At 34.6% G+C, this 57,671-nt stretch carries 56 protein-coding genes and 1 pseudogene; 14 read left to right on the forward strand and 43 right to left on the reverse strand.

What is annotated here, in order from left to right:
* Positions 1 to 187: 187 nt before the first annotated feature.
* Together ACH0B5_RS09660 and ACH0B5_RS09665 are read right to left on the reverse strand one after the other, a co-directional pair.
* Positions 188 to 457 carry a UPF0223 family protein gene (locus tag ACH0B5_RS09660; protein ID WP_122972368.1) on the reverse strand — a complete coding sequence of 90 codons (270 nt, stop codon included), beginning with the start codon at positions 455 to 457 and terminating at the stop codon, positions 188 to 190.
* A 22-nt stretch (positions 458 to 479) separates the two neighbouring features.
* Entirely contained in the window at positions 480 to 1,439 is a 960-nt protein-coding gene (locus ACH0B5_RS09665) for an NAD(P)H-dependent flavin oxidoreductase (RefSeq protein WP_406927770.1), read from the reverse strand.
* A 142-nt stretch (positions 1,440 to 1,581) separates the two neighbouring features.
* Here ACH0B5_RS09665 and ACH0B5_RS09670 point away from each other — a divergent pair, with 142 nt between their 5' ends.
* Positions 1,582 to 3,051 carry an aminotransferase class I/II-fold pyridoxal phosphate-dependent enzyme gene (locus tag ACH0B5_RS09670; RefSeq protein ID WP_122972370.1) on the forward strand — a complete coding sequence of 490 codons (1,470 nt, stop codon included), beginning with the start codon at positions 1,582 to 1,584 and terminating at the stop codon, positions 3,049 to 3,051.
* 59 nt (positions 3,052 to 3,110) lie between these two features.
* Here ACH0B5_RS09670 and ACH0B5_RS09675 read toward each other — a convergent pair whose 3' ends face one another.
* From ACH0B5_RS09675 to pdhA, 11 genes are all read right to left on the reverse strand, one after another.
* Positions 3,111 to 3,791 carry an LrgB family protein gene (locus tag ACH0B5_RS09675; RefSeq protein WP_341361844.1) on the reverse strand — a complete coding sequence of 227 codons (681 nt, stop codon included), beginning with the start codon at positions 3,789 to 3,791 and terminating at the stop codon, positions 3,111 to 3,113.
* The gene (locus ACH0B5_RS09680) at positions 3,763 to 4,179 is read right to left on the reverse strand and encodes a CidA/LrgA family protein (protein WP_341361843.1); all 417 of its coding nucleotides are present in this window, start codon (positions 4,177 to 4,179) and stop codon (positions 3,763 to 3,765) included. The genes ACH0B5_RS09675 and ACH0B5_RS09680 overlap by 29 nt, the downstream gene beginning before the upstream one ends.
* 147 nt (positions 4,180 to 4,326) lie before the next feature.
* Positions 4,327 to 5,853 (reverse strand): tripartite tricarboxylate transporter permease, encoded by a 1,527-nt coding sequence (locus ACH0B5_RS09685; protein WP_122972373.1) that lies wholly within the window; start codon positions 5,851 to 5,853, stop codon positions 4,327 to 4,329.
* 15 nt (positions 5,854 to 5,868) lie between these two features.
* Entirely contained in the window at positions 5,869 to 6,318 is a 450-nt protein-coding gene (locus tag ACH0B5_RS09690; protein ID WP_122972374.1) for a tripartite tricarboxylate transporter TctB family protein, read from the reverse strand.
* Positions 6,319 to 6,384: 66 nt separating this feature from the next.
* Complete coding sequence (locus ACH0B5_RS09695) at positions 6,385 to 7,404, reverse strand: tripartite tricarboxylate transporter substrate binding protein (protein ID WP_122972375.1); 1,020 nt, start codon at positions 7,402 to 7,404, stop codon at positions 6,385 to 6,387.
* Positions 7,405 to 7,640: 236 nt separating this feature from the next.
* Positions 7,641 to 8,330, reverse strand: coding sequence for a response regulator (locus ACH0B5_RS09700; RefSeq protein ID WP_122972376.1), 690 nt, complete (start codon positions 8,328 to 8,330; stop codon positions 7,641 to 7,643).
* Positions 8,323 to 9,927: an ATP-binding protein gene (locus tag ACH0B5_RS09705; protein ID WP_341361842.1), complete on the reverse strand. Its 1,605-nt coding sequence runs from the start codon at positions 9,925 to 9,927 to the stop codon at positions 8,323 to 8,325. The genes ACH0B5_RS09700 and ACH0B5_RS09705 overlap by 8 nt, the downstream gene beginning before the upstream one ends.
* A gap of 188 nt (positions 9,928 to 10,115) precedes the next feature.
* Positions 10,116 to 11,528, reverse strand: a complete 1,413-nt coding sequence (gene lpdA, locus ACH0B5_RS09710; protein ID WP_122972378.1) for a dihydrolipoyl dehydrogenase — start codon at positions 11,526 to 11,528, stop codon at positions 10,116 to 10,118.
* 3 nt (positions 11,529 to 11,531) lie between these two features.
* Positions 11,532 to 12,893, reverse strand: a complete 1,362-nt coding sequence (locus tag ACH0B5_RS09715; protein ID WP_341361840.1) for a dihydrolipoamide acetyltransferase family protein — start codon at positions 12,891 to 12,893, stop codon at positions 11,532 to 11,534.
* A 28-nt stretch (positions 12,894 to 12,921) separates the two neighbouring features.
* Positions 12,922 to 13,899: an alpha-ketoacid dehydrogenase subunit beta gene (locus ACH0B5_RS09720; protein ID WP_122972380.1), complete on the reverse strand. Its 978-nt coding sequence runs from the start codon at positions 13,897 to 13,899 to the stop codon at positions 12,922 to 12,924.
* A gap of 3 nt (positions 13,900 to 13,902) precedes the next feature.
* Positions 13,903 to 15,015 carry a pyruvate dehydrogenase (acetyl-transferring) E1 component subunit alpha gene (gene pdhA / locus ACH0B5_RS09725; protein WP_122972381.1) on the reverse strand — a complete coding sequence of 371 codons (1,113 nt, stop codon included), beginning with the start codon at positions 15,013 to 15,015 and terminating at the stop codon, positions 13,903 to 13,905.
* Between the two features lie 394 nt (positions 15,016 to 15,409).
* On the opposite strand from pdhA, the gene def reads away from it, so the two are divergent.
* Positions 15,410 to 15,967 carry a peptide deformylase gene (gene def, locus ACH0B5_RS09730; RefSeq protein ID WP_122972382.1) on the forward strand — a complete coding sequence of 186 codons (558 nt, stop codon included), beginning with the start codon at positions 15,410 to 15,412 and terminating at the stop codon, positions 15,965 to 15,967.
* Positions 15,968 to 16,089: 122 nt separating this feature from the next.
* Here def and ACH0B5_RS09735 read toward each other — a convergent pair whose 3' ends face one another.
* Entirely contained in the window at positions 16,090 to 16,860 is a 771-nt protein-coding gene (locus ACH0B5_RS09735) for a Cof-type HAD-IIB family hydrolase (protein ID WP_122972383.1), read from the reverse strand.
* A 480-nt stretch (positions 16,861 to 17,340) separates the two neighbouring features.
* Here ACH0B5_RS09735 and ACH0B5_RS09740 point away from each other — a divergent pair, with 480 nt between their 5' ends.
* Positions 17,341 to 17,550 carry a DNA-dependent RNA polymerase subunit epsilon gene (locus ACH0B5_RS09740; protein ID WP_122972384.1) on the forward strand — a complete coding sequence of 70 codons (210 nt, stop codon included), beginning with the start codon at positions 17,341 to 17,343 and terminating at the stop codon, positions 17,548 to 17,550.
* A gap of 5 nt (positions 17,551 to 17,555) precedes the next feature.
* Positions 17,556 to 19,223 carry a ribonuclease J1 gene (gene rnjA, locus ACH0B5_RS09745; protein ID WP_122972385.1) on the forward strand — a complete coding sequence of 556 codons (1,668 nt, stop codon included), beginning with the start codon at positions 17,556 to 17,558 and terminating at the stop codon, positions 19,221 to 19,223.
* Between the two features lie 58 nt (positions 19,224 to 19,281).
* On the opposite strand, the gene ACH0B5_RS09750 is transcribed toward rnjA, so the two are convergent.
* The 3 genes from ACH0B5_RS09750 to ACH0B5_RS09760 all read right to left on the reverse strand — a co-directional run bounded on the left by ACH0B5_RS09750 (position 19,282) and on the right by ACH0B5_RS09760 (position 21,677).
* Positions 19,282 to 19,941 (reverse strand): potassium channel family protein, encoded by a 660-nt coding sequence (locus ACH0B5_RS09750; RefSeq protein ID WP_122972386.1) that lies wholly within the window; start codon positions 19,939 to 19,941, stop codon positions 19,282 to 19,284.
* Positions 19,942 to 20,225: 284 nt separating this feature from the next.
* On the reverse strand, positions 20,226 to 21,017 hold the full coding sequence (locus ACH0B5_RS09755) for a formate/nitrite transporter family protein (RefSeq protein WP_341361839.1): 792 nt from the start codon (positions 21,015 to 21,017) through the stop codon (positions 20,226 to 20,228).
* A gap of 300 nt (positions 21,018 to 21,317) precedes the next feature.
* On the reverse strand, positions 21,318 to 21,677 hold the full coding sequence (locus tag ACH0B5_RS09760) for a Na-translocating system protein MpsC family protein (RefSeq protein WP_122972388.1): 360 nt from the start codon (positions 21,675 to 21,677) through the stop codon (positions 21,318 to 21,320).
* 425 nt (positions 21,678 to 22,102) lie between these two features.
* On the opposite strand from ACH0B5_RS09760, the gene ACH0B5_RS09765 reads away from it, so the two are divergent.
* The gene (locus ACH0B5_RS09765) at positions 22,103 to 22,864 is read left to right on the forward strand and encodes a DUF2935 domain-containing protein (RefSeq protein ID WP_341361838.1); all 762 of its coding nucleotides are present in this window, start codon (positions 22,103 to 22,105) and stop codon (positions 22,862 to 22,864) included.
* A 47-nt stretch (positions 22,865 to 22,911) separates the two neighbouring features.
* Here the strand turns inward: ACH0B5_RS09765 and ACH0B5_RS09770 are convergent, their stop codons facing one another.
* Positions 22,912 to 23,355, reverse strand: a complete 444-nt coding sequence (locus tag ACH0B5_RS09770; RefSeq protein WP_406927771.1) for a TlpA family protein disulfide reductase — start codon at positions 23,353 to 23,355, stop codon at positions 22,912 to 22,914.
* 50 nt (positions 23,356 to 23,405) lie between these two features.
* Entirely contained in the window at positions 23,406 to 23,948 is a 543-nt protein-coding gene (locus ACH0B5_RS09775; protein WP_341361837.1) for a peroxiredoxin, read from the reverse strand.
* Between the two features lie 221 nt (positions 23,949 to 24,169).
* Between ACH0B5_RS09775 and ACH0B5_RS09780 the strand changes: the two genes are divergently transcribed.
* The 6 genes from ACH0B5_RS09780 (at position 24,170) to ACH0B5_RS09805 (ending at position 29,864) form a co-directional block, all read left to right on the forward strand.
* The gene (locus ACH0B5_RS09780) at positions 24,170 to 24,712 is read left to right on the forward strand and encodes a helix-turn-helix domain-containing protein (RefSeq protein WP_406927772.1); all 543 of its coding nucleotides are present in this window, start codon (positions 24,170 to 24,172) and stop codon (positions 24,710 to 24,712) included.
* Positions 24,713 to 24,723: 11 nt separating this feature from the next.
* Positions 24,724 to 25,824, forward strand: a complete 1,101-nt coding sequence (locus ACH0B5_RS09785; RefSeq protein ID WP_122972393.1) for an ABC transporter ATP-binding protein — start codon at positions 24,724 to 24,726, stop codon at positions 25,822 to 25,824.
* Entirely contained in the window at positions 25,817 to 26,620 is an 804-nt protein-coding gene (locus ACH0B5_RS09790; RefSeq protein ID WP_406927773.1) for an ABC transporter permease, read from the forward strand. Before ACH0B5_RS09785 ends, ACH0B5_RS09790 begins: the two co-directional genes overlap by 8 nt.
* Positions 26,620 to 27,423 (forward strand): ABC transporter permease, encoded by an 804-nt coding sequence (locus tag ACH0B5_RS09795; RefSeq protein ID WP_406927774.1) that lies wholly within the window; start codon positions 26,620 to 26,622, stop codon positions 27,421 to 27,423. The genes ACH0B5_RS09790 and ACH0B5_RS09795 overlap by 1 nt, the downstream gene beginning before the upstream one ends.
* Positions 27,420 to 28,496: an ABC transporter substrate-binding protein gene (locus ACH0B5_RS09800; RefSeq protein WP_122972396.1), complete on the forward strand. Its 1,077-nt coding sequence runs from the start codon at positions 27,420 to 27,422 to the stop codon at positions 28,494 to 28,496. Before ACH0B5_RS09795 ends, ACH0B5_RS09800 begins: the two co-directional genes overlap by 4 nt.
* Before the next feature lie 171 nt (positions 28,497 to 28,667).
* On the forward strand, positions 28,668 to 29,864 hold the full coding sequence (locus tag ACH0B5_RS09805) for an MFS transporter (protein ID WP_122972397.1): 1,197 nt from the start codon (positions 28,668 to 28,670) through the stop codon (positions 29,862 to 29,864).
* Between the two features lie 82 nt (positions 29,865 to 29,946).
* On the opposite strand, the gene ACH0B5_RS09810 is transcribed toward ACH0B5_RS09805, so the two are convergent.
* From ACH0B5_RS09810 to ACH0B5_RS09870, 13 genes are all read right to left on the reverse strand, one after another.
* The gene (locus ACH0B5_RS09810) at positions 29,947 to 31,065 is read right to left on the reverse strand and encodes an N-acetyldiaminopimelate deacetylase (RefSeq protein WP_122972398.1); all 1,119 of its coding nucleotides are present in this window, start codon (positions 31,063 to 31,065) and stop codon (positions 29,947 to 29,949) included.
* Positions 31,066 to 31,077: 12 nt separating this feature from the next.
* The gene (gene dapD / locus ACH0B5_RS09815) at positions 31,078 to 31,794 is read right to left on the reverse strand and encodes a 2,3,4,5-tetrahydropyridine-2,6-dicarboxylate N-acetyltransferase (RefSeq protein ID WP_122972399.1); all 717 of its coding nucleotides are present in this window, start codon (positions 31,792 to 31,794) and stop codon (positions 31,078 to 31,080) included.
* A 115-nt stretch (positions 31,795 to 31,909) separates the two neighbouring features.
* Positions 31,910 to 32,800, reverse strand: coding sequence for a transcriptional regulator CcpC (locus ACH0B5_RS09820; protein WP_122972400.1), 891 nt, complete (start codon positions 32,798 to 32,800; stop codon positions 31,910 to 31,912).
* 90 nt (positions 32,801 to 32,890) lie between these two features.
* Complete coding sequence (gene cbpB, locus ACH0B5_RS09825) at positions 32,891 to 33,331, reverse strand: cyclic-di-AMP-binding protein CbpB (RefSeq protein WP_122972401.1); 441 nt, start codon at positions 33,329 to 33,331, stop codon at positions 32,891 to 32,893.
* Between the two features lie 143 nt (positions 33,332 to 33,474).
* On the reverse strand, positions 33,475 to 33,714 hold the full coding sequence (locus ACH0B5_RS09830; protein WP_122972402.1) for a short-chain dehydrogenase: 240 nt from the start codon (positions 33,712 to 33,714) through the stop codon (positions 33,475 to 33,477).
* 125 nt (positions 33,715 to 33,839) lie between these two features.
* Positions 33,840 to 34,607 carry a 2,4-dienoyl-CoA reductase gene (gene fadH / locus ACH0B5_RS09835; protein WP_122972403.1) on the reverse strand — a complete coding sequence of 256 codons (768 nt, stop codon included), beginning with the start codon at positions 34,605 to 34,607 and terminating at the stop codon, positions 33,840 to 33,842.
* 148 nt (positions 34,608 to 34,755) lie between these two features.
* The gene (locus tag ACH0B5_RS09840; RefSeq protein WP_406927778.1) at positions 34,756 to 36,873 is read right to left on the reverse strand and encodes an RNA degradosome polyphosphate kinase; all 2,118 of its coding nucleotides are present in this window, start codon (positions 36,871 to 36,873) and stop codon (positions 34,756 to 34,758) included.
* 41 nt (positions 36,874 to 36,914) lie between these two features.
* The gene (locus ACH0B5_RS09845) at positions 36,915 to 38,456 is read right to left on the reverse strand and encodes a Ppx/GppA phosphatase family protein (RefSeq protein ID WP_406927779.1); all 1,542 of its coding nucleotides are present in this window, start codon (positions 38,454 to 38,456) and stop codon (positions 36,915 to 36,917) included.
* 285 nt (positions 38,457 to 38,741) lie between these two features.
* Positions 38,742 to 39,644 (reverse strand): chemotaxis protein, encoded by a 903-nt coding sequence (locus ACH0B5_RS09850; protein WP_174232685.1) that lies wholly within the window; start codon positions 39,642 to 39,644, stop codon positions 38,742 to 38,744.
* A gap of 99 nt (positions 39,645 to 39,743) precedes the next feature.
* On the reverse strand, positions 39,744 to 41,069 hold the full coding sequence (locus ACH0B5_RS09855) for an MFS transporter (protein ID WP_122972406.1): 1,326 nt from the start codon (positions 41,067 to 41,069) through the stop codon (positions 39,744 to 39,746).
* A 50-nt stretch (positions 41,070 to 41,119) separates the two neighbouring features.
* Entirely contained in the window at positions 41,120 to 42,004 is an 885-nt protein-coding gene (locus ACH0B5_RS09860; protein ID WP_277749720.1) for an NAD(P)-dependent oxidoreductase, read from the reverse strand.
* 255 nt (positions 42,005 to 42,259) lie between these two features.
* Positions 42,260 to 42,436, reverse strand: coding sequence for an aspartyl-phosphate phosphatase Spo0E family protein (locus tag ACH0B5_RS09865; RefSeq protein ID WP_122972409.1), 177 nt, complete (start codon positions 42,434 to 42,436; stop codon positions 42,260 to 42,262).
* 91 nt (positions 42,437 to 42,527) lie between these two features.
* Positions 42,528 to 42,716, reverse strand: coding sequence for a hypothetical protein (locus tag ACH0B5_RS09870; RefSeq protein WP_122972410.1), 189 nt, complete (start codon positions 42,714 to 42,716; stop codon positions 42,528 to 42,530).
* Positions 42,717 to 42,836: 120 nt separating this feature from the next.
* Between ACH0B5_RS09870 and ACH0B5_RS09875 the strand changes: the two genes are divergently transcribed.
* Together ACH0B5_RS09875 and ACH0B5_RS09880 are read left to right on the forward strand one after the other, a co-directional pair.
* Positions 42,837 to 43,028, forward strand: coding sequence for a YkvS family protein (locus tag ACH0B5_RS09875; RefSeq protein ID WP_122972411.1), 192 nt, complete (start codon positions 42,837 to 42,839; stop codon positions 43,026 to 43,028).
* Between the two features lie 103 nt (positions 43,029 to 43,131).
* A complete protein-coding gene (locus tag ACH0B5_RS09880; RefSeq protein ID WP_122972412.1) occupies positions 43,132 to 43,743 on the forward strand; it encodes a CPBP family intramembrane glutamic endopeptidase in 612 nt (203 codons plus the stop codon).
* A gap of 98 nt (positions 43,744 to 43,841) precedes the next feature.
* Here ACH0B5_RS09880 and ACH0B5_RS09885 read toward each other — a convergent pair whose 3' ends face one another.
* From ACH0B5_RS09885 to ACH0B5_RS09925, 9 genes are all read right to left on the reverse strand, one after another.
* On the reverse strand, positions 43,842 to 44,288 hold the full coding sequence (locus ACH0B5_RS09885) for a MarR family winged helix-turn-helix transcriptional regulator (protein WP_122972413.1): 447 nt from the start codon (positions 44,286 to 44,288) through the stop codon (positions 43,842 to 43,844).
* A gap of 84 nt (positions 44,289 to 44,372) precedes the next feature.
* A complete protein-coding gene (locus ACH0B5_RS09890; protein ID WP_406927775.1) occupies positions 44,373 to 45,839 on the reverse strand; it encodes an ATP-binding protein in 1,467 nt (488 codons plus the stop codon).
* Positions 45,840 to 46,378: 539 nt separating this feature from the next.
* A complete protein-coding gene (locus ACH0B5_RS09895) occupies positions 46,379 to 47,179 on the reverse strand; it encodes a glycerophosphodiester phosphodiesterase family protein (protein ID WP_406927776.1) in 801 nt (266 codons plus the stop codon).
* Positions 47,180 to 47,318: 139 nt separating this feature from the next.
* The gene (locus ACH0B5_RS09900) at positions 47,319 to 48,668 is read right to left on the reverse strand and encodes a TrkH family potassium uptake protein (RefSeq protein WP_406927777.1); all 1,350 of its coding nucleotides are present in this window, start codon (positions 48,666 to 48,668) and stop codon (positions 47,319 to 47,321) included.
* Positions 48,669 to 48,768: 100 nt separating this feature from the next.
* The gene (locus tag ACH0B5_RS09905; protein WP_122973359.1) at positions 48,769 to 49,539 is read right to left on the reverse strand and encodes a TerC family protein; all 771 of its coding nucleotides are present in this window, start codon (positions 49,537 to 49,539) and stop codon (positions 48,769 to 48,771) included.
* Positions 49,540 to 49,966: 427 nt separating this feature from the next.
* A complete protein-coding gene (locus ACH0B5_RS09910; protein WP_122973360.1) occupies positions 49,967 to 51,544 on the reverse strand; it encodes a peptide chain release factor 3 in 1,578 nt (525 codons plus the stop codon).
* 192 nt (positions 51,545 to 51,736) lie between these two features.
* Entirely contained in the window at positions 51,737 to 53,206 is a 1,470-nt protein-coding gene (locus ACH0B5_RS09915) for a UDP-N-acetylmuramoyl-L-alanyl-D-glutamate--2,6-diaminopimelate ligase (protein WP_122973361.1), read from the reverse strand.
* A gap of 2 nt (positions 53,207 to 53,208) precedes the next feature.
* Positions 53,209 to 54,267, reverse strand: a complete 1,059-nt coding sequence (locus ACH0B5_RS09920; RefSeq protein ID WP_341361828.1) for a M42 family metallopeptidase — start codon at positions 54,265 to 54,267, stop codon at positions 53,209 to 53,211.
* 224 nt (positions 54,268 to 54,491) lie between these two features.
* Positions 54,492 to 55,883, reverse strand: a complete 1,392-nt coding sequence (locus tag ACH0B5_RS09925) for an aldehyde dehydrogenase (protein WP_122973363.1) — start codon at positions 55,881 to 55,883, stop codon at positions 54,492 to 54,494.
* Positions 55,884 to 56,022: 139 nt separating this feature from the next.
* On the opposite strand from ACH0B5_RS09925, the gene ACH0B5_RS09930 reads away from it, so the two are divergent.
* Positions 56,023 to 56,178 (forward strand): hypothetical protein, encoded by a 156-nt coding sequence (locus ACH0B5_RS09930; protein WP_174232709.1) that lies wholly within the window; start codon positions 56,023 to 56,025, stop codon positions 56,176 to 56,178.
* A 117-nt stretch (positions 56,179 to 56,295) separates the two neighbouring features.
* Here ACH0B5_RS09930 and ACH0B5_RS09935 read toward each other — a convergent pair whose 3' ends face one another.
* Positions 56,296 to 56,913 (reverse strand): thermonuclease family protein, encoded by a 618-nt coding sequence (locus ACH0B5_RS09935; protein ID WP_122973364.1) that lies wholly within the window; start codon positions 56,911 to 56,913, stop codon positions 56,296 to 56,298.
* Positions 56,914 to 57,161: 248 nt separating this feature from the next.
* Positions 57,162 to 57,257: pseudogene (locus ACH0B5_RS09940) on the reverse strand (LPXTG cell wall anchor domain-containing protein); the annotation flags it as partial.
* Positions 57,258 to 57,671 lie beyond the last annotated feature (414 nt).

The raw sequence follows: 57,671 nt of genomic DNA on the forward strand, positions 1-57,671 counted from the left end.
TTTTGCCTCCAGCTTCCTTCAGATTCCGCGTCGCCACGGACACCCTTGCTCTTAGCTAACCTCTACTTCAGTCTTCGAGGTTCGGGACTTGCACCCTATAGTTCATAAGCATGCCGGGCGCACATTAAAAAGGATTTGAAATGATAGCATTCCAAATCCTTTAAAATTCATACATACAATTTTTTAGTTACATTTTAATGATTGTACCGTCTTCTTTTTCTTTCGTTTGTTTTACTACTTTATAGCTTACATAACCACTAACTTCTTCAAACTCACGAAAGACTGTTTTTTCTTCCGCTTGAGAAGGGACGATCTCTTTAAAGCGACGATATCTAGCAAGCATATCTTCCCGTTTAATTCCTTTTTCATATGCTTGTTCTACCCCTTCAAAAAACTTTATCACATCAATAATTTCAGTTGTTGACCAATCTGGTGATAGTGGATAAGAATATTCCATACAAAACCCTACCTTTAAATTTTTAGTGACCCCATTTTACTCTTATTTGTTCAGCTTGCGCAACCATCCGCTCAATTAACTCCTGTACGGATGGCACATCTTTTATCATTCCCGTTACTTGTCCAGCCCATCCAAAACCATTTTGATTGTCCCCATCATAAATAAATTTTTTATTTGCCTCTCCACTAATATAATCTTTTAATGCCTCGTATGTAGGTGTTTTATTTTCTATTTCTAAAATTTTTTCTGTAAACTCATTTTTTAATGCACGAGCAGGAGCACCAATTGACCGTTTAATAATCGTCGTATCCGTTTCTGAACTTTGTAGGAGTGCTTTAATATACTCCCGTGAAGCATGGACGCATTCCTTCGTTGCAATAAACCTTGTCCCCATTTCAATACCTTCAGCCCCTAACGCATGGGCAGCCATCCATCCACGGCCATCTCCAATACCTCCAGAAGCGATTACAGGAATGGAAACACTATCTACTACTTGAGGAACAAGTACCATCGTTCCAACATCGTCCCGCCCTAAATGACCTCCCCCTTCTTGACCCACGACCATGATCGCGTCAGCTCCAAGTTGTTCAGCCTTTATGGCTTGTCTTTTTGCAGCAACTAATACTAACTTTTTTATTGTTGTCCCTTCTAATAATTGGAAGATTGGTGCCGGATTACCTCCCGTCATTGAAATGACAGGTACATTTTCTTCCACTGCAACCTCCACCATTTCTTCATATCCTTTACCATACATTCCGATAGCAAAATTTACTCCAAAGGGGCGATCAGTTTTTTCCCGAGTTTTATAAATTTCTTCCCTTAGTAATTCCGGCGATTTTAAACTCATTGCTGTAATTTGACCTAATCCCCCAGCATTCGATACTGCAGCAGCTAAATCAGAGTATGCTAAATAAGCTAACCCTCCTTGAATAATTGGATATTTTATCCCTAAAAGTCGTGTTATTCTTGTTTCCCAGTTCATAACGTCATCCCCTTTTTCACATTCTATTAATAATTTCTCTCACATTAGAAAAATTCCTTTAAATTTATGTAGTCATGAAGTTGAATAGGTGCTATAATTCTTCTTGTTTTCAAAATTTATATAAAGTGAGGTGGTACCTGCGTTGTCACAATTAGAGACTCCATTGTTCGACGTATTACTCAAACATCGAAATAGACATCCAATACAATTTCATATTCCTGGACATAAAAAAGGTCAAGGAATGGACCCAGCCTTTCGTGAGTTCGTCGGAGACAACGTTTTATCAATTGATTTAATCAATATTGCTCCACTAGATGATTTACATTCACCAAAAGGCGCTATTAAAGAAGCTCAAAAGTTAGCTGCTGAAGCCTTTGGTGCTGACCATACATTTTTTTCCGTTCAAGGTACTAGTGGCGCTATCATGGCGATGATTTTAACTGTCGTCGGTCCAGGTGATAAAATTTTGGTACCACGGAATGTTCATAAATCAACAATGTCTGCAATTGTTTTAGCTGGAGCCATCCCTATTTTTATCCATCCTGAAGTCGATGAAGAATATGGTATTGCTCATGGTATATCAGCTGAATCGGTTGAAAAAGCGTTAAAAACATATCCAGATGCAAAAGCTATGTTAGTGATTAATCCTACTTACTTTGGTTTTGCAGCTGATTTAAAACGAATTGTTGATATTGTCCATGCCCATAACATCCCTGTTATTGTGGATGAAGCGCATGGTGTGCATATTAAATTCCATGACGAATTACCGATATCTGCTATGCAGGCAGGGGCAGATATGGCTGCAACGAGCGTGCATAAATTAGGTGGTTCGATGACACAAAGTTCTGTATTGAACGTAAAAGAAGGATTAGTATCGGTAAACCGAGTACAATCCGTTCTTTCGATGTTAACAACTACTTCAACTTCATATCCAATACTCGCTTCGTTAGACTGTGCTAGACGTCAATTAGCAGTACATGGATATGATTTAATTGATGAAACAATTCGCCTTGCTAAAGATGCAAGAAAACGAATTAATAAAATTCCCCACTTAAAAGTGGCTGGTAGAGAAAAACTACATTCCTCTGCAACATTTGATATGGATATTACAAAGATTCTAATCAGTGTAAAAGATTTAGGAATTACAGGTCATCAAGCTGAAGAATGGTTACGTCTTAACGCCAATATAGAAGTTGAATTATCTGACCTTTATAATATCCTCTGCTTAGTAACATTAGGGGATACGAAAAAAGAAATTAATTTACTAGTGAATGCTCTACAAAGAATGTCATTAGCTTTTGAGTCAGATGCATCCGTAAAAGAAACGAACGTAAATATCCCTGATATTCCAGCTCTTGCGATGACACCTCGAGATGCCTTCTACTCTAGCACAGAAGTAATGCCGTTAGAAGAATCTGTTGGGTATATTTGTGCAGAATTCATCATGGTATATCCCCCTGGTATTCCTATTTTTATTCCTGGGGAAATAATTACTGAAGATAATATCCGATATATCCAAATGAATATCGAAGCTGGATTACCTGTTCAAGGGCCAGAGGATCTTTCGTTAAAAACGATTCGCGTTATTAAAGAACGAAAACCAATTTTTTAATTACAATTTCAACTAGTAAAAGAGGATGTCTTCTATTTAAGACATCCTCTTTTTTTACATCAAAAGAAGATAAATACAAAAATCGGACATAATATGGCACCAATTACTGCACTTAATCCCATCGATAATGAACCAATTGACAAATCTTCTTCCCCATATTCTTTTAACTTTGTAATTCCAACACCGTGACTGGCACTTCCCATGGAGATTCCTCTACTAATAGGAGAATGAACTTTCCCCACCTTATAAATTACCGAGCCAAATAAAGCTCCAGTAAATCCTGCAATCATGACGAAGACTGCAGTTAATGGTGGAATTCCACCAATCGTTTCACTCACTTGCATCGCAATAGGAGTCGTCAACGATTTTGGCAAGGCTGTTAAAATATATGAATCATCCAATTTAAATAATTTTAAAATGACATATACACTAATTAAACCACTAAACATAGCGATGAAAATACCCGATAGAATCGTATATTTGAATTTCATGATTAACTGTTTTTGATTATATAAAGGATACGCTAACCCAACGACTGCAGGTCCTAATAAATGTTGAATATACTTACCACCTTCCATATAGTCGGAAAAAGGGATATTCAATAATAACAGCGCTGCGATGATAACGATTGTTGTTGTTAAGATTGGCAATAAAAAAGGGTAAGGATATTTTTTATGTAATTGATTGAATAACAAAAATAAAACAACTGTACTAATGATGAAGATGATTGCTTTTAACAACCTCGTTGCCTCCTTCCCTTTTCTCCTTTAATTTTAATTCCTTTTGTTCGATTTTTTCACTTAATTTACTCGTAAATAATATAGTAAATACAGTACTAATAAATATCGTCGCCATTAATATAATTCCTTCTATTGACAACAACTCAGGATAATCAATAATTCCTACAATTGGCGGAATGAAAAATAGCGTCATAAAGGCAATGAGAAAGCCCGCTCCTTCTCGAATGTATTCAACCTTTACCCATTTCATTTGTAAACAAATAGCGAGCAATATTAAACCAACAATACTAGCTGGTAAAGGTAACTTAGTTATTTCTACAAAGAACACTCCTAAATAATAAAAAATATATAAGATAGCGATTTGAGCTATAATACGGATAATTCTCATCTTTTAGCAAAAGGGCTAACCTTTTGCCTCCCCCCTTTCTTAATACAGTTATTGTACGCCTATGAAAAATAGCTGTCTATAATGTTAGAAAATAAAAGAAAGACAAAGCAGAATTTCTACTTTGTCTCGAAAAATGATACCTTAATTCTATTCTTCTTCATTTACAATAACTTTTCTACCTGTAACTTTTAAAATTAAAGGCACAATGATCCACGCTGCAGCAATGATTAAAAATACAAGGGATAAAGGACTTGTGACAAAAATACTCCAATCCCCATTTGAAATTGTTAATGCTCGACGCATATTATTCTCAATCATCGGTCCAAGTACTAATGCTAAAACAATTGGTGCTACAGGATAATCATTTTTTGACAATAAATACCCTAATACACCACAAGCAAGCAATAAATATAAATCAAAGGTTGTATATTGGACTGCATAAACACCAAAGAAGGAGATGGCAATAATAATTGGTAGTAAATACTTTTTAGGCGTTTGAATAATCTTTGCAAACACTTTTACTAAAGGCATGTTTAATATTAATAAAACGAAGTTTCCAATAAACATACTTGCAATTAATCCCCAAGCAATTTCAGGGTGATCATCAAATAGTAAAGGACCTGGTTGCACATTATACATAATAAGTGCTCCCATTAAAATTGCTGTTGTTCCTGATCCTGGAATACCTAATGTTAATAGTGGAATCATTGCACCGCCTGAAGCTGCATTATTCGCTGATTCTGGTGCTGCAACGCCTGCAATATTTCCTTTCCCAAAGGAGTCGGGATTTTTACTTATCTTTTTTTCTGTCATATAAGAAAAGAAGGATGCTAACGTTGCACCAGCTCCTGGTAATACTCCAATGAAAAATCCAAGTAAAGAACCACGGGTAATTGGCTTCGCACTATCTTTCAAATCTTGTTTTGTTGGCAAAATGCGATTGATTTTTGCTATAGGCGCATCACCATTATCCCTTTCCAAAATCGTTTTAAATACTTCTCCTAATGCAAATAGCCCTACAGCAATCGTTAAAAATTCCAATCCTCCATAAAGTACTGGAAGATCATATGTAAAACGGGCAATCCCTGATACTGCATCAATTCCAATCGTACCAAGCATTAAACCAAATACGGTCATCATTAATGCTTTTGTCATCGATTTTCCAGCTAAACCACTCACAGCACATAACCCTAATAACATAAGGGAAAAATATTCTGCCGGTCCAAATTCTAATGCAAGATTCGATAATGGTTTCGCTAATAGCACTAGACCAAGAAGAGCTATAATACCCGCAACAAAGGAACCTATTGCTGCAATAGATAACGCAGCACCTGCTCGACCTTTTTGTGCCATTTGATAACCATCTAAAGCTGTCACAACCGATGAAGACTCACCAGGTGTATTTAATAAAATTGAAGTTGTAGAACCTCCATACATCGCACCATAATAAACTCCAGCTAATAAAATAATAGAGCTTGCGGCTGCAGCATCTGTAGGCATTCCTGATGTTAAAGTAGCAGTAACCGGAATGAGCAATGCGACTCCACTCATTGGACCTATCCCTGGTAGAACCCCAACAGCAGTTCCAATAACTACCCCAATAAAAGCAAATAATAAATTATGCCATTGAAGTGCTACAGCGAATCCATCAAATAAATATTGAATTGTACTCATTTCAACACCTCTTATTTAAAATAACGAAAATTTCGGTAATGCCCCACCGAGCAACTGAACATACATTGTATACACACCTATTGCGAAAATTGCTGAAATGATTATCGTTGATAGGATTTTTCCTTTCTCCATCACTTGGAATGCAACGACTAAAAAGATGAAAGTTGAGAACACATACCCGATGATTTCCAATAAAAAAATATAAAGAATAGCAGAAATAAAGATTATGCCAAATTTTTTAAACTCAAAGGTTGTTTTCCCTTTATTTTCTGATTTACTTTTAAATGTTTCATATAACAAACGTAAACTTAAAAGTCCTAATATAATTCCTAATATTAATGGATATGTCTTTGGTCCAATTGTGGAGCCATAAGCACTTCCGGAAATTTTCAAGCTTTCCGAAATAAATAAAATGCTTATTAATAAAAAAACTATTCCAGCGATTTTATCAAACGTCTTTGTCATCACTGCACCTCATTCATTAAAAAAATGGGCTGTCCTCTAAGAAATTCTTATCGGACAGCTATTACATTATTTATGCATATCTAATGCTTTTAATAAGTCACCAATTACTTTTTCCTGTTCCTCTAAAAATGCTGTAAACTCTTCGGCATTACGATATTCGCTTGCCCAACCGTTACGTTCTAATTCCGTTTTCCATTCTTCTGTTTCTACCATTTCTTCGAATTTTTTCGTCCAATAGTCAAATGCTTCATCCGACATATTTTTTGGTCCGAAAATTCCTCTCCAAATCGTGAACTCTGCATCGATACCTAGTTCTTGGAATGTTGGGACATCTTCTAAGACGCCTGTTAAACGTTCAGTTGAACTAACCGCTAACACTTTTACATCCCCCGATTTCACATATTCACCTATTGCAGATGCATCTGTAGCAATCATATCAGCATTTCCACCTAATAACGCTGCAACCGCTTCTCCACCACCGTCATAAGAAACATACTTTACGTTTTTCGGATCGATACCATACTTAAAGGCTGGTAATATACCAATTAGATGATCCATTGAGCCCGGTGCTGAACCACCAGCTAATGTAATAGAAGAAGGATCTTCTTTAATCGCATCTAATATTTCCGTTAAACTGTTATATGGTGAATCCGCTTTCACAACAATTGCTCCATAATCTCTCGTTAACTGAGCAAGTGGTTTTGTATCTTTATAACCGTAAGGACTATTTCCTTCTGCTTTTAAATTATTGACAATAATTGGTGGTGATTTTGCCATTAACATATAATCGTTATTAGCTTCTTTTGTAGCAAACTCTGCCATAAATACCGCTCCGCCACCACCGGCTCTATTTTCAACTGTAATTGCCTTTTCTACTAAACCTGTTTCAGACATAACCTTTGAAACAGCACGTGCTGTTAAATCCCAGCCACCACCAGCTCCAGATGGTGCAACCATTACGATATTACTTTCTGGATAACTAGAATTTGAATCTCCCTCACTTGAAGATTTTGAACTATTGCTACCACACGCTGCTAAAATAAAAGAAAGTGTAAGTACAATACTAAGCATTAATTGTTTTTTCATAATATCCCCCTTATGCATCCCCATTTTTTATGAATGTCTAACTGTACTTTAATGAAAGCGCATACTTATTACAATAAAAGTAAAATAAAATGATATTAATTCCATAAAGCCTATTTTGTTCATAATGTTCACGAGAATATGTAGAGATGAATAGAAAAATAAAAAAAGCACCAAAACTGGTGCAATTTAAATGGAATCGTTATTAAATTTAACTTCCCTTTTTATGGAATTTCTTATTATTCTTTTTTTAATATGTACCTTCTTTCCGGTCTACCAACTGTTCCATAAATTAAATCTGTATAGGCTTTATTGTCAGCTACTAAATGTTCTAAATAACGCCTTGCCGTCGAGCGACTAATTCCTAAATCTTTTCCTAATGTTTCAGCAGTTACCCCTTTTTCACATGTACCTAAATATTGATATACTTTCGATTTCGTAATCGCATCGATCCCTTTTGGTGTTAAATCATCCCATCTTTGTGCTTCTTTCGTAGAAGCCCAAATCTCTTTAATTTCATGTTCTTCCAGATGGGCATTTTTTTCAAGTAGCAATCTCTTAGAACGATATGATTCTAAACTTTCCTTAAATTTATCAAATGTAAGCGGTTTTAATAAATAGTCTACTACACCACCATGAAAGGCTTTTTTTAAGATTTCTGTTTCAGATGCTGCAGTTATAAAAATTGTGTCCGTCTCAGGACTATTTATTTTAATATATTCTAAAATGTCTGTCCCTAATTTATCAGGAAAATAGACATCTAATAAAACTAAATGTGGATGAAAGGAATCAATCCATTCAAAGGCCTCTTCCGCATTATAAGCAATTCCTACATTTTGAAACCCGTCAATTTTTTCAAGAAATTTTTGATGAATGCGTGCAATTCTTTTATCATCCTCAATGATTAAAACTTCTATTATGTCATGCATGATTAATCCCCCCTTTTTGAATCACGATGATAAATAGTGCTCCCCCTAAATCACCATTTTCAATATATATTTCACCTCCTAGTTCCGCAACATTTTCTTTTACTTTTATTAGACCAAACCCATGCTGATTTTCCTCATTTTTTGTTGTTATTCTTTTTTCAAATAAATGATCTTTTATGTCATCGTCAATTCCGTTGCCGCTATCTTCAATCTCAATTAAAATTTCCTTTCCATTATCTAGTATTAATATCCTTACTGAACGCTCCTTTTCTTCTAGATGTTCAACAGCTTCAAAGGCATTTGTTACTAGATTTCCTAAAATCGATACAAAAAGATGTTTTTGTATTGATTTAGGCAACTTTTCTAAAAGGCTATCTTCATCGATAATTAATTTTATTTTCAATTCTTTCGCTCGATTATAAAAACCGATTAAAATCCCACTAATTAATGGATCATTAAATCTTTGGGATATAAATTGAATTAAACTCCCTTGTTCCGCCCGTTCACTATGTATTAAATCCAGTGCCTCATGATAATTTTCTAGCTGGATTAAACCAGAAATCGTATATAAGAAATTATTATATTCATGGGTTTGGGCACGTAATGCTTCGGCATATTTTTTTACTTGGGAAAGTTCCAGTGCTAAACGATCAATTTCCGATTGTAAACGGAAGCTTGAAACAGCACCGACTACTTTACCACCATTTAAAATAGGGATTCGATTTACAACGGTTTTCTTTCCAGCTATAATCATCGGTCGATCCAACTGTCTTTCACCGGTAGATAGAACCTCAAATAAATGGGAGTTCGGAATTACTTCACGTATGTCTTTGCCGACTAATGGAACATCTTCGCTAATAGACAATGTTTTGTGAGCTGCCGAATTGACAACCGTAATCGTCCCTTTATGATCCACCATAATAATTCCTTCTCGTACGGATTCAATAAGGGCATTTTGTTGTTTTAACAGCTCGGCGATTTCGATTGGTTCGTAATCTAGTAGTTCCTTTTTTAAACGTTTTGATAGAAGGGACGAGAAAATAATTCCTATCATTATACCAAAAATTAAAATATAAACAATATTATCCAAGTATCTTAAAAACATTGTACTAAGGTCTGTTTTTAAATATCCAACTGATACAACTCCAATAATTTCGCCTTCATATCCAATGACCGGTGTTTTCCCCCTAATGGCTGGCCCAAGGGTTCCAGTTGCCTCTGAAATATAAGTTAGTCCCTTTTCTAGCGCATCTTCGTTATCATCTCCGACCATTTTTTGACCGATACGTTCCTCAACTGGATGGGCATAACGAATCCCTTCTTCATTCCCAATTACGACATATTCGGCATCGGTTTCCCGTCTTATTTCTTCAGCGATTGGTTGAAGTACTTCTGATGGATTATCGGCATAAAAACCTGCAATAATATCCGGACGATTAGCTGTTGTTTTAGCAATTTGTACTGCTTTTAAACCAATTTCATTTTTAATGACACTTGATAATGTAAAGTAAAATGAAATGCCAATGGCAACTATAATTAATAAAATAACGAAAATATTATATGTAAATATTTTCGACTGTAACGTATGAGATTTCATCGGTTCTCCCTAAAAATAAAATATAATGAACTATCATCATTATAATCAACTTAGCGAAAATTTTGTAGGTTTTGATTATTCAGCTAAAAAGCAGTATATGAAAATCGCACCCTATTTTTTATACCAAAGCAAACAAAAAAACGTATTCATCTACAAAATTGCAGAATGAATACGTTTTAAACATATTATTATTTTGAAATGATATGGATTGGGTTGCCAAGTAATACTTCAGCAGTTTCCATTGTAATTTCACCTAATGTTGGGTGTGGGTGAATTGTTAAAGATACATCTTCAGCAGTCATTCCACCTTCAATTGCTAAACATAATTCCGAAATCATATCAGAAGCGCCAGCACCAACAATTTGAGCACCTACAAGTAAACCGTCTTCTTTACGAGCTACTAATTTTACAAAACCTTCAGTTTGGTTTAAAGCAAGGGCACGACCATTCGCAGCGAATGGGAATTTAGCCACATTTACTTCTAAACCTTCAGCTTTTGCTTGTTCTTCACTGTAACCAACAGTTGCCATTTCTGGATCTGTGAAACATACAGCTGGAATAGCTAAGTAATCTACGATTGATTTTTCACCAGCGATTGCTTCTGCAGCTACTTTACCTTCGTAAGAAGCTTTATGAGCAAGTTGTGGTCCAGCAACGATATCACCAATTGCATAAATGTTAGGAATGTTTGTACGGCATTGTTTATCAACTTTTAATAAACCACGCTCTGCAAACTCAATACCAATTTGTTCTAAGCCAAGCTCATCCGTGTTTGGACGACGACCTACTGTTACTAATACATAGTCAGCTTCAACAGTTTTCTCTTCTCCACCAACTTCATAAGTAACAACTACGCCATTTTCGTTTTCAACAACACCTTTAGCAGATGCGTTTACTTCGATTGTTACACCTTTTTTCTTTAAGCCCTTTTTAACGATTTGAGTCATTTGTTTTTCGAAGCCAGCTAAAATATCTTTACCACCTTCGATAATTGTTACTTCAGTACCAAAGTTTGCAAATGCAGAACCTAATTCTGTACCGATATAACCGCCACCGATAACGACTAATTTTTGTGGTAATTCTTTTAAGTTAAGAGCGCCAGTTGAATTTAAAACGCGATCAGAAAATTTAAATGTTGGAATTTCAACAGGGCGAGAACCTGTAGCTAAAATTGCGTTTTTAAATGTATATGTTTGAGCAGAATCCCCGTCAATCACACGAACTGTGTTAGCATCAACGAAGTATGCTTCACCTTTAACGATATTTACTTTATTTCCTTTTAATAGGCCTTCTACACCGCCAGTTAATTTGTTAACAACGCTATTTTTGAAAGCTTGAACTTTTTCAAAATCAAGTTTCACTTCAGAAGCAATAACTCCCATATCTTCTGAATGTTTAGCATGTTCAAAACGGTGACCAACAGAAATTAAAGCTTTTGAAGGAATACATCCTACGTTTAAGCAAACGCCACCTAATACATCTTTTTCTACAATTGTTACTTTTTGTCCAGTTTGAGCTGCACGAATTGCGGCTACATAACCACCAGGGCCTGCTCCAACGACTAAAGTATCAATTTCAATTGCGAAATCTCCTACTACCATTTTTTACGCCTCCATTAATAAAAGTTCCGGGTCACTGAGCAAACGTTTTAAATGATTTAAAGCATTTTGCGCTGTGGCGCCGTCGATCATACGATGATCAAAGCTCAATGATAATGCTAACACAGGTGCCCCTACAATTTCACCATTTTTTATTACAGGTTTTTCTGAAATTCTTCCAATTCCTAAAATTGCTACTTCAGGATGGTTAATGACAGGAGTAAACCATTGACCTCCAGCAGAACCAATATTCGTGATCGAACATGTTCCACCTTTCATGTCATTTGGTGAAAGTTTTCCTTCACGAGCTTTTGTTGCAAGTTCATTAATTTCCGAAGAAATTTTGAAAATGGACTTGCGGTCAGCATGTTTTACAACTGGTACAAGTAATCCTTTTTCTGTATCGGCTGCAATACCAATATTATAATAGTGCTTTTGAATAATTTCATTTGTCGCGTCATCGAATGAACGATTTAAGTCTGGGAATTCACGTAAAGTGGAAACTAATGCTTTCACCACGTAAGGTAAGTAAGTTAGTTTAATTCCTTTTTCTAAAGCAATATTTTTAAATTTCTTACGATGGGCAACTAATTCAGTTACATCTACTTCGTCCATTAACGTAACGTGAGGCGCCGTTTGTTTAGAATGAACCATTGCTTTTGCAATCGCTTTTCGAATACCAGAAATTTTTTCACGTGTTTCAGGGAATTCTCCTTCAAAGCTAACGGGTGCTTCGACAGTAGTAGTTGTTGTTTCTGATTTCGTTTCTTCAACCGTTGAATCTGTTTCTGGTTTGCTTTTCGCACCACCATTTAAATAGTTATCGATATCAGATTTTAAAATGCGGCCATTTTTTCCTGTTCCGCTCACTAAATGAATATCTACATCGTTTGTTCGAGCATATTTACGTACGGATGGCATTGCGATTACACGCTCATTGTTTGCAGTTGCAGCAGCTGTAACTGGCGTTGTCGTTTGCTTTGATTCAGTTTCTTTCGAATCACCTTCGACTGGTGCTTTTTCTACAGGACCACCGTTTTCTGCTGTACCTTGAACTTGCGCACTCGTAGTAGCGGTAGATTGTTCTTCCTTGTGATGATCATCGCCTTTAAACTGAAGATTTTCATATCCAGGGGCATCGATACGGATAATAACATCTCCAACGACTGCTACTGAGCCTTCTTCCACGACGATTTCCTCAATTGTTCCTTCTACTGGTGAAGGCATTTCAACGACTGCTTTATCATTTTGAATCTCACATAGTACATCATCTTCTTGAATTTTGTCACCTGGTTTAACGAACCACTTTACAATTTCACCTTCATGAATACCTTCTCCAATGTCAGGCATGCGGAATTCAAACGCCATTTATTTCACCCTTTCTATCTACGAATCATTAGAATGTTAAAACTTTTTTCGCTGTTTCTAAAATATCTTTATAATTCGGTAACCAAATATTTTCAGCTTGTGGGAATGGATATACTGTATCAGGAGCTGCTACACGTAAAACCGGTGCTTCTAAACTTAAAATAGCACGCTCTGTAATTTCAGCTACGACATTCGCCGCAATACCAGCTTGTTTTTGAGCTTCTTGTACAACGATTGCACGGTTTGTTTTTTCAACAGACGCAATAATTGTATCAATATCAAGCGGTTGAATCGTGCGTAAGTCAATCACTTCTACTGAGTATCCTTCTTTTTCAAGCTCTTCAGCTGCTTTTAAACTTTCATGAACCATTAAGCCGTATGCGATAATCGTTAAATCTTTCCCTTCACGTTTCACATCAGCTTTACCAAGTGGTATTGTATAAGACTCTTCTGGTACCTCTTCACGTACTGAACGATATAGTTTTAAATGCTCTAAGAAAATAACTGGATCATTATCACGAATAGATGAAATAAGTAACCCTTTCGCATCGTAAGGAGTTGAAGGGATGACAACTTTTAATCCAGGTTGTTGAGCCATTAAACCTTCTAAACTATCAGAGTGCATTTCAGGTGTATGAACGCCACCACCGAAAGGCGAACGGATTGTCACTGGCATCGCATAAGTATTGCCTGTTCGATAACGGTAACGAGCTAACTGACCGTTAATTGAATCCATTACTTCATATACGAAACCGAAAAATTGAATTTCAGGAACTGGTCGAAAACCTGTTAATGATAACCCGACTGCTAACCCACCAATTCCAGATTCAGCTAGCGGTGTATCAAATACACGATCGGCGCCAAATTCATTTTGAAGGCCTTCCGTTGCACGGAATACCCCACCGTTTACACCTACGTCCTCACCGAACACTAAAACATTCTCATCGTCTTTTAGTTCGCAACGTAGTGCATCCGTAATTGCTTGAATCATTGTCATTTGTGCCATAGGTTATTTCGACTCCTTCGCTTTATAGATTTCATATTGCTCTTGTAAATTATAAGGTTTTTCTTCGAACATATTTTCAATTAAATCTGTTACTTTTTGTTTTGGTGTTTCATCAGCTTTTTTAATCGCTGCTTTTATTTCTTCTTTAGCACGTTCAATTACTTCTGTTTCTTTTTCTTCAGACCATAATCCTTTGCCTTCTAGGTAAATTCTGAAGCGAACGATTGGATCTTTAGCTGCCCATTCATTATCAATATCCGTTGTACGGTATCGAGTTGGGTCATCACCAGACATTGTATGTGGTCCGTAACGGTAACACATTGTTTCAATTAAGGAAGGTCCATCACCATTGACTGCACGTTCACGAGCATAACGAGTCGCTACATAAACTGCTAATGGATCCATACCGTCAACTAAAATACTTGGAATTCCGGCTGCAATCCCTTTTTGAGCAATTGTTTTTGCGGCAGTTTGAACGTCACGTGGTGTTGAAATCGCATATTGGTTATTTTGTACGACGAAAATAGCTGGTGATTTAAAGGCTCCTGCAAAGTTAATTCCTTCATAGAAGTCACCTTGAGAAGAACCACCGTCACCTGTATAAGTAATCGCAACATTTTTTGTTCCACGTTTTTTAATACCTAACGCTACTCCAGCTGTTTGAACGTATTGTGCCCCGATAATAATTTGTGGAGGTACAACGTTAACCCCTTCTGGAATTTGGTTCCCTACAAAATGCCCACGGCTAAATAAAAACGCTTTCCATAACGGAAGGCCGTGCCATACGATTTGAGGAACATCACGATAACCAGGTAAAATCCAGTCTTCTTTTTCCAATGCAAAATGAGAAGCTAATTGAGATGCTTCTTGACCTGCAGTCGGTGCATAGAAACCTAATCTACCTTGACGATTTAAAGAAATCGAACGTTGATCTAAAATTCGTGTGTAAACCATACGAGTCATTAGTTCAACTAATTCTTCATCCGTTAAATCAGGAACAGCATCTTCATTAACGATTTTTCCCTCTTCATTTAAAATTTGGAACATCTCAAACTTACTTTCGATCTCTTGTAAAATAGCAGTTGGATCAAATTGTTTTGAAATTTTTTCTCCCATAAAGCACCTCTCCTTAGTTCTGTATTAAAATTTCTCTCAAAAAAAATAGTACAATATATTGTTAGATTGAGTATATAAAAATAATTTCATTCGGTCAATCATTGATTATTGTTTAATTTACACTTTTTTTCTCAAATTCTTATTTTCTCTCCAAAATCAATCTGTTATACCGAAAAAGAGAACTGTATTATAACAGAACATTTCAACTTAACATTTCATTTGTTTTCATTACATAATTTTTCTAAAATTATCATTCCTTCATTTTTATATTTACATATACTGTTATAGTTAAACTTTTCTAAAGCAAAAAAGTAAAACATATGATATTTTTAAAATATAATCGTCAGTTTTGTATACTTTAATTACATAGTAGCTGTTGAAAGGAAGAATAAATATGATTTTAATGAAAGATATTATTCGTGAAGGTCATCCATCATTACGAACAAGAGCAGAGGAAGTGACATTTCCTTTAACTGAAGATGATCGTAAACTTGCCTCTGACCTATTGGAATATTTAATCAATAGTCAAAATCCAGAGATTGCTGAAAAATATGGTCTTCGTCCTGGTATTGGTTTAGCTGCCAATCAAGTCAATCAACTAAAAAGAATGTTCGCCTTACATGTAGAAGATGATAAAGGGGAACTTTATAGTTTTGTTGCAATCAACCCAAAAATCGTCAGTCATTCTGTAGAAAAAACTTATATACCTTCAGGTGAAGGTTGTTTATCCGTCGATCGTGAAATACCTGGCTATGTTCCTCGTTATGCACGAATCACTGCTAAATTTTATACAGTTGATGGTGAAGAAAAGAAAATTCGTTTAAATGGTTTACCAGCCGTTGCATTCCAACATGAATTAGATCATTTAAATGGTGTGATGTTCTACGATCACATTAATGAAGAAAATCCTTTCGCTCAAGTACCGGATTCATTCCCACTTAACGGTGAATAATAGATAAAGGAGGTGTCTTATAAGACACCTCCTTCATTATTAACAAAATATTTTAATTATAGTCTAGGTAGGTATCAATGTCCTACATAAACTAATAATAAATAACAATGTTTCATTTGAATCTATATAATTCGAAGCTCTTTCATCGCTTTAGACAAACCATCATTATCAACATGATCCGCAATGTAAGTAGCTACCCTTTTTGTTTGCTCGTGGCCATTTCCCATCGCAACAGATGTCCCAACAGCTTGTAGCATTTCAATATCATTCAAACCATCTCCGAATGCGATGGAATTTTCAATCGGAATATTCATTTTCTCCAATAATTTTTTTATCCCTCTCGCCTTCGATCCGTCTTTCGGAATAATATCACAGGAATATCGATGCCATCTAATAAATTTCACTTCCGGAAAAGTCTCATGGTAAACTTTTTCGTCTTTTTCTTCAATAAAAATAAGCGTTTGGTATACCTCAGCATTTTCATAAAAGGAAGGGTTTGAGACAGGATAAGGGTATTGAAGTGTATTTATACTTTCTTCTATAAATGGGTTTCCTTCAACAGAAGCAATCATTTCTTTATCATCTAAGAAAACAACCGGATGATTTCTTTTGTGACCGAATTCAATAATTTTAGATAAATACTCTTTCGGAACGCTATCTGTATAGATGACCTTCCCTTTATAGACGACATATTGGCCATTAAACGTAACGTATGTATCAATATTTAACTCCTCTAAAATACTTTGAATCATAAAGGGCGCTCTACCTGTCGCAATAGCAATTTCATACCCATTTTGTCGGGCTCGCTCTATAGCTTCTTTGGCAGAATTCGGTATTTCCTTCCTCGTATTATAAAGTGTTCCATCAACATCAAAAAATAGTATGTTTGTCATGTCAAAACCCTCTCAATGCATATTTATATGTAAATGAAAAATACTTTACATATAGAAAAATAACAGTATAATTAACTTAAGGAGTGATGTGCCATGTTAAAACGACTCAAAAAGAAAATTTTGAAACGATTAAATGGCATCCTCGGAAAAAAATCAATTGCTTAAGCCCTTCAAAATCGAAGGGCTTTTCTTTATTTTAAAGGAGACGCATGATAATATAAAGGAAATGCATCATTTAAAAGATTAGAGACATTTATCTTTCTTCAAAACAAGACTCTTCAACCAATTGATGGTAATATGGAGACAGGTGTTTTCAATGTTTAAATAGTCTATTTACTGAAGAAAGATAAAGCTTCTAGAAAATGTCGTAGATTTTAGTATATGATTGAGCCAATATTCTGCTATATTTTCTAAGGCACAATGGAATTTTTAAAATCTAGTCGATGCAAGAAAATGTACGTTAATTAAAGGAGAGAAAATATGATTTACAAAGTTTATTATCAAGAAAATGCTTTAGAGGTACCAGTTCGCGAAAATACAAAGAGTCTTTATTTAGAAGCATCTTCTGAAAGAGAAGTCCGCGAGTATTTAAAAGACCGTAACTACAACATTGAATATATTCAATTGCTAGAGGGCAACTATTTAGAGTATGAAAAAAATAGCCCGAACTTCCGCTTGGAGAACGCTTAATATTTATGAAATTTGTAAAAAATGATCAAGCGGCTGTTTTCGCTCTCGGCGGACTGGGCGAAATCGGTAAAAACACATATGCAGTACAATTCCAGGATGAAATTATTGTCATCGATGCTGGAATCAAATTTCCTGAAGACGATTTATTAGGAATCGACTATGTTATACCGGATTACACTTATTTAGTACGTAACGCTGATAAAATTAAAGGTCTATTTATTACCCATGGACACGAAGACCATATTGGCGGTATTCCTTATTTATTACGCCAAGTGAATATTCCTGTATACGGTGGGAAGCTTGCTTTAGGTTTATTGCGCAATAAACTGGATGAACACGGTTTACTTCGAACAACAAAATTAATCGAGATTAAAGAAGACGACGTCATTAAGTTTAGAAAAACATCTGTCAGCTTCTTCCGTACAACACATAGTATTCCAGATGCCTTTGGGATTGTCGTTAAAACACCTCCTGGAAACATCGTCCATACAGGAGACTTTAAGTTTGACTTTACTCCAGTAGGAGAACCTGCAAACTTAACGAAAATGGCGGAAATCGGCCGAGATGGTGTACTTTGTTTATTATCTGATAGTACGAATGCAGAAGTTCCAAACTTTACGATGTCTGAACGTAAAGTTGGCGAAAGTATTCATGATATTTTACGAAAAGTTGAAGGACGTATTATTTTTGCAACCTTTGCATCAAACATCCATCGTCTTCAACAAGTGACAGATGCGGCTGCCCAATATGGCCGTAAAATTGCTGTTTTCGGACGCTCGATGGATAATGCCATTTCCATCGGTCGCGAACTAGGTTATATAACTGCACCAAAGGAAACTTTTGTCGATGCACAAACGATCAACCGTTTACCAGCAAATGAAGTGATGATTTTATGTACAGGCTCTCAAGGGGAACCGATGGCAGCATTATCACGAATTGCAAATGGTACCCATCGACAAATCCAAATCCAACCTGGTGATACAGTAGTATTCTCTTCTTCACCAATACCAGGAAATACTATGAGTGTTAATAAAATTATTAATCTATTGTTCCGTGCAGGTGCTGAAGTAATCCATGGTTCATTAAACAATATCCATACTTCCGGCCACGGATCACAAGAAGAACAAAAATTAATGCTTCGACTAATTAAACCGAAGTTTTTCATGCCAATTCACGGTGAATATCGCATGTTAAAAATGCACACGAACCTTGCGGAAGATTGTGACGTACCTATTGAAAATACATTTGTTATGGAAAATGGGGACGTTTTAGCATTAAGTTCCAATGAAGCCCACGTAGCTGGTCGAATTCCTTCTGGTGATGTATACATCGATGGTAGTGGTATTGGAGATATCGGCAATATTGTATTAAGAGATCGCCGTATTCTTTCAGAAGAAGGATTAGTCATCGTCGTTGTTAGTGTAGATATGAAGAAACAAAAAATTGTCGCTGGACCTGATATTATCTCCCGTGGTTTTGTTTACATGCGGGAATCTGGAACGCTTATTAGTGAAGCACAAAAAATGTTAAATAGTCATTTAAATGAAATGATTCAAGGAAAATCTACTCAGTGGACTGAATTGAAAAATGAAATTACCGACGTTTTAGGACCATATTTATTCGAAAAAACAAAACGTCGACCAATGATTTTACCTATTATTATGGAAGTATAAAAATAAGGGTTGTCCTATTTTAGACAACCCTTTCCTTTATTTTAATGAGGAAATTTTTTTAGCTCATCGCCTTTTTTACAAAGCGATTAATATCTACATCGGCTCCTATCACTAACAAAATATCGCCTAATAATATTTTATCGTCAGCTGCTGGAGAAATCACAATCGTTTCCCCTCTTTTAATTCCAACAATATTAATTCCATATTTCGCACGGATATCTAGATCAATTAAAGAAAATCCAGCAATTCGATCGTTGGCTCGAATTTCCATTATTGAATGCTCATCGGACAACTCTAAATAATCTAATACATTATTGGACATAATATTATTCGCAATACGAATCCCCATATCCCGTTCAGGATGAACGACATGATCTGCTCCAATTTTCTTTAATACTTTTGCATGGTAATCATTGTGGGCTTTTACCGTTATTTGTTCAACACCGAGCTCTTTTAAAATTAACGTCGTTAGTATACTCGCTTGAATGTTTTCTCCAATGGCTACTATAACATGCTCAAAGTTTCGAATACCCAAGGATTTAATAACTTCCTCATCCGTCGTATCTGCAATGACGCTCTGGGTAGCAATTTTCGCGTATTCATCTACTCTTTCAGCAGAATTATCAATTGCTAAAACATCCGCCCCTAATCGAACTAACTCCCGTACAATACTACCCCCAAAACGACCTAATCCTATTACTACAAATTCTTTTTTCATTATGCCCCTCCGTACAAAAAACATCAATGATACTATTTTAACCTAGTATTATCGTTTTGTACAAACTACGATTGTAAAAAATCTAAACATATTTACAGTACTTTATCCTGCTTTAAAACTTCTTTTTGGTTAGTATTTGTTGTAAAACGATATGGAGAAAATAAACCAAAGGGCTACTTCAATTTCTAATAAGAAGAAATTAAAGTAGCCCCTAAGAGAACTAGACAGTTTTTCGTATTATTTTTTATAATCGTTTCCTAAATTAGTGTTCGTTTCTCAAAAATTTAACGAGGTTTTTGAACTTTACTTGCTTGTTTATCGTAAACATACCAATAAAGCAATCCAACAAAAATCGCTCCACCTACTACATTACCAAGGAACGTTGGAATGATGTTTCCAATAAACTCAACCCAAGTCATCTGTCCTGCAAAAATTGCTGCAGGTATTACAAACATATTCGCAACAACGTGTTGGAAGCCAATTGCGACAAACGCCATAATTGGGAACCAAATGCCTGCAATTTTTCCAATAAAATCATCTGCTCCATAAGCTAACCAAATCGCTAAACATACAAGCCAGTTACAACCAATCGCCGAAACAAAAGTTTCTAAAAACGTATGATCTACTTTTGACTCTGCAATTGCCACCGTTTTATCCAAATATGGACCCATCTCAGTTAAACCAACTACATGTCCAAAGAAATAAGCTACAAAAAGTGCTCCCACTAGATTTGCTAACGTAACCCAAACCCAATTATGAACAAGACTACCTAAAGTAATTTTCTTTGCATAATATGCCATGGAGACCGACATCAGATTTCCCGTAATCAGTTCTGCCCCAGCTAGAACAATTAATATTAGACCAACAGGGAAAACTGCTCCCCCAATTAAATTAGATAGACTTCCCCATTCTTTAGGCAAATCACCAATGACACGAATATCTAGTAAATAGCCTAGTGAAATAAATGCTCCTCCTAAAAATCCAAGCAACAACAGATGTGAAAAAGGAAGCTTTGTCTTCGTCACTCCTGTTTCTATCGTAATTTCTGCAATTTTTTGCGGTTTATGAAATGCCATAAATATTCCTCCTATTTCTAATTAAAAAAGGCAGCACCTTAAAAACCTTTTTTTACAAAAAGGTTTTTGAGATGCTGCCTAACGCCTCTGCACTCGATACAAAGAAATCAAACCATCATAATTATACATATATAGAATTCATATAAAAGCAAATAAGCAGGTCTTACTTATTTACCATTCTATGTTTTCACTATATTTGTTTTGGAAACGTTTTTCATTTTAACGTATAATGGCATTTACTGCAACACTTTTTTATTTTCTTATAATAAATTGATTGTCACTATAAAGTAAGAGCCTATATTATTCCTTTCTATTTTCTGTAATATCCCTATCAAAAACGAAAACTGATATGGCAATATCTTCTTCTACCTTGATATCGTTGAAAAGATGAACCAACTTCGCTCCAATGAGTTCTTCCATTCCTTCGGGTGGACTTTTCGCATAAATTTCTTGAATCATTTTCGTCCTCGCTGCATGTACCATATCCTTTCCATCTTCCGAACCCGTGATAAACTTTTCCGTCGGTGTTAAATTTCCATATAACGTAGCGATGGCCATATTTTCAATAAAAACTGTATGAATTCGTTCAGGTCCCTTCCCAAATGACTCTTTCCGTAGTTTTCGTATCATGTCATTGAATTCATGAACTAATTTTGACAAGTTTTCCTCCCCCTCTATACGTAGAATTGGCTCTAAAAAAGGGAATCTCCAAAAGATCATCATGAACGCTAAAAGAAAGTCAATCCAAGAATTAAACAATATAATTACAGTGTGACTGTTACAGTTCTAAGTTATACATTATGTATTTATTCATAAACACCCTATTCAAATATTTTTTAACTCAATCAACAGTTCTACATCCAATATCTAAATTTCCCCATTCTAAGTTTTTGATTATAAAAATATGCATTCCAAATACTTTTATCCCTTTCACTAATTACTCCCCGACCAATTAATAATCGGATTAATAAAGTTAAATAAACTAAAAACATTATGAATTTTATTTATAAAGGGTAGTGATTTTTTAATAAACTGGAGCATCTTTGAATACTTTAAGATGAAGTGAAAAAAGGAGTGGGTATAACTTGTCCGATTATGTAAAGAGTGCCGTTTTTGAACATCGATTTTGGTTACAAGTTTTAGGGGATCACGCTCGATTTATCCATGATTCACTTTATCCATCAGAAAAAGATGATATTGCGAAAGCAACTTATTTTATTCAACAATTCGATCAACTTTTAGCCCAAGTAAAAATGTTGAATGAATCCAATATGCAACCGTTTACTATTAAAGTAGAAGAGGCTGCTAACCAACTAAGAGACTTTAAACTATCGATTATTAAACGCCATATCACAGGAAATATTAAAATCCACCTTACGCCTACTTTTATTAATCATATGGTTAATGAGTTAGAGGAATATTTACTAATATTAAGCTATTTAAAACAAGGGAAAGCCCCACCAATCTTCCATGAATTACATCATCATTTATTATGGTTAGTCGATGCTTCCGGACACGCGGGGGCTATTAACGATCGGCTGGACGGTGTAGAAAAAAGATTAAAAGAAAAAAGCCATACCTTTACAAAACATTTTGAACAATTTTATTTAAAAGCGATTGAGTTAACAGGCTACTTACGAACAAATATAAGTAAATTTCCCGCCCTATCAAAATTTAACCATGATGTTGAAGTAGAAATAGGATTATTCAAAACCTTTTTAAACGAATTGGAAGAAATGGAGTTAAATGCTGAAGTACTAGGTATTTTTTCAGTATCGATGGCAGATCATATGGCAAGAGAAGAACAATATTATTTAATGAAACTAGCACAATCAAAAGCAATTTAAATGAAAAAGTGTAGCAACTAAATGCTACACTTTTCTCTTTAATCTGCTTAATTTTCTGCTAGTATTTCATTTATTCTCTTTTCGAGCATTTTCATGCCGCTACCACCCGACTGAAAATGTCTAAGTAAACCAAACTTATCAAAAACATAATAGGCTGGAACATATTCGTTTTCGAAGGCATCACTTAACTTCAGGGCATTATCAATAAAAATAGGATGGGATATTTTATATTTTTTTGCCACCTTCTTAATTTTATCGACGTCGGTATCTTCATAGGATCGAGGCATATGCACTGCAATCATATTCAACTCATTTTTGTACCGCTCTTTTAATTGGATAACTTCAGGCATTATCTCTTTACATAAATGACAACTAACCGACCAAAAATGAATTAAAGTTGGTTTCTTTCCTACTAACTCTTGATTTGATACTGCACCGTTTAACCATTTCGTTTCTCCCATCAATTCAGGCATTGGTGAACGTAATTTCATAAACATCCTCCTTGAAAGAAATTGAGAAGAACTCCCCCCTTTCGAAATATCTACAAAGTTTCATCTCCAGGCCGCCAGTTTGCAGGACATAATCCACCTGTTTGAAGGGCTTGAAGTACCCTTAATACTTCGTCGACATCTCTACCAATATTATCATGATGAATTGATTGATATTGAAGCTGCCCTTCCGGACTTATAATAAATAACCCCCTCAATGCAACTCCTTCCTCCTCGACTAATACTCCATATTTTTTGGCAACTTGATGATTATGATCTGCTGCAAGGGGATATTTTAACTGGCCAAGTCCGTTTTTCGTTCGATCCGTATTAATCCAAGCTAAATGGGTATAAACCGTATCGGTTGAAACACCGATAACTTCAGTATCCAAATCTTCAAATAGCTCATATTGATCTGAAATAGCCGTAATTTCTGTTGGGCAGACAAAGGTAAAGTCCATAGGATAAAAAAATAAAACAGTCCATTTCTCCTGTTGTATATTTTCTTTTAACGACACTTTCCCAAAGCTTTTATCTGGCATTACCGCATCCATTTCAAACAGAGGAGCTTGTTTTCCTACTTGTAGTTCCGTCATTTCCTTCCCTCCACGTTTAAACCAATTTCAATAAGAAATTCTTCCATTCAACTAACAACATATTCATTTAGTTGGAGAAATTTCCACTTCCGAGAAATATTCTATTGATTTTTTACTCGAATTTTGTATAATTGTATCGTTAATAATAAACAAAAAGTTTTGTTATAGTAAACTTTTATATTTGAAGTTTATGTATACTAAACAATTCAAGGAGTTATAACATGCAAATTGGTGCGAAAATTAAAGCATTGCGACTAAAAAAAGGTCTTACACAAGAAGAGTTAGGTGAACGTACAGATTTAACAAAGGGATATATTTCACAGCTAGAACGGGATTTAAATTCCCCATCAATTGAGACATTATTTTCAATATTAGAAGTTTTAGGAACGACTCCAAAGGAATTCTTTGACGATTCGTTACAGGAGCAAAAGGTTGTTTATAACAAAGACAATCAAACTTCCTATATTGATGAAGAGAAAAACTATAAAATCCAATGGCTCATACCAACTTCGAATGAAAAAGAAATGGAACCTGTTATTTTAACTCTTCAAAAAGATGGTGAATACAAACAATTTGAACCTTCCTTAGCCGAAACCTTTATCTATGTACTAAAAGGTCGCATACGACTCGTAATAGGTGAAGAAGAATATATCGCTAGTGAAGGGAACGCTATTTATTATGAAGCATCATCTAATCATCAAATTTTCAACGCCAACAATGGCAAAACAGAATTGTTATTAGTAGCGACAGAATCTTATTTATAGGAGGTAAGAACATGAGTGATACAATTATCCGATTTGAAAATGTCTCAAAATCGTATGATGATGGCACCGTTGTATTAAAAAACATCGATTTTGAACTGGAAAGAGGCAAGTTTTATACACTGTTAGGTCCATCAGGTTGTGGTAAAACAACAATTTTGCGTATCATAGCCGGATTTACAGATCCTTCTGAAGGAAATATTTATTTTAACGATCAAAAAATTAATCATGTACCAGCGAACGAGCGGCAAGTGAATACGGTTTTTCAAGATTATGCCCTTTTTCCCCATTTAAATGTTTTTGAAAATGTTGCTTTCGGTTTACGTATTAAAAAATTAAAAGAAAAAGAAATTCAAGAACGAGTTCTGGAAGCTTTAAAGTTTGTTAATTTAAGTGGTTATGGGAATCGGGAAATTTCTGAAATGTCCGGTGGTCAACGGCAAAGGGTTGCGATTGCTAGAGCGATTGTTAACGACCCACAAGTCATTCTACTAGATGAACCATTATCTGCCCTCGATTTAAAATTGCGTTCAGAAATGCAATATGAATTGCGGGAATTACAGCAACGTTTAGGAAAAACCTTTGTCTTTGTAACCCATGATCAAGAAGAGGCATTGGCAATGTCCGATGAAATTTTTGTCCTTCATGATGGCGAGATTCAGCAATCTGGAACACCTGTTGACATATATGACGAACCAATTAATCGTTTTGTCGCAGACTTCATCGGTGAATCAAACATCGTTGACGGTGTAATGATTGAAGACTTTAAAGTCCAATTTACTGGCAAGACTTTCGATTGTGTTGACAAAGGAATGAAACCGAACGAAAAAGTAGATATTGTTATCCGCCCGGAAGATTTAGAAATGACGACAGTAGATAAAGGTAAGTTAGTTGTAACAGTCGATACCCAACTGTTCCGAGGTGTTCATTATGAGTTATCAACCTATGATCAAGATGGGAATGAATGGTTAGTACACTCTCTTAAAAAGGCCGAAGTAGGTGAACAAATAGGTCTGGACTTTTCTCCAGAGGCGATTCATGTTATGCGATTAAATGAAACAGAAGAAGAGTTTGATAAACGACTAGAGTCCTATGGAGAAGAAGAAAATGTTTAATAAAGCTTCGAAAGGGTCACTATTCCCTTATGCTTTTTGGATAGCTTTATTCGTCATCGCTCCTATCGCCTTAATCGTTTATTATTCCATGCTCGACTTAAATGGTCACTTTACTTTCGATAATTATAAAGCCTTTTTTACACCAGTTTATTTAAAAATGACGCTTACTAGCTTTTGGTATGCCTTTTTAATTACGTTCTTCACATTAATGATTGCATATCCGACTGCTTATTTGTTAACTAAAACAAAACACAAACATTTATGGTTAATGTTAATCATTATTCCTTCTTGGATTAACTTATTATTAAAAACTTATGCTTTTATTGGGATATTCGGACTTTACGGACCTATCAATGCTTTTATAAAAGTATTCGGTCTTGAACAACAACAAATTTTATTTACAGATTTTAGTTTTATCTTTGTGTCGGTTTATATTTTTATTCCATTTATGATTATTCCAATTTTTAACTCATTGAATAAATTAAACCCGACATTAGTTTATGCAGCTCGAGATTTAGGGGCTTCAAGTTTTACCACATTCCGTCGCGTCATTTTCCCATTAACAATTGATGGAGTGAAATCAGGTATACAAGTCACATTCATTCCAGCATTATCTTTATTTATGATTACTCGATTAATCGCTGGGAATCAAGTGATTACTTTAGGTACAGCAATTGAACAACAGTTCCTTGTATCTCAAAACTGGGGTATGGGCTCTACAATTGCCGTCTTCCTCATTATATTAATGGTCATTATTATGCTGTTTACAGGTCAGAAGAAGGGAGGCCGCGCATAGTGAAAAAACTATCCACCGTTTCAAAAATTTACTTAATTGTAGTCTTTATCATTTTATACGCACCTATCTTTTACTTGATCTTTTATTCCTTTAATAGTGGTGGGACTATGAATCATTTTGAATCTTTCACCCTTGAGCATTATAAAGCTATTTTTGATGATTCAAGATTAATTGTCATTTTGATGAATACAGTCATTGTGGCTCTTTTATCAGGATTAATTGCTACGATAATCGGAACATTAGGAGCAATTGGAATTGTCTCCATTAAAGATCATAAAATGCGGAATACACTTCTCTCATTAAATAACGTCTTAATTGTAAGTCCGGACGTTGTCATTGGTGCAAGCTTTTTAATACTCTTTACAATCATCGGCATCAAATTAGGTTTTGCTTCTGTTTTAATATCCCATGTTGCCTTTAGTATACCTATTGTCGTTTTAATGGTTTTACCAAAGCTTTTAGAAATGAATACTTCTTTAATTGATGCGGCAAGGGATTTAGGTGCTACAAAACGGGATGTTTTAACTAGAATCATCCTTCCATATATTCAACCAGGAATATTTGCTGGATTCTTCTTAGCTTTAACCTATTCATTAGATGATTTTGCTGTTACATTTTTCGTTACTGGTAATGGATTTTCCACTTTATCCGTTGAAATTTATTCGATGGCAAGGGCAGGTATTTCCCTTACAATTAACGCAATATCCGGTCTTGTATTCTTCATAACAGTGTTAGTTGTGATTGGCTATTACTTTGTAACGAATCGAACTAAAAACAATACAACAGAGGGGGTACATCGATGAAATCATTAATACAAGCAACCGTTGCAATCATAGTCGTATGTGCCCTCCTTTTCTTTGCGATTCATAAAATAGAATCCACAAGTTCTTCTAAAACGACAGATACGATAACGGTCTACAATTGGGGAGAATATATTGATCCTGATTTAATTGATCAATTTACAGAAGAAACAGGTATCAATGTCATTTATGAGACATTTGATTCGAATGAAGCGATGATGACAAAGGTGCAACAAGGTGGCTCCGCTTATGATGTAGCAGTACCGTCGGAATATATGGTGGAAAAAATGATTGAAGAAGATTTACTTTTACCTATCGACCATTCTAAAATACCTAATCTGAAAAACATTGACCCATATTTTTTAGATTTAGCATTCGATCCGAAAAATCAATATTCCATCCCATACTTTTGGGGAACAGTCGGAATCGTATATAACCCCAATTTAGTAGCTGACCATTTAACGTTCACAACTTGGGAAGATTTATGGGACCCATCCTTAAAAGATAAAGTATTTTTAGTTGATGGTGCCCGGGAAGTAATTGGAATGGGTCTGAACTCTATCGGTGAGTCATTAAATGTGAAAGATGATGCCTTACTTCGTAAAGCGACAGACAAATTAATTACTTTATCACCAAATGTGAAGGCGATTATTGGGGATGAGATTACTCCTTTAATGATTAATAACGAAGCAGCAGTTGCTTTAACTTGGTCTGGCCAAGCTGCGGATATGATGTGGGAAAATGAAGAGCTTGATTTTGCCGTTCCTGAAGAAGGCTCTAATTTATGGTTCGATAATTTCGTTATACCTAAAACGGCGGCAAATATTGACGGTGCCCATGCATTTATCAACTTTATGTTAGATGCTGAAGTTTCTGCTCAAAATAATGATTATGTCGGTTATTCTACTCCTAATCAAGCCGCAATGGAATTAATGGATCCTGAAGTTATAGAGGATGAACGTTTCTATCCTAATGAAACATTAAGGAATAAATTAGAAGTTTACAAAAACTTAGGCTTGGAATGGTTAGGAAAATATAATGAGTATTTCCTAGAGTTTAAAATGAGTATACGGTAATAGATTCCTCACCACTTAATCAACGAACAATCCATGTTGAAAATTGTCGATAAATCTAATTTGTTTCAGCCTTTAGTCCACTACTTATTTGTAGTTAATAGATATACAATATGATAAGCTATGAAACATGAATTATATAAAGGGGATACAAGTAAGAAAGGGTGGACAGAAATGACACAGAAAAAGAAAAAAATTGTCTTACTCATTTTGATGACTAATATGTTTATTACGATGGGAGGTATTGGGATATTAATTCCTGTATTGCCTTCCTACCTCGAAATTTTCGGCGTCGGCGGGCAAGTACTAGGATTTTTAATCGCTTCCTTTGCCTTCGCCCAATTTTTATTGTCTCCAGTAGCAGGTGATTTATCAGATCGCTACGGTAGAAAAATTTTCATTATCGGGGGACTGTTTGTTTACGGTGTTTCCCAAATATTATTTGGATTAGCTACTCATGTGTGGATACTATTTATCGCACGCTTTTTAAGTGGTGTTGGCGCTGCATTTATTATGCCACCAATTATGGCCTATGTCGCCGATATTACTACTGTTGAAGAAAGAGGAAAAGGGATGGGAATGATTGGTGCTGCCATTTCCCTTGGATTTATGATTGGACCAGGCTTAGGTGGATTTTTAGCAAATGTCGATTTACACTTTCCCTTCTTCTTAGCAGGTATTATTGCATTAATTGCTTCCATCTTCTCAATTATCGTATTACCGAATGTCCCACCACAAATGAAGGAAACAGAAGAAGTGAAACGGGAAAATATTATTAACCAATTAGTACGTTCGGTGAAAACACCTTATTTCATTTTACTAATTGTCGTATTTACCTTTAGCTTTGGTATTTCAAATTTCCAATCAACTTTATCGATGTTTTTAACACATAAATTTGATTATTCACCTACTGATATTGCCATAGTTATTACTGTTGGTGGATTTGCAGGTGTCATTCTTCAAATGTTTATCATTGATAATTTATTTAAACGTTTTGGCGAAATGAAAGTGATTTATGCAAACTTAATTGCTGCTGCTATTTCAATGGTCTTAATGATTTACATTAGTGGCTTCTTTGTCATTTTATTCGTTACGACGCTATTCCAAATTGCAACAGTATTTATACGACCAGCTGTTAATACGTTAATTTCTAAGTTTGCAGGTGCCGATCAAGGGTTTGCTGCTGGTATGAATAATGCTTATATGAGTTTAGGAAATATGGTTGGACCTGCCTTAGCAGGTGTATTACTTGAATGGAATATGGCTTCTCCATTTATATTAGGAACAGTAATATTACTAGGTTGTTTCGTATTAGCATATAGTTGGACGCTGAAAAAAGCGCCCCATTTATTGGGTAGCCCTACTCAATAATTTATAACGGGACAATCTCATAAAAAAAGAGTCATCCCTTTTCACGATGTAAATACATAGAAAAGAATGACTCTTTTTATTTTTATAACGATCTAATAAATTGTTCCACAAATTGGGCATTGAAGGATAATAATTGTTCATCTGGACTAATTTTTGCGTGATGCAATCCATATTCACAATTTGCACCTGCCCAAAACATAGCACCAGGAATGTCCTTTAAGAAATAACCGAAATCTTCACCAGTCATAGCCGCTGGGCAATGATAAGAAGTTGCCCCCTCAAATTGATCAGCAAAATCTAATAATCGTTTTGCGCTTTCAGGATGATTATTCACTTCATAATACATTGAACCATAGTCGATTGAAACTTCACAATCAAAGGAAGCTTCAATCCCTGCACAAATTGCCTCAATACGTCGCTTCACTTCTGCCATTGCCTGAGCGTTCAACGTTCGAATAGTGCCTTCTAACCTCGCATTTTCAGCGATAATATTTTGCACTGTTCCAGAAGTCATTTTACCAATCGTTACAACGGCACTATCCATCGGGTCCACATTACGACTAACAATCGTTTGCAATTGTACAATTAAATTGGCAGCAGCAACTGTCATATCTTTTGTTTTATGGGGATAAGCAGCATGTCCACCTTTCCCTTTTAAATCGATAAACAGTTCAGATGTATTTGCAAATAACAATCCTGGACGTGTTGCAACAGTTCCCACTGGATATTCAGGAGCAATATGTAATGCATAAATTTCATCGGGTAAAAGGTCTGGTCGTTCCGTCTTTAACCATTCGAGCATCGGTTTTGCACCACCAGGTCCTTCTTCAGCCGGTTGGAAATAAACGACTACATTTTGTTCCGGTTGATTGCTAGCAAGCGCTTGAACTAATCCAAGAGTAATTGTCATATGACAATCATGGCCGCACGCATGCATATTGCCTTCATGGATAGAGGAATAGGGTAAGCCCGTTTCTTCCACTATCGGAAGACCATCGATATCAGATCGCCAACCAATCGTTTTCGTTGGATTACTCCCTTCAATTTGCACTACAATTCCTGTCTTCCAAGTAGTAACTGATAAATAATTTTGGGGAAATTCGGATATCTTTTCGAGCAAATATTTTTGCGTTTTAAATTCTTTAAATCCGAGTTCTGGAATTTGATGCAATTCTCTACGGATTTGGACAAGTGTATCCATTATGACACCTTCTTAAATATTTCTTAGTGCATCAATAATTTCCGTTTTTGATTTTGTTTTTTCATCAAGTTGTTTTAATACACGTGCAGGTACTCCACCTACAACTGTATATGGCTCAACATCACTAATAACAATCGCACCTGCTGCTACAACAGCGCCTTTACCTACTCGTACACCTTCTAATACGACGGCGTTTGCACCGATTACAACATCGTCTTCAATAATAACTGGTGTCGCTGATGGTGGTTCGATAACACCTGCTAAAACTGTTCCTGCACCAATGTGGCAGTTTTTCCCTACAGTTGCACGTCCACCTAAAACCGCACCCATATCGATCATTGTTTTTTCACCGATTTCAGCTCCAATATTTATAATGGCACCCATCATAATAACGGCATTGTCACCAATAGTTACTTGATCACGGATAATTGCACCTGGCTCAATACGAGCATTTTGATATTTTAAATCTAGTAAAGGTACACCAGAATTGCGACGATCGTTTTCAACGACATAATCTGCAATTTTATCACTATGTTCTTTTAGTGCACTTTCAATCTCGCTCCATTCACCGAAAACTACAGCATTATTTTGTTCACCAAAAACTTTTGAATTTTCACCATATGATAAATTGGCAACACCTTCACCTTTAACATATACTTTTACCGGTGTTACTTTTTTAGAATCTGAAATAAATTGAATAATTTCTTGCGCGTTTAATTTTTTTGACATTCCTTTAAACTCCTATCTATGTAATTTCCAATAACATAAATTGATTGTACTAAATTTTCAATCAAATAGCACGTATAAAAATTCATTGTCCTTCATAAAGGAACGGGTATATACATTATTTCGTATAATCGTAAAGGCAGCTTGCATGTTCCTTTACAACATCTACAAATGCTTCTACCTGTCTTAATTTAAAGGAAGAGTCATAGCCTATTAACCACGTATCACGAGTTAATCCTGTATCTTTTTCATTATTCGTCAATGGAATTTTATTCACCTTTTCTTCACCATTTAACGTAATGGAAGGTAAAATCGCATATCCAATACCATTCATGGCCATTTGTTTACACGTTTCAATTTGATCCACAATAATTTGACGTTTCGGATTGGATGAAAAATGTCTTTGCCACCAAAGTTGGATTTCTTGGTAGTAATTGGAGTCACTTTTGAATTGGATAAATGGACGGTCCGTTGTTAAAATGTCTTCAATTTTTTCAATTTCCTTATCAACTAAGTACATCATATCTCGAAACAGATGGACCCTTTTCCCTTTCCATTCTGCTTGGCCACGCACAATACCGACATGGGCTTCCCCTTCATAAAGCGCCTTTACAATTTCTGAGCTCCAACCTGTAATAAGGGAAATTTTCGCATCAGGATATTGGGTTACAAAATCCTTTAATACTTTTGGAAGCCAATTTTGACCGACAATGGAAGCACAAGCAATTTTCAATGTACCATGGACTTTCGAATTAAGTCCTTGAATCGTATCGAATACTTCTTCCCTCCGATTAATCGATTCAATGGCATATTGGATAACTAATTCTCCCGCTGGTGTCGGAGTTAACCCTTTTTGTGATCGAATGAACAACTGGGCTCCCCAATCTTTCTCGATAGACTGCAAGCGTTGAGAAAGGGCCGGTTGAGTAAGAAAAAGTCTTTCTGCTGCTTTTCTCATATTTTTTTCTTCAGCTAATATTTTAATGATTTCTGCTTCAGTTGTTGTCAATGGAAACTCCCCCAATATTTGCGAATATAAAAAATGACAAAATCCATTTGAATGGATTTTGTCGATATCACTTGATTTCCTTTTACTTTATCAATCTACTTGATAAATATATTTTTTTAATTGCTTTAAAATGACACGACGAGTTAATATGCCTGCAAAGGTACCTTCCTCATCAACGACACATAAAAATGCATGATTAATGACTAAATCTAGCGCTTTTTGAAATGTATCTGTAATTTTTAAAAAAGTAACGTTTCTATCCATTACATCATCAACTTTAATATTTGTAAGCTTTTCATATTCGATTCGTTCTAATCCTAATATAGATTCTGTTATCATTTTCATGCTTAATAAACCTTGTAAACGATATTTAATATCTAATACAGGTACAGATGAATAACCTGTTTTCGTTAAGACGAGTAAAGCATGTTCAGCACTATTCCCAATTTGTACGTGTGCAACTTTCTCTGATGAAATAATAAAGTCGCTAATTGGTGTATCTAATAATGCTCTTGTGTTTGTTGAAATCATACCTTCTACTCCTTTTTCTGTAAGTCAACTTTCAGAACAGGGATACCACATTACTTATATAATATCACAATTTGTTCACAATTGACCATGATATGCAGCAAGTAATTTGGAGTAGAAGGATGTTATTCCTAAAACTTCACATACTAATAACCGTATATAGACCAGTAATAAAAGATCATAATTCCAGCAAACAAACCGAAAATAAGGTACATAATAATAATCGGGTTCATTGCTACTGGATGCTCTTTTACCATTTTATTAATTGGTGTATCTGTAGCTGATGCACGTTGTCTTGCCTTTTTCATTACGCCTGCCGTTAAGAAGTAGGATACAGCGATAATGAGTATAACTGTAATTATCATCGGAATAGTCCACATGCCCATACATTACACCTCCTAATGTTTAGTATTGAAAGTGTACTTAGTATGAGTCGACGGGGTGTTGTTTTATTCTTTTTGAAAAAGGAAGTTCTTTATTTCATTTTTTAACGTGCAGTCTTATTTACAACTTAAAAAGGATATTGATTTAACCATTGTCCACCGTCTAGAGTGACACATTCACCATTCATATAAGAAGCTTTATTCGACATAATAAATGTAGCCAGTTCAGCTATTTCTTCTGGCGTACCGAGTCTTTTTAATGGAACAGATTGAACCGTTCGTTTCGCTTGTTCTTCTGATTCCCAAAGCTTCCCTGCTCCTCCAGTTCTCTCAATAGGTCCTGGTGCTATCGCATTAACACGAATTCCATATTTATGTCCCCATTCTACAGCAAGGGACCTTGTTAACGATAATACCCCAGCTTTGGCAGCAGCAGAATGAATAACTCCTGCTCCTGCTCCCCAGGCATACGTAGCAACCATATTTAAAATTTTTCCTTTAACCCCTTGTTCAATCCAATATTTTCCTACTTCTGATGAACAGTAAAACGTACCGTTTAGTACAATATCAATCACTGCTTTCCAACCATTCGGCGATAAACTTTCAGCAGCGACAATAAAATTTCCTGCTGCATTATTTACTAAACCGTCAATTTTTCCAAAGCGATTATTCGTAAATTGAACCATCCCTTTTACATGTTCTACTTCTCGAACATCCATTTGGAACGTTTCAACGGTTGAACCATAGGCTAAAATTTCTTTTTTTGCATTTTCCAAACGTTCTAAATCCCGTCCAGTAATGACAACATTAGCCCCTTCTTTTACAAATTGTTTTGCCATAGCTAGTCCCATCCCACTGGAACCACCTGTAATAATATAAGTCTCATTTTTTAACATACATACATCCCCCATTCCCAAAATGAATAACCATTCACTTCCAATTTTACTATAAAGATAGAGGGATGTCATTCAATTATCAGAATATATAGAAAAACATTTTATTGAAAATAAAAAATCCAACAATTTGTTGGATTTCTAATATAGATTATTCTTCTACTACAACAGTACTCATTGCCTCTAATAAAAACTGTTCTTGGGAGTTAAGCTTTGTAGTCGTTTCACTAACTTCTTTATATCGATATTCACCATTGGAGTCTTGAATACGAGCCTTTTCCGTATCAGCCATTTGGGTTATAAAAATATCCATTACCCGTTGTTTAATCTCTTCGGAATAAATCGGAAATAAAATTTCTACACGTTTCACCATATTGCGTGTCATCATATCAGCCGATGATAAGAATACTTTATTCTCACCATTATGATAGAACCAAAAAATTCTAGAATGTTCTAAAAATCGTCCGACAATACTAGTTACACTTATATTTTCGCTAATACCTGGTATCCCTGGGCGTAAACAACATATTCCTCGAATAATAAGTTCAATTTTAACCCCTTGAATTGACGCTTCATACATTTTCATGATTAACTCTTTATCTGTTAATGAATTCATTTTTGCACGTATAAATCCATTTCCATGTTCTTGATGCATACGTATTTCTTCATCGATTAATCGAATAAACTCATCCCGTATATCAAAGGGTGCGACAACTAAATGATGATATTTTGGTTTTTCTGTATATCCACTTAAATAATTAAAAAAGTTTGTTGCATCTATACCGAATTCTTTGTCCGTCGTGATAATGCCCATATCTGTATATACTTTGGCTGTTGCATCATTATAATTGCCTGTTCCTAAGTGGACGAAGCGTTCTATTTTCCCATTTCTTCTTCTAACGACAAGGGTAATTTTAGAATGGGTTTTTAAATTATTCACTCCATAAATAACAAGACATCCTGCTTGCTCAAGTTCCTTAGCCCAATGAACATTGTTTTCCTCATCAAAACGAGCTTTTAACTCTACTAAAACAGTTACTTGCTTTCCGTTTTCCGCTGCTTGTTTTAAAGCCGTTATAATAGGGGAATTACCGCTTACACGATATAATGTTTGCTTTATTGCTAATACTGTCGGATCGACTGCCGCATCCGTTATAAACTCGACTATCGGTTCAAAGGATTCATACGGATGATGGAAAAAAATATCTTGAGTTAGAGCTTTTTCAAATATATTTTCATCGGAATTTAAATCTTTTGGTCTTTGCGGAATAAAGCTTTCATATTCTAAATGTTCTCGATAATTGGATATTTTTTTAACAAAACTAAATAAGCAAGTTAAATCTAAAGGTCCGTCAATTTTAAATACGTCGGACTCTTCAATTTCAAACTCTTCTAATAAGTAGTCGAGCACTTCATCGCTCATCTCGCCGTCCCTTACTTCTAGTCGGCTACCAACGCCCCATTTTCTTTTTTTCAACTCTTTTTCAATTTCGACGAGTAAGTCTTGTGCACCCTCTTCATGAATTGTTAAATCGGCATTTCTCGTTAGACGGAAAGCTTGCGTTGATTTTACATTATACCCATAAAACAATTGATTAATATGACTTGTTATGACGTCTTCCAATAAAACAAATACTTTCTCATTATTGTCGGTAGGTACTTCGATAAAGCGGTCTAAAACCGAGGGAACTTGAACAATTGCTACCTTTTCATTTTCTTCCCCTAAACCATTTTCTTCTAACAGAACAAGTAAATTTAATGTTTTTCCAAGTAAAGTAGGGAACGGTCTATAAGCGTCTACTGCAACGGGTGTTAATACTGGGAATATCGTTTCTTCAAATAACTCATGTACATACTCTTTCTGTTTTTCATTTAATAATTTGAAATCAGAAATATGTACTCCTTCTTGTGGTAATAAATCGTAAATTAAATGACGGAGTACTTCCATTTGCCGCTTTACAAGGGCTTGTGTCCTTTTAGCAATTTTAGTTAATTGTTCCTTCGGGGTAAGACCTGATTTATTTTCTGGTTTATGGAAACCAGCCCTAACTTGATCTTGTAAACCAGCTACACGAACCATAAAAAATTCATCTAAATTTGAGCTAAAAATAGCTAAAAATTTTAACCGTTCAAGCAATGGATTTTGTAAATCTTCCGCTTCTTCTAATACACGTTCATTAAACGCTAACCAGCTTAACTCACGGTTATTATAATAATGTGGTTTTGCAATTTCTTCTAACATCCGCTCATCAGAAATAGCCTTTTCCATTTCTTTTCCATGGGGAATTTCCAATTGGAAATCTTTCGTCATCACATTTCACCCTTTTTATAAAAATGAATTTTTACCGGTTTTTTGAACACACGTTCAATATGTTTTTTTTGTTTGTCAGATTGATATATTTCCGTCATCGGATAACGATTAGCTAATATCATTACATGAATCGTATCATCCATTTTTTTCAATTCAATTGATTGAACAATATTCCGTTTCGTTATATTTAATGAATAAATAAATTTTAAAATTGCTCCATAGTCTTTTAATATTTTCAATTCTTCTCTCGATAACCAAGAGGAAAATGGCGATGCAAATCTTCTAAAATAATCTTTGTTTTTATATGAAGCCATTAATGCAAGTTTTACTCGGTCTATATGATTTAAGCCTGCTATCGATTGATTAGCTAGTAAATAAAAGGTGTGCTGATTGAATGAATCTTGCTCAATATAATCGCCAATCGCATAAACTTGTGCAGCCTTTTTCAATAATTGTAAATGTTCATCATGATAAGTTAATAAACTTAATCGGCAACATTCTTTATAAAAAAGCTCCGTCATTCTTTGAAGAAATTGATACTCTTGTTCAGAACGTCCATACCTATGAATAAGCCTTTTCGCATTTTGTTCATACACTTGATGTTTATCATAGGCTGTCGGATCATTTTGAAGTACACGATTAATCATAATGCCTTCTCTTAAACCTTTTTTACTTATTTGAAAGGCAGGTGCATTCACTACGAACAATAAAACTTGGAAAACTTCTAATGCTATGCCAATAATGTCGGCCCGATCTGAGGATAGCCCGTCCAGTTGTTTCAATTGTTCAAAACTCATGTTTTCTATATAGCTACTAAGACTCGCTAATTCATCAAATTTCAATTCATATTGATGAACCCCTGATATCGGATAATTAATAAATTGCTGATGAATTTGAGCAACATTTCGGGCACTACCTCCAATTCCAATGACAGGTAATCCAATTTGTTGAATCCAGTTTAATTGTTCAAACTGCTCCTTGACAAATTGTCGCAATAATTTTCTTTCGTCTCCATTTATAATGTCTCCGGAAACAAACTTTTGTTTTAATGATACGGTTCCAAAGGGAAAACTAAAGGCTTTTTGTAATTTCTTATTTTTAAATAATGTAATTTCAGTGGAACCACCGCCAATATCGATTGTGACTGCTGAGGGGGTATCCATTGAATGGGCGACTGCTAAAAAGCCAAAATATGCCTCCTCCTCCTCTGTAATCAATTCGATTAAAAGGCCAGTCTCTTTTTCTATATGATGAATAATCATTCGATTGTTTTTTGCTTGGCGAATTGCTGCAGTGGCTGTTACTTTAATATCGACCACATTGAAATCATCAATGATTTTTTTAAACGATGTTAATGTATCAACTAATAATTGGATTCCTTGCTCAGACATATCACCGTTCGGTTGAATATATGTACGCAATCTAGCAACTGTTTTAAAATTTCCTAACTCCCGTAATCCTTCTAAATTATTGTATTCATAGACAACTAGACGTATCGTGTTGGATCCAATATCTATAATGGCAGTTTTTAATCTTTCCATAGGTATCACATCTCTTTCAACTTTAATCAAACTTACCTCTCTTTTCAGAATGGTTGAATTAGTCAGACTTTAAACGCTGTTAAACATCTTTAACCTATTTTTTTAAAGAATAAAATAATCCCCTATAAAAATGTTAGGTTAATAGATAATTTCATGATTTTTCACTAGTTTACCATATGTTAAATAGAGGCGATATAAAGTTAACGGTCGGAAACTATTTCAAGTATCCGACCGTAGAAAGGAAATATAAAATTTAATGATTAAGGATACCTATTCGAACTTTTATTATAAAATCAATTTATCCATTGTTAAGATAAGCTCTGCAATTTCCGGTTTACTAATTTGCTCGTCAGCTCCAACCGATTCACCTTTATGACGAAGATCATCTGTAATTAAACTTGAAAAGATAATAACAGGCAATTTGCCAAGCTCTGTATGGGATTTGATTTTCTTTGTAAAGTGGTGACCGTCCATTTGAGGCATTTCAATATCTGTAATAACTAATTGAACATGTTCTTCAATCGCACTATTTGTTTGCGTTAATGTCTCTAAATAATCATATGCATCTTGCCCATTTTCGAAAAACTCTAAATTCACATAGCCTGCTTCATGCATTGTATCATGTAGTAGTTTTCTTAATAACGGTGAATCTTCTGCAATAACAATTTTCTTCTCTGAACGATCACGTTCTCCAAGTTTTCTTACAGAATTCACATTAATGCCCGATTCTGGGTTAATATCGACCATAATCTTCTCAAAATCTAATAATAGAATCATCGAATCATTTTGTTTAATAACCCCAATGACTTGCGACGAACCGCCTTGATACATATCTGAAGGTTTTTCAATAGCATTCCAAGAAATACGGTGGATTTGCGTAACGTTATCGACATGGAAAACAACCTTTTGCTTATTAAATTCTGCAACAATATATTTTTGTTGAGCGCTGTAGGAACCATTGGAAATTCCTAAAACTTTTAACATATCTACAACAGGCAACACTTCGCCCCGTAGTTGTATAACTCCTTCTACATGTGGATGGGCATGTGGAATAAAAGTAACTGGTATAGGCTGAATAATTTCTTTTACTTTTATCACGTTTATACAAAATTTATTGTTTGCCACTTCAAATTCAACTATTTCTAGTTCATTAGTACCACTTTCTAATAAAATTCCTTTTTGTTCCAAAATGTTTTGCCCCTTTCCCTACTACGATATAACTATTTCATCGCAATGGTAAAAAACATAGATTTATAAATAGATTGTATCATAGGGAAGCCTTTTCTCCTACTCTTGATTTTCATTTTTAGGACTTACATACAAATGAATATAGAGACCAATAATTGTTAAGATTAGTAAAGAACCTAGGGCAACTCTACTAGCTAAAGTTCCATAATCCTTTAGAAGTAATGTCACTGTTCCATAAAGAGCTGGCCCAATGATTGAGGAAACCTTTCCTGAAAAGGCAAATAACCCGAAAAATTGCCCCCGTTTCTCTTCGGGTGACAACTCGATAATAAGCGTCCTTGAAGTAACCCACATAGAACCAAGGGAAACCCCAAACATACTTCCAGCAACCCAAAACATCCACTGTGCCGTTGCAAAGACTGCTAAAAGTAGTGCCAAGGACATAATAACGGCAACAATTGTAATCGCACGTTTTGCCCCAATTGATTTTGTTATATAACCAAAAACAAAGGAACCGATAATCGTTGAAACGGTACTTACTAAATAAAGAATAATAAATTGCCCGGAAGTAAACCCGACGATTGCCGTTGCATATATTGCCATCATCGCAATTGTTGTCGCAATAGCATCATTTAAGAAAAAGTATGTAATCATAAAGGTGAAAATTGCTTTATACTTTTTCATTTCTTTAAAGGTTTGATAAATTTCTTTATAACCTTCAATAAACTTAATTTTTTTTCTTTTCTCCTTTGGTATTGGTTGATCTTTTATAAAGATAAATAAAGGTAAAGAAAAAAGAAGATACATAATAGCCGTGGGGATAAAGGAACGGTGGAAGTCGCCATCGTTTACTATCAAATAAACTAACAACCCAAAAATCGTACCTAAATAGCCGACTGCTACACCAAAACCAGAAATAAGGGGCATCTCTTCTTTCGTTCCGAGATCTCCCATCATCGAATCATAAAATACTAAACTCGAATTAAAGAAAAACTTTGCTATAACGAAACTGACTACGACAAAAAATAAACTAAGTGGAATACCAGTAGAACTTACTCCAAAATCAATACTCGCCAATATTCCCATCATAAAAGTAAAGAAGATGGAAATGGAAGCAAACCATGCAATAAATCTTTTCTTATAACCCGTTTGATCAATCCACACACCAAAAAGGGGTGAAAACACTACTAAGAAAAAGCTAGCTACTGCATTGGCATAAGATATAAACGTGCTTGCCACCTGTTGTCTTACTTCGTCTGTCCCCAATACTTCATCCATGTAAAAAGGGAAAAAAATTGTATTAATATTCGATGAAAAGATTGTGTTAGCGAAATCATAAAAAGCCCAAGACAAAATAGGTAAAGATAAATATAAGGCAATCGGACTTCTTGGTTTAGCGTTGTTCTTACTATACGTTTTCCCCAAAGCACTCGCTCCTAAATGTAATTTGATATCCCCAAACTAACATTACGTTGTTAATCTTCCACATAATATTTGATTAATGCTTGAGTTCCCTTCTCACCATATCCTTTTTCTAGTAAAGTGTTATACAGCTGTTTTGAAAGTTTAACACCTGGCAAATCTAAATCCATACGCTCTGCTTCTTCAATAGCAATTTTCATATCTTTAATAAAGTGCTTTACATAAAATCCTGGTTCTAAATCGCCTTTAATCATCCGTGGTCCTAAGTTACTTAAAGACCAGGACCCCGCAGCACCGGTAGAAATCGATTGAAGAACCTTATCGATATCTAAACCAGCTTTTAAAGCATAGGCAATCGATTCGCAAACACCAATCATATTTGTAGCAATTAATAATTGGTTGCACATTTTCGTATGCTGCCCTGCCCCAGGTCCCCCTTGGTATACTATATTCGAACCAAATATTTGTAGAATCGGTAATAACTCATCAAAAATTTCTTTATCGCCGCCTACCATAATGGAAAGGGTTCCATTTTGTGCTCCAACGTCGCCGCCAGATACAGGGGCATCTATACTGAAAATCCCCTTTTCTTTCGCCTTCGCATATAAATTTTTGGCTAATGTTGGCTCAGATGTCGTCATATCTACAACAACAGCTCCTTTTTTAGCTGTTTGAAATATACCATCTTGACCGCTATATACTTCTTCCACATCAGAAGGGAAACCAACCATTGTAATAATAATATCTTTTCCATCTGCCGCTTCTTTTGGTGTCGGTGCCCATTTTGCACCTAGTTCCACTAATTCGGCTGTTTTAGATTTCGTACGAGAGTATACCGTCACGTCAAAGTCCGCCTTTAATAAATGCTTTACAATACTCGCTCCCATTACGCCTGTTCCGATAAATGCAATTTTTTTACTATGTAACGTCATATCCATTACTCCTTTTTCAACTGAATTAAAGCAACAATATTTTCCACTTTAATGTAGTTTAGCAAATAATCAAACTTTTGTAGAGGTATCGGGAAAAGAATTAAGGGAATATTTACAAAGGGAAGGAAAATAAAAAAGAGAGCAGAAGACTTATCTTCTGCTCTTAAAGGGGGAAATGAGAATGTTGCTGTGTTCATTTATAATATCTCCACCTATTTCATTCTTTAAACAAATTTCTCCAAAAAAATTTTTGTTTTTTTATTATACGTAATAATAGTCATCATTACTTTTAAAATCTTCATCTTCATATTGATTCATTAATCGATCTAATTCTTTACTTAATTGAATCGTTTTTGGGTTCTGCAGACCATACTCAATCCCAGATTTAATCATCATTTGTCTCTTTTTTTCCAGTTCTTTTAAAAGGTCTTTTCCCAAGAAGACTCCTCCTAAAAAATAAAGATGATTATATTATAAAGTTTTACAATCAAATAAGGGAGGAAATCGGTTGACAAAGTTCGACACTTCCTTAACTTCTAGGCACTTCTAAAAAAGTGAAAATGACATTCCCACCTTGTAATGCTTCCCCTCGAAAATGTTTAAACATTTCATCTTTCACTAATACTTCACGGAACTGTAAAAATTCCTCTTTGGAAATCTCAATACTATTTACTTCCCCAGTTTTTAATTGCTCAATCATTTGTTTATATTTTTCCATAAATACCCATACCACCTTTATAAAATTAAAATAAAATTGATTAATTATTCAAAAATGTATTTACTTTTTTTAGATTTTCATGCAAACTTTCTTAATATTAGTAATAAGGAGATGACTCTTATGAAAATAGCAGAAGTTGGAAATATCGTCGAGTTCAAAGAAGGATTGCAAGGGGTAGTTGAGAAAGTAAACGAAAACTCAGTCATAGTCGACTTAACGATTATGGATAATTTCCATGACCTCGATATGGAAGAAAAGACAGTTGTTAATCACAAGCGATACAAAATATTAAACCATCCAGGTGGTAATTGATGCTAGATCAACATGTCCAATAATTTAATTTCCCTTTTCATTTATTAAAAGATGATAGGGAAATTTTTTTTTGTTAAAATAGGGAAAAGGAGGTCATTACCCAATGAACATATCAAAACAATTTGCTGGACTCCTTCTTTCCTTACTTTTCATTTATGTAATGCTATTTTTCACTTTTAAAGAATCAAATATTTTTTGGTATCTTTATACCTTTACTCTTCTAGTTGGAATGGCCATCGCTATTATTTATGGGAAATTTAAAGACGAGCTCCCAACGTGGAAATATTTATTATTTGGTATTGGATATAGTACTATTTTATACGGTATTATTCGCCTTGGCTATATTACGCTAACGACTTGGAATGGAAATATCGAACAAAATGTTCATACCTTTTTAGAAACTTATGGTCCAAATAATATCTGGCATTATTTATTACTAATTTTTGTTATTGTCGTAGGCGAAGAATTATTTTGGCGTGGGTATGTTCAACAACAAATAAAAAAATGGATCTCACCAAAAATAGCAGTAATTATTACGAGTTTTTTATTTGCGTTATCCTTTAGTTTTAGCGGATTTTCCCCTGGTATTTTAGTAGCTTTATTAAGTGGACTAGTATGGGGAACTCTTTATGAATGGAAAAAAAGTATGCCTCTTATTATTGTTTCCCATGAAGTATTTATTTTATTATTATTTATGATTTTACCTTTCTTCTAAAACCCCGATAGGAAATTTTATTATTTTAAAATAACGAAATGAATTATATATAACAAGTCAAAAGGAGTTGTCTCATACTTAAGATGAGACAACTCCTTTTAATATGACAAATCTTTAATTGATAGTCCTAATTTTTTCAACAGTTCAATTGCCGTATCCTTTTCCTCAGGTGTAAGCACACTTAACAACTCATGTAAATTTTGCTCATGTTCAGGGAAAAGTTGTTGCATAAATTCCGAACCCGCTTCAGTTATATCTGCAAAAGTGACACGACGATCGGAAGGACAAGAAACCCTTTGCAAGTAGCCTCTTTTCTCTAATTTATCAATTACATACGTAATGGAACCACTTGCTAACAAAATTTTATTACCAATTTGTTGAAGGGGTTGACGTCCTTTATGATAAAGTAGCTCTAGAACGGCAAATTCAGTCGGATTTAACCCGTGCTGTTGGAAAAATTGATTCGTCACTTCATTTATGGCTTTATTTGCTCGTGATAAAACTATATACAATTTAAGCGATTGCTTAATTTCATTAGTAGACATGACAAAACATCCTTTTTATCTAGATATAAATGAATTATAGCGATAAAAAGAAAGTTTTGCAAAGCAAGTAACGGGTATTGTTTCTTAAACAACCGGTAATCGATCTAATGATTCTTTCTTTATCCAAACATCGATTAGTTTTTCTTTTTCTGTACAAATGACCTTCTTATCGCAAATTGGTAAAGAAATTTTAAAGGTTGTCCCTACGCCAACGGAACTCTCAATATTAATGGAGCCATGATGCTCTTCAATGACCTTCTTAACTAAAGATAGACCGAGACCAGTACCTGTTGGCTTTGTTGTATAAAATGGTGTAAACAATTGATCAATTTCTCTATCGGTTAAACCTGGACCTTCATCAATAACTAATACATCAATTTCATCATTATTCGTTTCAAGTTTAATAGTAATAGTACCGCCTTCTACCATTACTTCGATAGCATTTTTTACTAAGTTAATAAGCATCTGTTTTAGGCGTGTATGATTACCTTTGATATTCAAATGGTAATAATTATAGCTATCTATTTTTAGCATTATATTGTTTTGCAGTGCAAATGGAATCATTAATTCCACGACATCTTGGACAATTTGAAATACCGAAATTTCTTCGTAATGGACTTGTTTCGGTTTGGATAAATATAATATTTCATTTAAAATTTCATCCATTCTTTGTAATTCGGAATCCACTACATTTAAATAATTTAAATTATCACCGGAAGAGTTTATTTTAATTAATTCGAGAAATCCTTTTAATGAAGTTAGGGGATTACGAATTTCATGGGCAATACTAGCAGCCATTTGTCCAATACTGTCTAGAGTTTCCTGCTGTTCCACTTGTTGCTTCAGTAACATGATTTCTGTTTCATCTGTCATTGTCGTAACGATCATATTCATTTTGTAATTAAATTTACTATCAAGTTTTAAAAAAATTTCTTCTCCATGTTTATTCATTCCTGAAACATGGACGGATGCTCGTCCAGTATTAAGAAGATTAGCGAAGTATTGTAATTTACTATTTTCATAGTCTTCTAATTTCTCAAAAATCATTTCATGCTGCTTATTAATAAGATGATTTTTTCCGCATTGGAAGTATTCAAGTGCCATATCATTTGCATCTAATATATATCCATTTTTATCAGATAAAATAATACCATGGGAAATATCATTAAACATTGAATAAATATCAAGGTTACTTTTTTGATTCAAAAGACTTCTTTTTTCTGTCATTAAAGCAATTCTGGCAAAGACAAGATTTTTTTCTTTATGAAAATATCCAATCAAGCGAATTTCTTTATAACGATTTTCGCCTATTTTTACATTTAAATTACAAAAGCCACCTAATTCGTTTTGAATTTTCGACACAAAATCATTCCAACGAGCCTTTGATAACTCGTCCAATTGTAATTCCTGTCTGCTTGCCGGATCTATATTTAACAGTTGCGCTGCAAAGTCATTAATTGATTCAATTTGACAAGAAGTATTTAAAATAAGCACAGGATCATTAACGGTTTTAAACAATTTCCTAAAGATAGGTCTAACAGTTTTCACCATTTTGCATACACCAATCCCTTCCATTTGGAAAAATACTCTCTAGCACGCAATTCATTCATATCTATTCTATTAATTGGAAGTTCTATTTATGACTTCCTTTTTTTAATTTTACAAAATATTCTTAATATATATTTATAACAAATTATTCCATACTTCATTTGGTAATAAAATGGGCAATAACTATCATTTTTATTTAATTGATATTTATAAAATATTAATTTTCAATTTTTATAAATAATTATTTGTTATTAATGTGTAAAAAGTTCTAAGCAAAAATTCCCTATCTTATCAAAATAAAATTAAGAATCCCCCGTTCTTTTTATCCAATTTAATACTGAGTTAAACATCCAAAAGTAAATTTTTTATTTAATAAATATGGAAGAATAATAAATTCACTATTTGTATAGTATTTCCCACAAAAATATTCCATATTCTTCCTTATGAAAATCCCCTTCAATGTATACCAAAAAACAATAAAAAAAGTCTCATAAATCGTATATGAGACTCCCTTTCCAAAAACTTCATTTAGTTTTTCATCATTATGTTCCATAATTCTCCATTATTTTGATCATTTCTTTCGTATCGTTTATGAAATCCGTAAAGACACCATCCACATTATATAATAAAATATCCATCATTAAATCTTGCTCGTTATCATGGAAAAACCATATATATACTTTTAATCCTTCCGAATGCATTCGTTCAACAAATTCTTTATTAATTTGATTTGCGTTAGGTGCGATAGCCATGGCGTATTGCTTAATACGACTAACGTCCAAATATGTTACATTATCATTTAATACCGTATACACAAGGGGAATATTTCGATTTAACTCTCTTATTTTTAAAAGGCTTTTTTCAGAAAAGGAACCAATCATCACTTGTTGTTGTAACCCATATTGATTTATTAAATGGATGAGTGGTTCTTCCATCTTCGGCTTGTAATTGACTAGTCTCGTCTCAATATAATAGTTCGTACTATTTCCGAAGTTAGAGAAGATTTCTTCCAAAGTTAAAATTTTTTCCCCATTTTTTAAGCTTAATTTTTTTATCTCCTCTAATGTCTTTTCCGATACGTCTCCCGTCCCATTCGTCGTTCTATCAACAGAGTGATCATGTAATGCTATTAAATGGCCATCTTTTGTCATCCTTAAATCGATTTCAATATAATCAGCTTGCCTTTCTATAGCCACTTTATAAGCTGTTTCAGAATGTTCAGGAGCAACATCATTAGCCCCACGATGAGCAATTATCAAAATTTCATCTTGTGAGTTTGCCAACACAACTATTAAAGAACTGAATGTGATCATAAAAGTTAGGAAAACGATTAATTTCTTCATATGCTTATTTTATCTTAGTTCAATTTATTTCATGCTTACAGTTTGAAATAAGCTATAGAATTTCAAAACAAATTTTAATGGCATACAAATAAGGGGTGAAACAATGTTTCAACATTATTTCACCTCTTTTAAAATAATTTTATCCAATGATTACCCGTTCTTTTGGATAACGGTATGGAGCTTTTTCTGCTTTTCCACCTAACGTATATAAAAATGAAATTAAACCAACTCGACCAATAAACATTAAAATCATGATTACGAATTTCCCTTCCGTCGAAAGATGTTCCGTTATTCCGAGGGACATACCTGACGTACCGAAGGCGGAAGTAATTTCAAATATAATTTGGGTTGTTGATGCAGCTGGTTCTGTTATTAACAAAATCATCGTTGCAATCATCACCATAAAGAACGCTAAAATAATCACAGCATATGAACGGAATATATCTATTAAATAAATTTCACGTCCAAATAACTGTATCTCTGTACGTCCGTTTGCAAAATTAATTAAAAATAAAATCGCCAATGCAAAAGTTGTTGTTCGGATTCCTCCACCGACTGAACTAGGAGAAGATCCGATGAACATTAAAAAACTTAAGAAAATATCTGTCGCCTCACTAAACTGAGTAATATCAAATGTAGTTAATCCTCCAGATCTAGTTGAAATCGAATGAAACATAGCAGTAAATAATTTTTCATGCCATGGCATTCCTCTAAAGGATTGGAAAGATTCGATTATTAATATGATGATCGAGCCTGCAACAAATAAAATTCCATAAGTTAATGTTGTTATTTTTGTAAATAAACTAAATCGGAAAGTTGGATCTTTACGAAACAAAAAGTTTTTCAGTTCAATTAAAACTGGAAATCCAATGGCTCCAAGTACAATGAGAATCATCGTAATAAATTGAACAAAATAATCCGAATGGAACGGTCTTAAACTATCTCCCGTTATATCAAATCCACCGTTTGTTGTTGCAGAAATCGATGCAAACACTCCATGTTTAAACGCTTCACCCCACGTATCAAAATATTGGTGATAATGAATCGATAAAATAAGTGCACCAATAGCTTCAATGATGAAAAGAATTTTTACGATTTCTTTTAATAATTGAACAACACCCGATAAATTGTACTGATTGTAATCAATCATGATTAATTGTCTTTCGCGCATTCCAATTCTTTTACCTGTAATAATCCATAAAAAAGTACCTAGCGACATAATACCAATGGCCCCAAGTTGGAGAATGATTAATAATACGAACATTCCAAAATGAGTGAAAGTCGATGATATATCAAATACGGTTAAACCTGTTACACTTACTGCACTAACCGCTGTAAATAAAGTATCAACAAGGGATATTTCAACATTGTCTTGGTATACTGCAGGTATTCTTAATAATAAGAAAGAAGTTGCAATCGCAATAAAATAATAAGTTACAAGTAGTTGAAATGGTGTGATAATTCTAGTCTTTTTTGTATATCGGACCACCTGATTCGCCTCTTTATTCATTTAGTTCTAGTTACACCAGTATAATGAATATCTCCTTAAAAGGAAAGAGGGACAGTCATGACCGCCCCTCTCATTTCTTCTATTCACCTGTAGCATGTTTTTTCTTTTTCGCAACACTTGTAAACCAACCACCGAGAGCAATAGTGAGCAATACACCCCAGAATATAATTTCCCAAGTAGCTGAATGTGGGAAGTCATGTGGAAGAACACCAACTTTATCATGGGATAAAGTTAACACAACTAATTTCACACCTACCCAACCTACGATTAAAAAGGCTGCTGTTTCTAGATCTGGATAATCGTTTAAAATTTTAACGAACCATTGAGCTGCAAATCGCATTAAAATCATCCCGATAATACCACCGAAGAACATGACAGCGAACTGTCCAGCGTTGATTCCTCCAATATGGAAATCCCCAACCTCTGGTAATGTAACGGCAATGGCAACGGCAGCAAGCATTGAATCTACTGCAAAGGCGATGTCTGCAAATTCAACTTTAGCCACTGTAGCCCAAAAGCCTTTGCCTTTTTGAGATTTCTCTTCTGCTTCTTCCTCTTCTTCTTCCTTTTTAAATTTCTGCTCATATATATTTTTAATTGAAATGAATAATAAGTAAAGGGCACCTACTGCTTGAATTTGCCAATAATTTACCAATACTGTGATTAAGAATAAAGCAACGAAACGGAAAATAAATGCACCTAACAATCCATAAAATAATGCTTTCTTCTGTTGGTCTTTTGGTAAATGTTTAACCATTACAGCCATAACAACTGCATTATCTGCGGCTAATAAACCTTCTAATACAATTAAAACTACTAATACCCAAGCATACTCTAAAAATATTTCCACAAAACTTCCTCCTTATACCTTTTGTATACCCATAAAGTCGGTATTTTAAAAATAGAAAAACATAATACTCACTTTGTAGCTGAAAATCAATTACTGTTTATTTGATTTTACATTCCATTAGCAATTGTCATAATACTACTGATTTTCCGCACCTTTATTTGACAAAAGAAAAGACCTCTGCCTCATAAAGGCAAAGGTCTTGCTAAGCAATTTGAATGTCTTCAAAATAAATTATTTTGAAAACGAAAAAATCAATGCTATTACATCCGATGGTTATAAAACCATGTAATGACGAATGTAAAGTAAGTATTCGAAATACTTATAGCTACTCCCCTTTGACATAGTCAAATGGATATTCAGTTTTCTACTGAATTTATTATAGCACAGTACCTTTTAAATGCAATGAAATAATTGCCTCTTTTTCCTATTACAGTAAACTATACAGTTTAATATTTTCATTTTTATCGGAAAACCAACGCATCGCAAATTCATTTTCGAATAAAAAGACATAATTATCAAAGCGATCTTTTACAAGCATCGAACGGGACGATGACATTGATTCTTTGACATCTTCCTCATTTTCAATCCAACGAGCAATTTTTGAACCGATTGGTTGCATTTGTACTTCCACGTTATATTCATTTTTCATACGATGCTCGAATACTTCAAATTGTAGTTGACCTACTGCACCTAGAATAACTTCTTCCGTATGAAGAGTTTTATAATATTGTATTGCACCTTCTTGAACTAATTGTAAAATCCCTTTATGGAATTGTTTTGATTTCATCACATTTTTTGCAGTAACACGAACGAAAATTTCCGGTGTGAATTGAGGTAATTTTTCAAATTGGAAAGATTTCTTCCCACCTACTACCGTATCTCCTATTTGATACGTACCTGTATCATAAAGACCGATGATATCACCCGCAACCGCTTCATCAACCGTTTCTCGATCATCGGCTAAAAATTGCGTGGATTGGGATACTTTAAAAGTTTTATTTGTTCGAGATAAAGTAATATTCATTCCACGTTCAAATTTCCCTGACACTATCCGAACAAAGGCAATACGGTCACGGTGAGCTGGGTTCATATTCGCTTGAATTTTGAAAATGAAACCTGAGAATTCGTTATGTTCAACAGGATCAATAAATTGTTCATCTTCTGTTAGGCGAGGCTGTGGTGCAGGTGCAAATTTTAAATACGTTTCTAGGAACGTTTGAACACCAAAATTCGTTAAAGCAGAACCGAAAAATACAGGTGTTAATTCTCCTCGACGAATTTTTTCCTCTGAGAAGTCATTTCCTGCTTCGTTTAACAGTAAAATGTCATCCATTGCTTGCGTATAATAAGAAGTCACTTTCATTGGGTGATCGACTGCTAATTCACCATCTTCATTAATCGGTAAGAAACGATCGGATTCATCAGTACGAAATTGTTCGATACGCTGATTATAGCGATCGTAAATTCCTAGAAACTCTTTCCCCATACCAATTGGCCAATTCATTGGATAGGCATTGATTCCTAAAACTTCTTCTAATTCTTCAATTAGCTCAAGGGGTTCCTTCCCTTGACGATCCAATTTATTAATAAAAGTGAAAATAGGAATTCCGCGCATACGACAAACTTTAAAAAGTTTTAATGTTTGCGCTTCAATCCCTTTTGCAGCATCAATTACCATTACCGCACTGTCTACCGCCATTAATGTCCGATACGTATCCTCAGAGAAATCTTGGTGACCAGGAGTATCTAAAATATTGACACGAAAACCTTGATAATCGAATTGCATAACGGAAGATGTAACGGAAATTCCCCGTTGTTTTTCGATTTCCATCCAATCTGAAGTGGCAAATTTACCTGTTTTTTTCCCTTTTACAGTACCTGCATCTCGAATGGCACCACCGAATAATAACAATTTTTCTGTAATCGTCGTTTTACCAGCATCCGGGTGAGAGATAATGGCAAAGGTACGACGAGATAATATATCTTGTTCTATTTTTGAAGTCATTTTTTCCGTCTCCTTTTTTCATACCTCTCCTATAATAAAAGAATTTATGCTTGTTGCACAACATTTTTATTATTCCAATGTATGTACAAAATAAATTTATTTATAGTATGGCAATAAAATGGAATTGGCTGCCCTTTAGCATATTAGCCAATAGGACAGCCTCTTAAAAATCATATCATTAAAATAAATCGATTAAACAAATTTTAAGCGTCCTGCTTCAATGGCAATTTCTGCATCACTATGGGGATATTTCGTATTCCCTATTATTTGATAATCTTCATGCCCTTTACCGGCAAAAATAATGATATCTCCAGGTTCTGCAACTGATACTGCATGACGAACCGCTTCTGCCCGATCTCCGATACATGCATAATTTTCATGTTGCATACCTTTAGCTAAATCACTTGTAATGCTATCATACTCTTCATAGCGGGGATCATCTGTTGTCAAGACAACATAGTCAGCTATCGATGCCTTCTCCGCCATTGCGGGACGTTTCGATTTATCTCGATTCCCACCTGTTCCAACTAAAAAGATTAATTTATTTTCCGGTTTTTTATATGGTAATGCAGCTTTAATTGCCTTTTCAATTGCATCTGGAGTATGGGCATAATCAATAAAGATTTGTAAAGGAAGATCGGTTTTCACTCTTTCCATGCGACCTCTAACTGGAGCTAAATCTTCAATTTGTTCGATAATTGCTTCCATCGAGAAACCTCTAGCATAAAAGACAGCTGTAGCAGCTAGTAAATTATAAACATTAAATTCACCAAGTAAGTGCGTAGTAACTGGGAATTTACCTTCCGGCGTAATCATATCAAAGGTTGTAATTCCATCTTCGTAGTTACAGTTTTCTGCACGGAAAATCGCATCATTTTTCAAACCATACGTCCATACTGGATAGGATGTCATCTGTTCATATTTTTCAGACCATGGATCATCTGCATTTAAAACGACATGTTTGTTTTTAGTAAAATCTTGTCCTAATTGGGAGAATAATAACCCTTTCGCATGTCCATACTCTTCCATCGTTCCGTGGAAATCGAGATGGTCATGGGTCAAGTTTGTAAACACGGCTATATCATAATCAACACCTGCTAATCTTCCTAAAGCTAAACCATGGGATGAAACTTCCATGACCATTGCACGACAGCCTTCCATTTTTGCACGGAAAATCATTTGCTGTGTACTTAAAACGTCATTCGTTGTATTAGCAGTTTCATATAAAACACCATTTAGCTCAAATCCAATTGTTCCTGATAAGGCGGATTTTTCCCCCATTCCGACAAGCATATGATGGATAATGCCAGAAACACTCGTTTTCCCATTGGTCCCTGTAACACCAATCATTGTAATATCGTTAGAAGGATAATCAAAAAACTTAGCAGCAAGTAAACCAAGGGCACGATTTGTATTTTTTACGATGACTTGAGCCACTTCTCCTTCGATTGGTAATTCCCGTTCCGCTACAACAACGGTAGCGCCAGCATCCACCGCTTTTTGTGCAAAATGATGGCCATCTACTGTATCACCTTTTATACAAATAAACATACTTTTTGGTTGAACACTTCTTGAATCGATTGAAATATCTTTGATTCTGTTTGGTAACTGACCAATAATTTTCTTTAATGGAATCACATTTAATAGTTCTTCTGTATACATAATTAATCCTCCGAATCCATTGGTGAAGTTACATAGGTAAATAATAGTTCCGCTGTGGCTTTTAATGAATCCACATGAGTACGTTCATAAGCGTGGGAAGCTTCTATTCCTGGGCCAAACAGGGCGTGCTTCACATCGTAACCTGCTCGAATAGCAGCTGATGCATCTGAGCCATAATAAGGGTAAATATCTAGCTTATATGGAATTTCATTCGTTTTTGCTAAGTTCACTAGATAGTGAGTTAACTCATAATGATATGGTCCGCTCGAATCCTTTGCGCAAATGGATACCGTATATTCATCTGAACTTTGTCCATCTCCAATTGCCCCCATATCTACGGCAATATATTCAACCACTTGTTCTGGAACGTTCGAGTTCCCACCATAACCTATTTCTTCATTGTTGGAAATATAAAAATGAGTTGTATAAGGCAATACAATCTTCTCTTCTTTAATAAACTTCACTAATTGTAATAGAAGGGTTGTGCTTGCTTTATCATCTAAATGTCGGGATTTAATAAAACCTGACTCTGTTGTTTCAAATCGAGGATCAAAGGATACGAAATCTCCAACTTCAATCCCGATTTTCCGTACATCATCCGCATTAAAACATTTTTCATCAATGCGAACTTCAATATGGTTGTCATCCCGTTTTAAATCACCAGCTTCTTTATATACGTGGACCGTTGTTTCATGCATCAAAATCGTTCCCCGTATTTTTTTACCGTCTGCCGTATGAATTGTACAATATTCACCTTCTACAGCATTCCAACGAAAACCACCGATCATCGTCAGCTTTAAACGTCCATTAGCCTTTACTTCTTTTACCATAGCACCTAACGTGTCCGTATGGGCAGTTAAGAGTCTGTGGGAAGAATCATTTTGTCCTTTGATTGTAGCAATGATAGCTCCTTTATTTGTCTGTTTATATTCGATGCCTAGGTCATGCAAATAAGATCCTATAAATTGCATAATTGTTTTTGTATAGCCTGAAGGACTTGGAATATTTACTAATTGACCTAATAAATTAATTGTATTTTTTTCATTAAATACATTTTTCATCTAAAATCCCCCAATCTTTAGTCAGTATAATTTAATTGAATAAAGTTAATGATAACAAAATTCGTCAATAATCGACACCCAGTAATTTTATGTATTTTCATTCATAGCCTTTTGGAAAGGGAGTAATGAATCGTTGTATCCCTCATTATATCACTAGTACAGTAAAGCATTAATAGGAAATACATCGAGAAACCCATTCATTTTGAATTTCTCGATGATTTTTGTTATTTCAACATTGTTCGTACAAGTTTTACTTTTTGTTTATACGGTGGGAATAATAAATTATTGGAAAATCTTGAAGATCTCTTCATGATGGATTTTGGATGAGTAAAGTTTTCAAAACTAGCCTTTCCATGATAAGCATTCACACCCGATGGACCGACACCACCAAAAGGTAAATAAGGATTTCCTACATGGGTAACGGTATCATTAATACATCCTCCCCCAAAAGGTAATTCTTGTAGGAAATAACTAATCGCTTTTTCATGTTCTGAGAAGAAATAGGCTGCTAACGGTTTAGGTAATTTTTGTATTTCATAAATTGCCATTTTTAAACTATCATACTTCATAACGGGCAAGATAGGACCGAAAATTTCATCTTCCATAATTGGATTGGACCACGTAACATTTTCAAGTATCGTCGGTTCAATATAAAGATCGCTTTCATCGGTACTACCACCAAAAGTAATATATTCTTTTTCTGCTTCAATTAACCGTTTTAAACGCTTGAATTGGCGCTCGTTAATGACACGACCATAGTCCGGACTCAGTTGTGGATTTTTCCCATAAAATTGTTCAATTGTTTTTCTGATTGCTTTCATAAATTTTTCATAAACGGAGGAATGGACAAATAAATAATCAGGGGCTACACAAGTTTGTCCTGTATTATTAAATTTCCCCCAAACAATCCTTTTCGCTGCAACCTCAATATTTGCTGTTTGATCGACAATGGCTGGACTTTTCCCTCCGAGTTCCAATGTAATTGGAGTTAACTTTTCAGCCGCTGCTCGCATAACAACTTTCCCTACTGCCACACTACCGGTAAAGAAAATATAATCAAAGGAAGCATGAATCAATGCTGTTACTTCTTCCTTCTCGCCTTCCACTACTCGAACATAAGATGTATCGAAGGTTTCTTCAATTATTTTTTTAATTATTTTTGTCGTATGAACGGAAGATTCGGAAGGTTTTACAATCGCTGTATTACCACCAATAATAGCTCCAATCAACGGTTCCATAACAAGTTGGAATGGGTAATTAAATGGCCCGATAATTAATACAACTCCATAAGGTTCTCGCACTATAAAGCTTTTGGCAGGTTGAAAATGGACAGGCGTTTTTACTTGTACAGGTTTTGCCCATTCATCGATATTTTTCATTAAATAATTAATGCTATCAAGGACGATTCCAATTTCATTCGAATACGCTTCAAATTCACTTTTATGCAAATCCAAATTTAACGCTTTTAAAATTTCTTTTTCATATTGTTTTATTTTCTCTTTTAGTTTTAATAATTGTTTTTTTCGGAACTCAATATTTTTTGTATGCCCGGTTAAATAAAATTTTTTTTGCTCTTCAATCATGATTTCAACGTCTTTTTCAGTATATCGTGCCATTTGTAACCCTTCTTTCAATACATAATTTTCTTTATATCGTCAATAATAATTATGTACAATTTACTACAATTTGTCGTCTAAATCCTTCTAATAAGGGTAGAAAAGGATAAAACGATAAAACTGAAGGGGGCAATTTTATATGATTTCGACTGATACTTGGTGGGAGAAAATTTTTTCAGGACCATTATCTATTGGATTAAATGAAGAAAAAGTGCATCAGTTAGAGGACGAATCTTTTTTATTCTTGAAAGAAGAACAATTGCCACAAGAAAATGAACAACAGAATGATTTTTAGAAAAGGGAAAATGAAGTTTTCCTTTATCGAATCCGTTTTACGGATAAATTGAATATTGAATAGCTTATAAAAAGGGTGACTTTTCAATGAAAAGTCACCCTAAAAAATGTTTTTAACTTACTGTTCCACTACTTCTGGATGGAATCCATCTTGTTGTAAATAATTTTCTTCTTCCCAAATGTTGATTTTATTCGATTTAGCTATTTCTTCAATTTCTTTAAATTGTTCTTCCAACGTATTGTTAGGCTTATCGATATATCGAACAGCCGCATATCCTTCACGTAATAACAATTCTTGTAAAAGAACATCATCTATAAATACATAGGCTAACAATCGGCCATAATGATCTGTTTTATTTCCAACATCAGAAAGCACTTCAATTTCCGAAGCATTTTCTAGTAATTTTTGTGTATAATCCTTTGCACTCTCTGCAAAAGGCATCGGATTATTTTCTTCATAATTCATTTCCGGTGTATCGACCATTAATAAACGAACGCGCTTTTCTTTTCCATTTACCTTTAAACGGAAAGTATCGCCGTCATTCGTTGACACATATTCCGCTTTTACTAATTCATTACCCGTTGCTTTCTTTGCATATTGCGGAGTAATTAAATAGTCAGTATCTTTTTCAACTGTATTTTCTTTTGATGCTGTATTACTAAAAATGAAATAAAGGGCTACTGCAATAATAATTGTGCCACTTGTTATTAATGTTTTTACATCTACAATACTCATGTTGCTACCTCATCTATTTTTACATTTCTATTATTATACCAAAAAAACAACTCTGATTAGTAGGGGCATCTCGTGAGTTTGCATACATCATCCCAACTTTCTCTTTTTACTACAAAAAATTCCATTAAAAGATAATTTTTGATTATTAACCTCTATCATGGAACCTGTCTTATTAAAAAACCCCGTAAAAGTTAGTTTCTGTCTAACATTTACGGGGGTTCAGAGATATTTAGTAGCTTATTAAAAACTTATTTTTTTAAATATCTTTTTCTTTTAACAAAACCAAACAATGCTGCTCCAATCATGAGTAAGCCAATGAATGTTACAAGATAATTTGTTTGTTTTTCACCTGTTTGATTTTTTCAACTTAAATTTTTTACGTCAATTCATCGCCAACTTTTTCTCTCTGTCCTTCAATTGCATCGTCTTCGGCATTAAATACGGCTTTCGTACTCTTTAACTTTCCAGCACTTGAACATACTCTGTTTCAGTTAGATCCGTTTCAATTGGCTCTGTTGTTTAATCTGGGTCATAGCACGTTGCGGTATTTTAAAACGTTGAGTTTAACACGCTTTCAAGTACTTTCACTGTCACTGGTTCTTCGAATCTAAATTGATTATTAATAGAATAATTATTCTAATCCCTTTGAAACCTAATTTGAATATGATAATTATTCTCCTATGACTTCTTTAAGATTACTTCAAAATAGTATATATATTTCTTTATTAATAAAAATTCGACAAATAGTATTACTATAT

The sequence above is a fragment of the Ureibacillus sp. 179-F W5.1 NHS genome (assembly GCF_045369345.1).
Classification (GTDB): Bacteria; Bacillota; Bacilli; order Bacillales_A; family Planococcaceae; genus Ureibacillus; species Ureibacillus halotolerans.

Coding starts and splice junctions, on each gene's coding strand:
- ACH0B5_RS09660 (WP_122972368.1), bottom strand. CDS start 457: ATGGAATATTCTTATCCACTATCACCAGATTGGTCAACAACTGAAATT.
- ACH0B5_RS09665 (WP_406927770.1), bottom strand. CDS start 1,439: ATGAACTGGGAAACAAGAATAACACGACTTTTAGGGATAAAATATCCA.
- ACH0B5_RS09680 (WP_341361843.1), bottom strand. CDS start 4,179: ATGAGAATTATCCGTATTATAGCTCAAATCGCTATCTTATATATTTTT.
- ACH0B5_RS09685 (WP_122972373.1), bottom strand. CDS start 5,853: ATGAGTACAATTCAATATTTATTTGATGGATTCGCTGTAGCACTTCAA.
- ACH0B5_RS09690 (WP_122972374.1), bottom strand. CDS start 6,318: ATGACAAAGACGTTTGATAAAATCGCTGGAATAGTTTTTTTATTAATA.
- ACH0B5_RS09695 (WP_122972375.1), bottom strand. CDS start 7,404: ATGAAAAAACAATTAATGCTTAGTATTGTACTTACACTTTCTTTTATT.
- ACH0B5_RS09700 (WP_122972376.1), bottom strand. CDS start 8,330: ATGCATGACATAATAGAAGTTTTAATCATTGAGGATGATAAAAGAATT.
- ACH0B5_RS09705 (WP_341361842.1), bottom strand. CDS start 9,927: ATGAAATCTCATACGTTACAGTCGAAAATATTTACATATAATATTTTC.
- lpdA (WP_122972378.1), bottom strand. CDS start 11,528: ATGGTAGTAGGAGATTTCGCAATTGAAATTGATACTTTAGTCGTTGGA.
- ACH0B5_RS09715 (WP_341361840.1), bottom strand. CDS start 12,893: ATGGCGTTTGAATTCCGCATGCCTGACATTGGAGAAGGTATTCATGAA.
- ACH0B5_RS09720 (WP_122972380.1), bottom strand. CDS start 13,899: ATGGCACAAATGACAATGATTCAAGCAATTACGGATGCACTACGTTGC.
- pdhA (WP_122972381.1), bottom strand. CDS start 15,015: ATGGGAGAAAAAATTTCAAAACAATTTGATCCAACTGCTATTTTACAA.
- def (WP_122972382.1), top strand. CDS start 15,410: ATGATTTTAATGAAAGATATTATTCGTGAAGGTCATCCATCATTACGA.
- ACH0B5_RS09735 (WP_122972383.1), bottom strand. CDS start 16,860: ATGACAAACATACTATTTTTTGATGTTGATGGAACACTTTATAATACG.
- ACH0B5_RS09740 (WP_122972384.1), top strand. CDS start 17,341: ATGATTTACAAAGTTTATTATCAAGAAAATGCTTTAGAGGTACCAGTT.
- rnjA (WP_122972385.1), top strand. CDS start 17,556: ATGAAATTTGTAAAAAATGATCAAGCGGCTGTTTTCGCTCTCGGCGGA.
- ACH0B5_RS09750 (WP_122972386.1), bottom strand. CDS start 19,941: ATGAAAAAAGAATTTGTAGTAATAGGATTAGGTCGTTTTGGGGGTAGT.
- ACH0B5_RS09755 (WP_341361839.1), bottom strand. CDS start 21,017: ATGGCATTTCATAAACCGCAAAAAATTGCAGAAATTACGATAGAAACA.
- ACH0B5_RS09770 (WP_406927771.1), bottom strand. CDS start 23,355: ATGAAATTACGTTCACCAATGCCTGAATTGATGGGAGAAACGAAATGG.
- ACH0B5_RS09775 (WP_341361837.1), bottom strand. CDS start 23,948: ATGACGGAACTACAAGTAGGAAAACAAGCTCCTCTGTTTGAAATGGAT.
- ACH0B5_RS09780 (WP_406927772.1), top strand. CDS start 24,170: ATGCAAATTGGTGCGAAAATTAAAGCATTGCGACTAAAAAAAGGTCTT.
- ACH0B5_RS09785 (WP_122972393.1), top strand. CDS start 24,724: ATGAGTGATACAATTATCCGATTTGAAAATGTCTCAAAATCGTATGAT.
- ACH0B5_RS09790 (WP_406927773.1), top strand. CDS start 25,817: ATGTTTAATAAAGCTTCGAAAGGGTCACTATTCCCTTATGCTTTTTGG.
- ACH0B5_RS09800 (WP_122972396.1), top strand. CDS start 27,420: ATGAAATCATTAATACAAGCAACCGTTGCAATCATAGTCGTATGTGCC.
- ACH0B5_RS09805 (WP_122972397.1), top strand. CDS start 28,668: ATGACACAGAAAAAGAAAAAAATTGTCTTACTCATTTTGATGACTAAT.
- ACH0B5_RS09810 (WP_122972398.1), bottom strand. CDS start 31,065: ATGGATACACTTGTCCAAATCCGTAGAGAATTGCATCAAATTCCAGAA.
- dapD (WP_122972399.1), bottom strand. CDS start 31,794: ATGTCAAAAAAATTAAACGCGCAAGAAATTATTCAATTTATTTCAGAT.
- cbpB (WP_122972401.1), bottom strand. CDS start 33,331: ATGATTTCAACAAACACAAGAGCATTATTAGATACACCAATTAGCGAC.
- ACH0B5_RS09830 (WP_122972402.1), bottom strand. CDS start 33,714: ATGGGCATGTGGACTATTCCGATGATAATTACAGTTATACTCATTATC.
- fadH (WP_122972403.1), bottom strand. CDS start 34,607: ATGTTAAAAAATGAGACTTATATTATTACAGGTGGTTCCAGTGGGATG.
- ACH0B5_RS09840 (WP_406927778.1), bottom strand. CDS start 36,873: ATGGAAAAGGCTATTTCTGATGAGCGGATGTTAGAAGAAATTGCAAAA.
- ACH0B5_RS09845 (WP_406927779.1), bottom strand. CDS start 38,456: ATGGAAAGATTAAAAACTGCCATTATAGATATTGGATCCAACACGATA.
- ACH0B5_RS09860 (WP_277749720.1), bottom strand. CDS start 42,004: ATGGATATGACGTTACATAGTAAAAAAATTGCATTTATCGGAACAGGC.
- ACH0B5_RS09870 (WP_122972410.1), bottom strand. CDS start 42,716: ATGGAAAAATATAAACAAATGATTGAGCAATTAAAAACTGGGGAAGTA.
- ACH0B5_RS09875 (WP_122972411.1), top strand. CDS start 42,837: ATGAAAATAGCAGAAGTTGGAAATATCGTCGAGTTCAAAGAAGGATTG.
- ACH0B5_RS09880 (WP_122972412.1), top strand. CDS start 43,132: ATGAACATATCAAAACAATTTGCTGGACTCCTTCTTTCCTTACTTTTC.
- ACH0B5_RS09885 (WP_122972413.1), bottom strand. CDS start 44,288: ATGTCTACTAATGAAATTAAGCAATCGCTTAAATTGTATATAGTTTTA.
- ACH0B5_RS09890 (WP_406927775.1), bottom strand. CDS start 45,839: ATGGTGAAAACTGTTAGACCTATCTTTAGGAAATTGTTTAAAACCGTT.
- ACH0B5_RS09895 (WP_406927776.1), bottom strand. CDS start 47,179: ATGAAGAAATTAATCGTTTTCCTAACTTTTATGATCACATTCAGTTCT.
- ACH0B5_RS09910 (WP_122973360.1), bottom strand. CDS start 51,544: ATGACTTCAAAAATAGAACAAGATATATTATCTCGTCGTACCTTTGCC.
- ACH0B5_RS09915 (WP_122973361.1), bottom strand. CDS start 53,206: ATGTATACAGAAGAACTATTAAATGTGATTCCATTAAAGAAAATTATT.
- ACH0B5_RS09920 (WP_341361828.1), bottom strand. CDS start 54,267: ATGAAAAATGTATTTAATGAAAAAAATACAATTAATTTATTAGGTCAA.
- ACH0B5_RS09925 (WP_122973363.1), bottom strand. CDS start 55,883: ATGGCACGATATACTGAAAAAGACGTTGAAATCATGATTGAAGAGCAA.
- ACH0B5_RS09930 (WP_174232709.1), top strand. CDS start 56,023: ATGATTTCGACTGATACTTGGTGGGAGAAAATTTTTTCAGGACCATTA.
- ACH0B5_RS09935 (WP_122973364.1), bottom strand. CDS start 56,913: ATGAGTATTGTAGATGTAAAAACATTAATAACAAGTGGCACAATTATT.